The organism is Arcobacter arenosus, assembly GCF_005771535.1.
Taxonomy (GTDB): Bacteria; Campylobacterota; Campylobacteria; order Campylobacterales; family Arcobacteraceae; genus Halarcobacter; species Halarcobacter arenosus.
Window position 1 is genome coordinate 273480 of the sequence record NZ_VANU01000003.1, and the last position, 57671, is coordinate 331150.

Annotated in this window: 53 protein-coding genes (2 of these 53 cut by a window edge); 10 read left to right on the plus strand and 43 right to left on the minus strand. The window is 27.1% G+C overall.

Annotated elements, in window-relative coordinates; genetic code table 11:
- Positions 1-54, minus strand: the beginning of a protein-coding gene (grpE, locus tag FDK22_RS08510) for a nucleotide exchange factor GrpE (RefSeq protein ID WP_138152494.1). 528 nt of this gene lie to the left of the window's left edge; the window shows 54 of its 582 coding nt (coding positions 1-54); the start codon lies at positions 52-54; its stop codon lies off the left edge, out of view.
- Between the two features lie 9 nt (positions 55-63).
- Complete coding sequence (locus FDK22_RS08515) at positions 64-852, minus strand: heat-shock protein (RefSeq protein ID WP_138152495.1); 789 nt, start codon at positions 850-852, stop codon at positions 64-66.
- A gap of 228 nt (positions 853-1080) precedes the next feature.
- Here FDK22_RS08515 and FDK22_RS08520 point away from each other — a divergent pair, with 228 nt between their 5' ends.
- Together FDK22_RS08520 and FDK22_RS08525 are read left to right on the plus strand one after the other, a co-directional pair.
- A complete protein-coding gene (locus FDK22_RS08520; RefSeq protein ID WP_228711673.1) occupies positions 1081-2052 on the plus strand; it encodes a TAXI family TRAP transporter solute-binding subunit in 972 nt (323 codons plus the stop codon).
- 115 nt (positions 2053-2167) lie between these two features.
- The gene (locus FDK22_RS08525) at positions 2168-4267 is read left to right on the plus strand and encodes a TRAP transporter permease (RefSeq protein WP_138152496.1); all 2100 of its coding nucleotides are present in this window, start codon (positions 2168-2170) and stop codon (positions 4265-4267) included.
- 37 nt (positions 4268-4304) lie between these two features.
- On the opposite strand, the gene FDK22_RS08530 is transcribed toward FDK22_RS08525, so the two are convergent.
- From FDK22_RS08530 to FDK22_RS08575, 10 genes are read right to left on the minus strand one after another with little or no spacing between them, the layout of a single operon-like run.
- On the minus strand, positions 4305-5027 hold the full coding sequence (locus FDK22_RS08530; protein ID WP_138152497.1) for a response regulator transcription factor: 723 nt from the start codon (positions 5025-5027) through the stop codon (positions 4305-4307).
- Between the two features lie 50 nt (positions 5028-5077).
- Positions 5078-7660 carry a PAS domain-containing sensor histidine kinase gene (locus FDK22_RS08535; RefSeq protein WP_138152498.1) on the minus strand — a complete coding sequence of 861 codons (2583 nt, stop codon included), beginning with the start codon at positions 7658-7660 and terminating at the stop codon, positions 5078-5080.
- Positions 7657-8382, minus strand: coding sequence for a tRNA pseudouridine(38-40) synthase TruA (truA, locus tag FDK22_RS08540; RefSeq protein WP_138152499.1), 726 nt, complete (start codon positions 8380-8382; stop codon positions 7657-7659). The genes FDK22_RS08535 and truA overlap by 4 nt, the downstream gene beginning before the upstream one ends.
- Position 8383: 1 nt before the next feature.
- A complete protein-coding gene (locus tag FDK22_RS08545) occupies positions 8384-9400 on the minus strand; it encodes an LptF/LptG family permease (protein ID WP_138152500.1) in 1017 nt (338 codons plus the stop codon).
- On the minus strand, positions 9397-10158 hold the full coding sequence (locus tag FDK22_RS08550) for a prepilin peptidase (protein WP_138152501.1): 762 nt from the start codon (positions 10156-10158) through the stop codon (positions 9397-9399). The genes FDK22_RS08545 and FDK22_RS08550 overlap by 4 nt, the downstream gene beginning before the upstream one ends.
- On the minus strand, positions 10145-10831 hold the full coding sequence (locus FDK22_RS08555) for a di-trans,poly-cis-decaprenylcistransferase (RefSeq protein ID WP_138152502.1): 687 nt from the start codon (positions 10829-10831) through the stop codon (positions 10145-10147). The genes FDK22_RS08550 and FDK22_RS08555 overlap by 14 nt, the downstream gene beginning before the upstream one ends.
- Positions 10824-12041 (minus strand): bifunctional phosphopantothenoylcysteine decarboxylase/phosphopantothenate--cysteine ligase CoaBC, encoded by a 1218-nt coding sequence (coaBC, locus tag FDK22_RS08560; RefSeq protein WP_138152503.1) that lies wholly within the window; start codon positions 12039-12041, stop codon positions 10824-10826. The genes FDK22_RS08555 and coaBC overlap by 8 nt, the downstream gene beginning before the upstream one ends.
- A 10-nt stretch (positions 12042-12051) precedes the next feature.
- Positions 12052-13347, minus strand: a complete 1296-nt coding sequence (glmU, locus tag FDK22_RS08565) for a bifunctional UDP-N-acetylglucosamine diphosphorylase/glucosamine-1-phosphate N-acetyltransferase GlmU (protein ID WP_138152504.1) — start codon at positions 13345-13347, stop codon at positions 12052-12054.
- Between the two features lie 6 nt (positions 13348-13353).
- Complete coding sequence (locus tag FDK22_RS08570) at positions 13354-15294, minus strand: ankyrin repeat domain-containing protein (protein WP_171012949.1); 1941 nt, start codon at positions 15292-15294, stop codon at positions 13354-13356.
- A gap of 53 nt (positions 15295-15347) precedes the next feature.
- On the minus strand, positions 15348-16880 hold the full coding sequence (locus FDK22_RS08575; protein ID WP_138152505.1) for a helicase-related protein: 1533 nt from the start codon (positions 16878-16880) through the stop codon (positions 15348-15350).
- A 67-nt stretch (positions 16881-16947) separates the two neighbouring features.
- On the opposite strand from FDK22_RS08575, the gene trmA reads away from it, so the two are divergent.
- The 3 genes from trmA (at position 16948) to FDK22_RS08600 (ending at position 22332) form a co-directional block, all read left to right on the plus strand.
- Positions 16948-18069, plus strand: coding sequence for a tRNA (uridine(54)-C5)-methyltransferase TrmA (trmA, locus tag FDK22_RS08580; RefSeq protein ID WP_138152506.1), 1122 nt, complete (start codon positions 16948-16950; stop codon positions 18067-18069).
- Positions 18070-18147: 78 nt separating this feature from the next.
- Entirely contained in the window at positions 18148-20127 is a 1980-nt protein-coding gene (locus tag FDK22_RS08590) for a flagellin N-terminal helical domain-containing protein (protein WP_171012950.1), read from the plus strand.
- Between the two features lie 213 nt (positions 20128-20340).
- On the plus strand, positions 20341-22332 hold the full coding sequence (locus tag FDK22_RS08600; RefSeq protein WP_171012951.1) for a flagellin N-terminal helical domain-containing protein: 1992 nt from the start codon (positions 20341-20343) through the stop codon (positions 22330-22332).
- Between the two features lie 106 nt (positions 22333-22438).
- Here the strand turns inward: FDK22_RS08600 and FDK22_RS08605 are convergent, their stop codons facing one another.
- The 30 genes from FDK22_RS08605 to pseB form a co-directional block, all read right to left on the minus strand.
- Positions 22439-24397, minus strand: a complete 1959-nt coding sequence (locus tag FDK22_RS08605; protein ID WP_138152507.1) for a motility associated factor glycosyltransferase family protein — start codon at positions 24395-24397, stop codon at positions 22439-22441.
- 53 nt (positions 24398-24450) lie between these two features.
- The gene (pseI, locus tag FDK22_RS08610) at positions 24451-25500 is read right to left on the minus strand and encodes a pseudaminic acid synthase (protein ID WP_228711676.1); all 1050 of its coding nucleotides are present in this window, start codon (positions 25498-25500) and stop codon (positions 24451-24453) included.
- Between the two features lie 158 nt (positions 25501-25658).
- Positions 25659-26738 (minus strand): DUF354 domain-containing protein, encoded by a 1080-nt coding sequence (locus FDK22_RS08615; protein ID WP_228711678.1) that lies wholly within the window; start codon positions 26736-26738, stop codon positions 25659-25661.
- The gene (asnB, locus tag FDK22_RS08620) at positions 26738-28489 is read right to left on the minus strand and encodes an asparagine synthase (glutamine-hydrolyzing) (protein ID WP_138152509.1); all 1752 of its coding nucleotides are present in this window, start codon (positions 28487-28489) and stop codon (positions 26738-26740) included. The genes FDK22_RS08615 and asnB overlap by 1 nt, the downstream gene beginning before the upstream one ends.
- On the minus strand, positions 28489-29577 hold the full coding sequence (locus FDK22_RS08625) for a DegT/DnrJ/EryC1/StrS family aminotransferase (RefSeq protein ID WP_138152510.1): 1089 nt from the start codon (positions 29575-29577) through the stop codon (positions 28489-28491). Before FDK22_RS08625 ends, asnB begins: the two co-directional genes overlap by 1 nt.
- On the minus strand, positions 29574-30557 hold the full coding sequence (locus FDK22_RS08630) for a radical SAM/SPASM domain-containing protein (RefSeq protein ID WP_138152511.1): 984 nt from the start codon (positions 30555-30557) through the stop codon (positions 29574-29576). Before FDK22_RS08630 ends, FDK22_RS08625 begins: the two co-directional genes overlap by 4 nt.
- A gap of 1 nt (position 30558) precedes the next feature.
- Positions 30559-31698, minus strand: coding sequence for a glycosyltransferase (locus FDK22_RS08635; RefSeq protein WP_138152512.1), 1140 nt, complete (start codon positions 31696-31698; stop codon positions 30559-30561).
- Between the two features lie 3 nt (positions 31699-31701).
- Complete coding sequence (locus FDK22_RS08640; protein WP_171012952.1) at positions 31702-32409, minus strand: formyltransferase family protein; 708 nt, start codon at positions 32407-32409, stop codon at positions 31702-31704.
- Positions 32402-33376, minus strand: a complete 975-nt coding sequence (locus FDK22_RS08645; protein ID WP_212744996.1) for a Gfo/Idh/MocA family oxidoreductase — start codon at positions 33374-33376, stop codon at positions 32402-32404. Before FDK22_RS08645 ends, FDK22_RS08640 begins: the two co-directional genes overlap by 8 nt.
- Positions 33369-34097, minus strand: coding sequence for a methyltransferase domain-containing protein (locus tag FDK22_RS08650; RefSeq protein ID WP_138152514.1), 729 nt, complete (start codon positions 34095-34097; stop codon positions 33369-33371). The genes FDK22_RS08645 and FDK22_RS08650 overlap by 8 nt, the downstream gene beginning before the upstream one ends.
- Entirely contained in the window at positions 34094-35101 is a 1008-nt protein-coding gene (locus tag FDK22_RS08655; RefSeq protein WP_171012953.1) for an N-acetyl sugar amidotransferase, read from the minus strand. Before FDK22_RS08655 ends, FDK22_RS08650 begins: the two co-directional genes overlap by 4 nt.
- Positions 35094-35870 carry a HisA/HisF-related TIM barrel protein gene (locus tag FDK22_RS08660; RefSeq protein WP_138152516.1) on the minus strand — a complete coding sequence of 259 codons (777 nt, stop codon included), beginning with the start codon at positions 35868-35870 and terminating at the stop codon, positions 35094-35096. Before FDK22_RS08660 ends, FDK22_RS08655 begins: the two co-directional genes overlap by 8 nt.
- Positions 35867-36436, minus strand: a complete 570-nt coding sequence (gene hisH / locus FDK22_RS08665; protein ID WP_138152517.1) for an imidazole glycerol phosphate synthase subunit HisH — start codon at positions 36434-36436, stop codon at positions 35867-35869. The genes FDK22_RS08660 and hisH overlap by 4 nt, the downstream gene beginning before the upstream one ends.
- On the minus strand, positions 36433-37134 hold the full coding sequence (locus FDK22_RS08670; RefSeq protein WP_228711680.1) for an acylneuraminate cytidylyltransferase family protein: 702 nt from the start codon (positions 37132-37134) through the stop codon (positions 36433-36435). Before FDK22_RS08670 ends, hisH begins: the two co-directional genes overlap by 4 nt.
- Before the next feature lie 7 nt (positions 37135-37141).
- A complete protein-coding gene (locus tag FDK22_RS08675) occupies positions 37142-38554 on the minus strand; it encodes an aminotransferase class I/II-fold pyridoxal phosphate-dependent enzyme (protein ID WP_138152519.1) in 1413 nt (470 codons plus the stop codon).
- The gene (locus tag FDK22_RS08680) at positions 38547-39401 is read right to left on the minus strand and encodes a TIM barrel protein (RefSeq protein WP_138152520.1); all 855 of its coding nucleotides are present in this window, start codon (positions 39399-39401) and stop codon (positions 38547-38549) included. The genes FDK22_RS08675 and FDK22_RS08680 overlap by 8 nt, the downstream gene beginning before the upstream one ends.
- The gene (locus FDK22_RS08685) at positions 39398-40012 is read right to left on the minus strand and encodes an acetyltransferase (RefSeq protein WP_138152521.1); all 615 of its coding nucleotides are present in this window, start codon (positions 40010-40012) and stop codon (positions 39398-39400) included. Before FDK22_RS08685 ends, FDK22_RS08680 begins: the two co-directional genes overlap by 4 nt.
- On the minus strand, positions 40009-41055 hold the full coding sequence (neuB, locus tag FDK22_RS08690) for an N-acetylneuraminate synthase (protein WP_138152522.1): 1047 nt from the start codon (positions 41053-41055) through the stop codon (positions 40009-40011). Before neuB ends, FDK22_RS08685 begins: the two co-directional genes overlap by 4 nt.
- 5 nt (positions 41056-41060) lie before the next feature.
- Entirely contained in the window at positions 41061-41876 is an 816-nt protein-coding gene (locus FDK22_RS08695) for a phytanoyl-CoA dioxygenase family protein (RefSeq protein ID WP_138152523.1), read from the minus strand.
- Entirely contained in the window at positions 41873-43186 is a 1314-nt protein-coding gene (locus FDK22_RS08700; protein ID WP_138152524.1) for a hypothetical protein, read from the minus strand. Before FDK22_RS08700 ends, FDK22_RS08695 begins: the two co-directional genes overlap by 4 nt.
- 3 nt (positions 43187-43189) lie before the next feature.
- Positions 43190-45025: a carbamoyltransferase C-terminal domain-containing protein gene (locus tag FDK22_RS08705; protein ID WP_138152525.1), complete on the minus strand. Its 1836-nt coding sequence runs from the start codon at positions 45023-45025 to the stop codon at positions 43190-43192.
- 2 nt (positions 45026-45027) lie between these two features.
- Positions 45028-45996, minus strand: a complete 969-nt coding sequence (locus tag FDK22_RS08710; RefSeq protein ID WP_138152526.1) for a radical SAM/SPASM domain-containing protein — start codon at positions 45994-45996, stop codon at positions 45028-45030.
- On the minus strand, positions 45996-48062 hold the full coding sequence (locus FDK22_RS08715) for a glycosyltransferase family protein (RefSeq protein ID WP_138152527.1): 2067 nt from the start codon (positions 48060-48062) through the stop codon (positions 45996-45998). The genes FDK22_RS08710 and FDK22_RS08715 overlap by 1 nt, the downstream gene beginning before the upstream one ends.
- A gap of 24 nt (positions 48063-48086) precedes the next feature.
- Positions 48087-48731 (minus strand): formyltransferase family protein, encoded by a 645-nt coding sequence (locus FDK22_RS08720; RefSeq protein ID WP_138152528.1) that lies wholly within the window; start codon positions 48729-48731, stop codon positions 48087-48089.
- The gene (locus FDK22_RS08725; RefSeq protein WP_138152529.1) at positions 48731-49411 is read right to left on the minus strand and encodes a PIG-L deacetylase family protein; all 681 of its coding nucleotides are present in this window, start codon (positions 49409-49411) and stop codon (positions 48731-48733) included. The genes FDK22_RS08720 and FDK22_RS08725 overlap by 1 nt, the downstream gene beginning before the upstream one ends.
- Entirely contained in the window at positions 49404-50099 is a 696-nt protein-coding gene (locus tag FDK22_RS08730) for a formyl transferase (protein WP_138152530.1), read from the minus strand. The genes FDK22_RS08725 and FDK22_RS08730 overlap by 8 nt, the downstream gene beginning before the upstream one ends.
- A gap of 3 nt (positions 50100-50102) precedes the next feature.
- Positions 50103-51041, minus strand: a complete 939-nt coding sequence (gene pseG, locus FDK22_RS08735) for a UDP-2,4-diacetamido-2,4,6-trideoxy-beta-L-altropyranose hydrolase (protein WP_138152531.1) — start codon at positions 51039-51041, stop codon at positions 50103-50105.
- Between the two features lies 1 nt (position 51042).
- Positions 51043-51744, minus strand: coding sequence for a pseudaminic acid cytidylyltransferase (pseF, locus tag FDK22_RS08740; RefSeq protein ID WP_138152532.1), 702 nt, complete (start codon positions 51742-51744; stop codon positions 51043-51045).
- A complete protein-coding gene (gene pseC / locus FDK22_RS08745; protein WP_138152533.1) occupies positions 51737-52867 on the minus strand; it encodes a UDP-4-amino-4,6-dideoxy-N-acetyl-beta-L-altrosamine transaminase in 1131 nt (376 codons plus the stop codon). Before pseC ends, pseF begins: the two co-directional genes overlap by 8 nt.
- Positions 52868-53860 carry a UDP-N-acetylglucosamine 4,6-dehydratase (inverting) gene (gene pseB, locus FDK22_RS08750; protein ID WP_138152534.1) on the minus strand — a complete coding sequence of 331 codons (993 nt, stop codon included), beginning with the start codon at positions 53858-53860 and terminating at the stop codon, positions 52868-52870.
- Between the two features lie 110 nt (positions 53861-53970).
- Here pseB and FDK22_RS08755 point away from each other — a divergent pair, with 110 nt between their 5' ends.
- The 5 genes from FDK22_RS08755 to FDK22_RS08775 all read left to right on the plus strand — a co-directional run bounded on the left by FDK22_RS08755 (position 53971) and on the right by FDK22_RS08775 (position 57635).
- Positions 53971-54183, plus strand: coding sequence for a hypothetical protein (locus tag FDK22_RS08755; protein ID WP_138152535.1), 213 nt, complete (start codon positions 53971-53973; stop codon positions 54181-54183).
- Between the two features lie 90 nt (positions 54184-54273).
- Entirely contained in the window at positions 54274-55308 is a 1035-nt protein-coding gene (gene recA / locus FDK22_RS08760; protein WP_138152536.1) for a recombinase RecA, read from the plus strand.
- A 144-nt stretch (positions 55309-55452) separates the two neighbouring features.
- Complete coding sequence (eno, locus tag FDK22_RS08765) at positions 55453-56727, plus strand: phosphopyruvate hydratase (protein ID WP_138152537.1); 1275 nt, start codon at positions 55453-55455, stop codon at positions 56725-56727.
- A gap of 3 nt (positions 56728-56730) precedes the next feature.
- Positions 56731-56973 carry an FtsB family cell division protein gene (locus tag FDK22_RS08770; RefSeq protein ID WP_138152538.1) on the plus strand — a complete coding sequence of 81 codons (243 nt, stop codon included), beginning with the start codon at positions 56731-56733 and terminating at the stop codon, positions 56971-56973.
- Positions 56970-57635, plus strand: a complete 666-nt coding sequence (locus tag FDK22_RS08775) for an AMIN domain-containing protein (protein ID WP_138152539.1) — start codon at positions 56970-56972, stop codon at positions 57633-57635. The genes FDK22_RS08770 and FDK22_RS08775 overlap by 4 nt, the downstream gene beginning before the upstream one ends.
- A gap of 6 nt (positions 57636-57641) precedes the next feature.
- On the opposite strand, the gene FDK22_RS08780 is transcribed toward FDK22_RS08775, so the two are convergent.
- Positions 57642-57671, minus strand: the 3' portion of a protein-coding gene (locus tag FDK22_RS08780; protein WP_138152540.1) for a cation:proton antiporter. It continues 1149 nt past the right edge of the window; 30 of the gene's 1179 nt are visible here — the last part of the coding sequence; its start codon lies beyond the right edge, outside the window; the stop codon is at positions 57642-57644.

Genomic DNA, 57671 nt, shown 5'->3' on the forward strand with positions numbered 1-57671 from the left:
AACCTCTTCATTTTGTACTACTTCTTCATTTATTTCTTCTTGTTTTTCACTCAAAGTAATCTCCTAAACCATACTAATTTTATTATAAAAATATTCATAATCTTTTGATAGTTCCCCTACCACTAACATCTTAATATCTTGATTGTCTATTCTACATTTATGACAAATACCGATATACCCTTCAGGAACAATACCATCAAAATATAAACCTTCTTCAATTGAGTCTAAAACAACCCCTTTTAAAAAAGAGTTAATGCTCTTTTCATCAAAGTTGTATTTTAGTGCCAAAGAGAAAAACTCTTTTGTATTGTAAATATGAAAATTTTTATTTTGAAGATATTGACTAACTTGCTCATAAATTTCCATTGCTCCAACTTGTTTAGCAATATTTACAATATGTACTAACTCAAGAGAAACCATATCACTTAAAAATCTATATAAAGCATCACTATATTTAATTGTAATTGCAAAGGATGTAAACTCTAAAATCATATATCTATTTTCAACATTTAAAATGTTTTTTAAAATATCAGACTTTTGATCTTGAATAAATACTGACATCCCTAAATCATTTGATAAATATGCAATAGCTCTTTCATCAACATATTCAAGTCTAAAATTTAATTTATTTCTCCAATACATTTTTAAAGCTTCAGTTGTAGGTGTTCTTCCTGAACTTACATGTTCTTGTGCAAGAAAACCTTCATCTCCAAGCTTTTTAAAGTATCCTCTAATTGTTGCAGGTGAATATGAAATATCATACATTGATTTTAATTGACTAGAACCAATAGGCTCCAGATGTTCAATGTAAGCTTTAATAATTGAATGTAATAAAAACTCTTTTTTATCCATTTTATCATTCACCTTTTAAAAATTTAGCACTTAAAATCTTAAACTGCTAAAAATATTATACTATATGAGTGAGTAAATGTCAAGTTGTTTTTAGCAAAAGATTTCTAAAAGTGCCAATTTTTTTAAAATGCCCCTAATAATAGCTAAATGACTACTTTTATACTATTTAATTAGAATTTTAATACAATTAATATATAATTTTTTGAAATTTATTTAATAAGGAGTTTTATGATGAATTATAAAATGTCATCTTTGGGGAAGAAAATTGCTAGTGTAGCAGTTATTTCAGCACTAAGTGTTCCTGCATTTGCTGCAGAGTTTATTACAATTGGTACAGGAAGTGTTACTGGAACATATTATCCTACAGGTGGAGCGGTTTGTAGACTAGTTAATAAATATAAAAAAGAAACAAAAATTAGATGTTCTGTTGAATCAACTGGTGGTTCTGTATATAACATCAATACAATTAAAAACGGTGAGTTAGATTTTGGTATCGCACAATCAGATGTAGTATATCAAGCTGCTAATGGAACTAAAAAATTTGAAGGTAAGCCTGTTAAAAAGCTTAGATCAGTAATGGCTATTTATCCAGAACTGTTTACTCTTGTAACAAGAAAAGAAGCAGGAATTAAAAATATTACGGATATTAAAGGTAAAAGAATTAACCTTGGAAATCCAGGATCAGGAAATGAAGCAACTGCACTTTCTATGTTCAAAGCTTTAGGAATGAGTAAAGCTGATTTAGGTTTTGCTGGTGTTTTAAAAGCTGGTGAAGCTCCAGATGCATTAAGAGACAATAAAATTGATGGATATTTCTATATGGTAGGACATCCTACTGCAAATATTAAAGACGCATCAAACTCTGTAGATATTGCAATTACTCCAATTAATGGTGAAAAAATTGATGCTTTTGTTAAAGCAAATCCATACTTTGCACAAGCAGATGTTCCTGCTGGATTATATAAAGGTGTAGATGAAGCTGTTCCAACATTTGGTGTAAAAGCAGTTTTAGTTACATCAACTGATGTAAGTGACAAAGCAGTTTATACTTTAGTTAAAGCTATTTTAGAAAACTTTGATGACTTCAAAAAACTTCACCCAGCATACGCAAATATTACAAAAGAATCTTTATTAGATGGACTAAGTGCTCCATTACATGAAGGTGCAAAAAAATACTTCAAAGAAGCAGGATTACAATAATCCAATCTCTATCCTAAAGGAGTTTTCCTTTGGGATAATATTTTATTAGTTATGGTTTATATTTTTAATAAATGATAATTAATAAAATCTTACAAATTTTTAAGGACAGATAAATATGGGTATTTATGAAGAAAAACCACACACCCTCAAAGAACTTGAAATTGAGCAAGCAGATGAATCACAAAAGGTTTTAAATGAACTAGAAGGACAAAGGGTTTTTGGAAGAAAACATTATGAATTTTGGTTAATTTCAACAATCGCTTTATTTTGGTCATTATTTCAACTTTATATTGTTATTGAGCCAACAAACTCAACTATATCAAGGTCTATTCACTTAGCATTTGCATTATTACTAGCATTTATGATTTATCCAATGATGAAAAAACCTTATTTTCTTAAAAAAATAAGATGGTTCGGATACACCTTTGCATTAATTGGTATGTGTAGTGCAGGATATATTGCTTACTTTTTCGAAGAGATTGCATTAAGACCTGGGGATTATAAACAACTTGATATTGTTGTTGCATTAATAGGAATTGTAATCTTATTAGAAGCAGGAAGAAGAACACTAGGACTTGCTTTATCTGTTATTGCAATTGTCTTTATTGCTTACGATATGCTTGGGCCTTATATGCCTGAACTTATTATTCACAAAGGTGCTAGTTTAAATAAACTAGCAGGTCATATGTTTTTAACAACAGAGGGAATTTTTGGAGTTCCACTTGGTGTATCAACGGGATTTGTATTTTTATTTGTACTATTTGGTTCACTTTTAGATAAAGCAGGAGCTGGAGAGTATTTTATTAATCTTGCATTTGCACTACTTGGAAAATTTAGAGGTGGTCCAGCAAAAGCTTCAGTTGTAGCTTCTGGTTTTACTGGAATTATGAGTGGAAGTTCAATTGCAAATACTGTTACAACAGGAACTTTTACAATTCCTCTTATGAAAAGAACAGGATTTAGACCAGAACAAGCAGGTGCAGTAGAAGTTGCTGCTTCTACAAATGGTCAGCTTATGCCTCCTGTTATGGGTGCTGCTGCTTTTATTATCGCTGAGTTTTTAGGTTTAGCTTATACAGATGTAATCTTTGCAGCTTTTATCCCTGCTTTTGTTTCTTATTTTGCACTATTTTATATAGTACATTTAGAGGCATTAAAGCTTGGTCTTAAAGGGATGAATGATAAAGATTTACCACCAAAATGGAAAACCTTTGTTCAAGGTATTCACTATTTAGTTCCAATTTTCTTCTTATTATATACCTTAATGATATTAAGAGAGTCTGCTGCAAGTGCTGCATTTAATGCAATTATGCTTTTAATGCTTCTAATGGTAGTTCAACATCCATTCAGAGCTTTTTTAGCAAAAGAGAAAATCACAAAAGATATTTTACTTTCTGGTTTTGTTGATATTTTAGCTGGTATGATTAGTGGAGCTAAAAATATGATTCCAATTGCTGTTGCTACAGCTTTGGCTGGTATTGTTGTTGGAAGTATTACACTAACAGGACTTGGACAAGTTTTACTTGATGTAATTGAAACTTTATCAGATGGAAATATTTTTATAATTCTTATTTTAGCAGCTGTTATTTCTCTAATTCTAGGGATGGGATTACCAACAACTGCAAATTATATAGTTATGGCATCATTGACTGCACCTGTTATTTTAATACTTGCACAAGATAATGGGTTTATAGTCCCTGCAATAGCAGCTCATCTTTTTGTGTTTTATTTTGGTATTTTAGCTGATGATACACCTCCAGTTGGGCTTGCAGCTTATGCAGCTGCTGGTATTGCAAAAGCAGATCCAATAAAAACTGGTATTCAAGGTTTTAAATATGATATTAGAACAGCTATCTTGCCGTTTATGTTCTTCTTTAACCCTGAATTACTTTTAATCTCAGAAGTTGACCCATTAAATCCTGCGAATCCAAATGGTTGGGTATGGATTACAAATCCTTTAGAAATAGCTGTTATATTCTCAACGGCATTTATAGGGATGATGGCATTTTCTTGTTTTACACAAGGATATTTTATTGCTAGAACAAATATTGTTGAAAGATTTATATTCTTAGGTATTGTTCCATTTATGTTCTTGCCAAAAGTGGTTCAAGAATTTATGCAACTACCAAGTCATTATTTATCATATGCAATTGGGATTTTTATTTTTGTAGGTTTATATCTACTTCAAAAATCGAAAATAAAAAAAGCATCCTAAAAAAGGATGCTTTTTAAATAATTAGTAAAAAGTAGATTTAATCTTTTATTAATAGTTTTTCGATGATATATCCGTACCCTTTATGAGATACAATAAAGTCATCATCTTTTACTTTGTCTTTTAATCTTTTCATTACTGTTCTAAAAGCAGAATCGTTTGTATTTATATCACCCCAAACTAACTCTTTAAACTTTTCAACAGGTACAACTTCACCTAGATTATCAATTAAAACTTTTAAAATATCAAGCTCTTTTTTAGATAATTTAACGATTGACTCTTCATTATATAATTTATCACTTGTTGTATTGTAAGTATATCTTTTATTTAAAGTAATATAATCTTTTGTTTCCTCTTCAACTATGTTATCAGCAAGAACTTCCTCTTTTGCTTTTTTTAACATCTCCATCATATTGTCAATATTTAATGGTTTAACAAAATAACCTAAAACCCTAAGATTAATAAGTTTTAACAAATCATCTTCATTTTTATGAGCACTTACAATTATAAATCTTTGATTAGGGGTTAATTCTCTTATCTCATCAATCATAGACATACCATCTTTATTTGGCATTTTTAAGTCTGTTAAAACTAAATCAAATTGTTTTTCTTCATCATAGTTTTTTTTGAAAACTTTACTACCCTCTGCACCATCGCAAGCTACTACAACTTCATCAAAAATAGTATTTAAGTAAAAAGAGAGTGTTTTTCTTGCAACATCTTCGTCTTCAACTAGTAGAACTCTAGTTATATATGCTTTCATTTCTAACCCTAAAAATATATTTTTTGTAATTATACCTAAAAAGTTATATGTTAATAATAAGAAAGTGGTAAAATGATTACAAAAATAACTCCATCATTTTTATTTTTAGCAAAAATTTTACCTCCCATATTTTTTTCGATAATAGTTTTTGCCATATATAGACCTATTCCTGTCCCTTGATTTTCAAACTTTGTTGTAAAATAAGGTTCAAACATTCTATCCATAACTTCATCTTCTATTTTCCCACAGTTATTTTCTAGAACTATTTTAATTTTATTCCCATAATCTATAAAAATTTCAACATCTACTTTTGCATCAAAATCTGCTATTTGTTTTTTTATAATTGCAGCATCAGCGGCATTGTTTAAGATATTTAAAACAACTTGTTGAAGTTCATTCATATAGTTAACTGTTTCAACATCCTCCCCTGTGATATTAAGTTCAATATTGTTTTTTTCAAACTGTGTTTCAACTATTTTAGAACATTGTAAAATTGAGTCTTTTACATTGAATTTTACTTTATCTTTATTTGGTTGATAAAAGTTTCTAAAATCATCAATTGTTTGAGACATATACTCAATTTGTAATTTTGTATCTTTTATAACTGAATCCAATTCCTCTTTACTTAATGTTCCATAACTATCTCTAATAAAATGGGTAAGCAGATTAATATTATTTAGTGGTTGTCTCCATTGGTGGGCAATATTTCCTAACATCTCACCCATAGCGGCAAGTTTACTTTGATGAACCAAGATTCTATCTTTTTCAATATTTTTTTCAACCTCTTCATCAACTTTATGTTTTAACTCTTCTTCTGTTAGTTTCATCTCAGTAATATCACTTATATAACCATAAAAATAAGCTACATTTCCAAAATCATCTTTTAAGAAAATTGTTCTTGTGAATACCCACCTTACATCACCATTTTTATCTTTTACCCTATAAACTTTTGTAAATGATCTCTCATCATTATTAACTGCTTTTGCAAGGTCTTCTTTTAATTCTTTAATATCATCTTCATGCACAAAATCAAAATAGCTTACCTCTTTACTTTGAAATTCTTGAGCACTATATCCATATGAACTAATTGACTTTGAAATATAATCAACACTTAGGTTTTCATCATTTTTCCATTTAAAAATTACAATTCGCCCATACTCAACTAATAAATCAACATATTTTAATTCTTTAATTAGTTTTTTTCTTTGTTCAATATCCATAGACATCATTAACATTCGTTTATGATTATTATCATTAAAGGCTTTTCCTCTAACTAAAATCCATTTAAATTTATTGTTTTTATTTTTTATTCTATACTCACAAACAAAGTTTTCACTATCTCCATTTAAATGTTTATTGAATTTATCCATTACAAGTTGTCTATCTTCATAATGGATTAAGTCAAACCACTCATCAAGATTATTAATATCTCCATCTTCATAACCAAACATATCAAGCCATTTTTTAGAAAAGTAAATATGTTTTGTTTTTAAATCAATATCCCAAAGTCCATCATTTGAAGCAATAATTGCAAGTTCATATCTCTCTTTCCATTTTTTATACATAATATTTCTAGTCTCTAATCTTTTGTTATATCTATGAAATATCTTATTTATAAATTTAGAAAAAAGTGTTGAGGCAACAATTAAAAAAATAGCTATTAAAATTACAATTGAGATTGCGATTGACAACTTTGAGTTATATTCATATTTTAATTGGGCAATTTTATTTGGCAAAGAAAAACTTTTTATAGATATTAAAAAGTTATATTTTGAGAAATTATGGATATCGCTACTAGATGTTGTTTCATTATTTATATATTTTTTTAAAATTTCATTTGAACTATTTAATCTATCTTGGTCTAATATAAATTTTGCATCTATTTTTTGACCCTTGTTGTAATAGTTGTAGACATAACCTAAATTATAATCATAAAACCAGAAGTAGGCATCTTTATAGTATTTACTTTTTTGAACTATTGAATTTAAAATTGCATTTCTTGTAGATTCCTTTAAATCATCAATTTTTGAAAATGCTCCAATATAGTATTGAGTATTATCAAGTTTTTTAAAATAACTTAGTCTAATTTTTCTTTTTTCAGTATCTACCCAATATATTAAATTGTTAGTCCCAATATAAGAGATATTTTTTAACATATGGTGTCTAAAACTACTCATTTTTATATTTGAATTAGTTAAAACTTTTAAATAATCAATTATCTCTTTACCGTATAAAACACTATCATCTTCAGTTGAAAATAATACAAATTCAAAATTTGTTTTTTTTTCAACCTCCATCATCTTTTTTATGATGGTATATTTACTAATCCCTTGAACACTATAATGGATGTATCCATACAAGGATAAGACTGCTTCATTTAGTAAAATCTCTTCATTATCAAAAGAGGAACTAGCGTTATATTTTATATCAGAGATATATTCATTTAAAATTGTTTCTTTATTATAAGTGTCTTCTTGTATATATAAAAAAGTGTTGTTCTTTTTTTCAAATTCTAATACAAAAGTAATCACTAAAATAGCAATAAAAGAGATTAAAAAAACAAAAATTAGAGGTGTAAAAACTATATGTTTTCTTATATCTGATAGGGTATAAAACTTTCTTTTTTTAATCATTTATAAAGAACCTTCGTAAGATATAAACCATAAGGATTTGCAGGTTTTCTATAAATATATTTCTCTTTTTTTAATTGAAGAATTAAATCATTTTTTGTTAATTCACCTTTTCCAACTTCTAGTAAAAATCCAACCATTAGTCTAATTTGTGAACGTAAATATGAGTTTGCAGTAAATTTAAAAACATAAAGATTTCTATATTTATAAAACGAGGTTTTAAAAACCTCCCTTACTGTATTATCCTTATCACTTCCTTTTTTGTGGAAATATTCAAAATCATGAACTCCCTCAAAAAGTTTTATGGCCTCTTTAATTTTCTCTTCATCAAAATCTTTATAATGGGAGATGTATTTTGAGTTAAAAACACTTAACTGCTCTTTTGTAACTAAATATCGATAAACCCTTTTTTTTGCACTAAATCTTGAATGAAATCTTTCATCTACCTCTTTTATATTATGAACTTTAATTGATATGGGAAGATGCCTATTCATAATATCTTTTAACTTTTTTAAATCATACCAATAAGAAGGGATTATAGCATTAAAAACTTGACCTGTTGCATGAACATCTTTATCTGTTCTTCCACTAAGAATAATTTTTGTATCTATATTTAAGGACTTAAAAACCTCTTGAAGTTTATCCTCAACACTTAATCCATTTGGTTGAGTTTGACTACCTGCATATTCACTCCCATCATATGAGATTGTAAACTTTACATTCATATTAATACTGCTGTTTAACACTTCTTTGGTACATAAAATATGTAAAACCAATCCATGATAAAGGGACTATATATAAAGAGTGTAAAAATAGGTTATCAACACTTATTTGCATAAATATATAATAAACAGTGACAAAAACCACTGCTTTCATAACTGCCTTGTTTTTCTCATATCTTGGGTTAAAATATCCTGCATAAACAACTAAAAGAAGTGAAATTAAAGGGAAGATTGAGACTAAAATATTAAATGAAAATCTATCAGTATTTTGATTTTTTGAGAAATTTGCTTTCCAATAATTAAATGAAGTTGTAAAATCTCCAATATTGCTATCTACAATTGAATCATTTAAATACATATTTTTATAATCGATTTGATTTAGTTCTTCATTATCTATTACAAAAGATTTCCCATTTATAAATTTAAAGCTTAAATTGCCATTTTCATTTTCTAAAACTGCATTATCTGAAATAATAAATTGATCTTTTTTATCTTGAGTTTTAAAAAGTTTAACCTTTGAATATTTCTTATCATCTTTATCTTCAATATAAATTAACCAGTCACCAAACTTTTGACCAAATTCTGAAGCTTTTATATTAAAATTTGCCTCTTTTTTCTTTTGTTCAATAAAAGCTTTATTTAGATATTTTGCTTTAGGAATTAGCCCAACAGATATAATTACTAAAGCAATTGTCATAAGTAAAGTTATAGGGAAAAAAATCTTTATAATCTTTAATGGATTTAGACCAAACGAGGTTATAACAATAAGTTCATACTCACTAGATAATTTTGATAAGGTTATAACTAATGAGATAAAAAAAGATATGGGTAAAGTAAAAAATATAATTGTTGGCATAACATAACTATAAAGTTTTAATAACTCTACAAAGTTTATTGTAATAGCAGAACTCAATGATGCAATTTTTACTAAAAATATTATTGATGTAATAAAATACAATCCTAAGAATATAGGAAAAAATGTTTGAGATAATTGGCTAAGTAAATACTCTTTTAATTTCAATTAAAAACCTTTGATATATTAAAAAAATATTCAACAATTAAACCTAAACTTAAATATGGAATAAAAGGTGTCTGAATATCTTTTTTCTTTATTTGAAAATATATAGATGGTATTATAGCAAAAAGTGACGATAAAAATATTGCTACAAATGTTTCAGGAAATCCTAAGATTGCTCCAATAGATGCTAGGATAGGTATATCACCCTCTCCTAAAGCTTCTTGTTGTTTTAAAGATTCATCTTTTAAAATTCTTGACTTTATATTTTGAATATAAAAAGTTATTACAAAATTCAATAAAATAAAAGCACCAGAAATTATAAAAGCATCTTTAAGGGCATAAAATAAATCTTTTTGTGTAATTACAAATGAAAATATTAATGCAATTAATAAAAGATAGTCAGGTACTGCTTTATATTTAAAATCTATAAAAGATAAAACAATTAAAGTATAAAAAAATACCATCGAAAAAAGTAGTTCGTAAGATAAACCAAATTTTAAATATAACCCTAATGTTAATAAAGCTGTTAAAAACTCAACAATTGGATATTGTAAAGATATTTTTTCGCCACACTCTTTACAATTTCCTTTTAAATAAATATAAGAAAAGATTGGAATATTTAAATACCAAGGAATTAGTTTATTACAGTTTGTACATCTACTTCTAGGTGTTATGAAAGATTTTTTTATTGGAAGCCTATAAATTAGAACATTTAAAAATGACCCAATAAGAAGTCCAAATATAAAACTAAATACCTCCAAATCTTCTCTCTCGATTTGTAAAATCACTAATTAAATCATCTAATTCTGAAGGGGTAAATTCAGGCCAAAATGTAGGTGTAAAAAACATCTCTGCGTAAGCATTCTGCCAAAGAAGATAATTAGATAATCTAACTTCTCCACTTGTTCTAATCAACATATCAACATCAGGCATTCCTGCAGTATCCAAACAAGATTCAAAATTCTCTTTAGTAATCTCTAAACCTTTTTCCTGCATCTTTTTCATTGCCCTTAACATCTCATCTTGAGAACCATAATTTAAAGCTAAAACTTGTGTTAGTTTTGTTCCATGACTAGTTTTTTCTTCTGTTTCTCTTATTGTTTTTTGTAAAGATTTTGAGAACCTTGATATATCTCCAATTGCTTTTAATCTAGTTTGATTTTCTAAATAAACTGGTAACTCTTTTTTTAACCAATTTTCTAAAAGCTTCATTAAAAATTCAACCTCTAATTTTGGTCTTGTCCAATTTTCCGTTGAAAAAGCGTATAAGGTTAAATATTTAACTCCAATATTAGAGCAATGTGTAGTAATATCCCTAACTCTTTTTGCTCCCTCTTCATGGCCTGCAGTTCGTTTTAAATCTCTCTCTTTTGCCCATCGTCCATTACCATCCATAATAATAGCTATATGTTTAGGGATATTATTTTCAGTCATTATTTACAAACTCATCTTTTACTTTATTTATTAAATCCATTGAAATTTCAAATTTGTTTCCACTAAAAGTACTAGAACCATTTTTTGTTATAAACTCAATAATATTTGAATCACTTCCAAAATAGTTTTCTTCATCAATAATATTTAAACAAACACCATCAATATTTTTCTTTTCTATCATTGAAGTTGCGTTATTTTTAGCATTTTGTTTATCCATTTCAGCTTTAAAACCAATAGTGATAATATCTTTTTTCTCTAAACTATTTAAGATATCAATATTTAAAGATAGTTGTAAATTCCAAGTTTCACCAAGATTTTCTTTTTTTAATTTTCCATCATTTTTAGGTGGGATATAATCACTTACAGCTGCCGCCATAAATAAAAATGGCTTTTTACTTTTTTCACTATTTTCTATACTTTTTTTCAAGTTTTCAAACATCTGATTTGTTGAACTAACTTGTAATATTTTTATAGATTTTGGAAGATTTTCATATCCTCTAGAGCTAACAAGTGTTACTTTTGCACCCTTTAAATATAAAGCTTTTGCTAAAGATGATGCCATTTTCCCTGAAGAAAAATTTGAGATATATCTAACATCATCTATTTTTTCTAAAGTTCCACCACCACTTATAATAACCTCTCTATTATTCCAATACTCAACTTTTAAAAGTTGTTTTGATGTTTCATAAAAAATTTCATCAGGCTCAGCCATTGCACCATCCCCAACATCTTTACAAGCTAACTCTTTTATTTGTGATGAGATAATCTTAAAGTTGTAATTTTTAAGTTTTTCAAGACTAGAAACAGTAATTTGATTTTGTATCATATTTGTATTTGCCGCAGGTGCTATCAACTTTAATTTTGGATAGGCTAAAACTGTTTGAGTTAAAAGATTATCAGCTATACCATTTGCTAATTTATTTATAGTATTTGCTGTTGCCGGAGCTATTACAAAAATATCTGCCCACTTTCCAATATCTATATGATTATAAATAGATTTTTTGTCCCAAGATTCTGTTTCATCACATAAAACTTTATTTTGTGAGATTGCCTCAAAAGTAAGCGGAGTTATAAACTTTTCAGCGGCCTTTGTCATTATAACTTTTACATTTGCCCCTTGTTTTATATAAAGTCTAATTAGTTCTAAACTTTTATAAATAGCAATAGAGCTGCTTATCCCAACTAAAATATTTTTATCTTTTAACAACATCTATTTTTCTTTATTTTTTATTTCCAAAATGTTTATAAAAATAACCATCAATTTTTTTAGCTTTGCTTCTTGTTAGATAAAGTTCACCTTTTTTAACATCACCTGTTACAGTTGAGCCAGCACCAATTAGGACATCATCTTCAATATTAACAGGAGCTACAAATTGTGTATCACTTCCTACAAATACATTTTTTCCAATAATTGTTTTATGTTTATTTATTCCATCATAATTACAAGTGATTGTTCCACAACCAATATTTGTACCCTCATCAATTTCACAATCACCAAGATAAGTTAAATGTCCTGCTTTTACACCATTTAATTTTGCTTTTTTTGTTTCTACAAAATTTCCTAAGTGAGTTCCAATTATTTCACTTCCTGGTCTAACTCTTGCCATTGGTCCAGCATCAGAATCAATTAAAATTGCATCTTCAATCACTGTATTTGTTTTGATATGGGAATTTACAATTTTACTATTTCCTAAAAGAGATACTCCATTTTCAATTATAGATTCACCCTCAATAATAACACCCTCTTCTATATAAATAGTGTCAGGCAATCTCATAATAACACCCTGTTTTAAAAACTCTCTTTTGATTCTATTTTGGTGAATTACTTCTGCTTCACTTAAATCTAATTTCGAATTAACACCTTTGAAATTTTCTTCATTTACAATAAGTGGTTTTAAAACCTTACCTTGATTTATAGCCATCTCAACTAAATCAGTAATATAGTATTCTTTTTGAGCATTGTTGTTTGAAAGTTTTGGTAGGCTTTCTAATAAAAATTTTGTATCAAACTGATAGATACCTGCATTTGCCGTAGTAACTGCTAATTCACTTTGAGAAGCATCTTTTTGCTCTACAATTTTTTTAACATTTCCATTCTCAATTATAACTCGACCATAACCATCTGCATTTTGAAGTTCAAGTACTGACATTACAATCGTTGCATCTAGGTCAAATTTTTTAAGCTCATCAGCTTGAATTAAAGGCATATCTCCATTTAAAACCAAAACCTTTTCATATTTTGGTGTTATTCCCATAACTGCACCACCTGTTCCAGGATAGTTTTCATGGTCTTGAATTACATAATTTATTCCATCAAAAAACTTTTCCATTTGCTGTTGAACTTTTTGTGCTTGGTGAAATAATACAACTGTTACATCATCACTAAGTTCAAGTGCTTCTTTAATTGAGTAATAAAGCATTGGTTTACCAGAAATTTTATGTAAAACCTTTGGAAGTTTTGATTTCATTCTTGTACCAGCACCTGCTGCTAAAATTATAATTGATTTATTTACCATTAATTTTTATCCTTCTAAAGCTTCTTTTATCTCTTTTTTTAGGTTTTCAACAACCTCTTCAATAGCTGTTCTCATCTTTGTATCAGTTATATTTGCATCTAATAAATTATCTAGATTTTTTTCTCTTTCTCTAAAAAATTTCGCCACTGATTTACTTTTTTTATTATGGTTATACATTAAAACACCAGATAAAATAAGTACGACTACAAGTTTTGTATGACCTAAAATTGCGGCATAATTTAATATCGTAAATCCTGCATAATCAGGCTCATTTATATTTGCTCCTGCAGCTATTAAAAGTCTTGCAATTTTATAATTACCTTTCCATTGTGTATGGTGTAAGGCAGTTCTTCCTTGCTTGTCTTTTATATCTAAGTTTACTTTTTTTGTAAGAAGCTTTTCCATAACCTCTAAATTGTTTGCAAAAGCAGTTTTATGGAAAATTGTTCGTCCCTCTTTATCAATTGTATTAACATCAATTCTAAATTTTAAAAGGAATACTAATTTCTCTAAGAAAACTTCTTTTTCTTTATTATTTTTAATTTCTAGCCCTTTATCAACTAAGTAAGATAAAGGTGTATTCATATCATTATCAACAATATTTAAATCAAGTCCAGCATTAACAAAAATCTTTATTAATTCTAAATTATCATAATCAAGTAAATCAAAGATAATTGTTTTTCCATCACTTCTTGGTTCATTGATTCTAGGTTTAAAAAGAAGCATTTTCTTTAAAAGTTGAAAATAATCATCTTTTAAGTCCAAATCAAAAAATCTTTTTGAGCTTGGTTTTTTATTGTTTTTTGTAATTAATACTGCTTCTGCTAAATCATCAATTATTGTTTTTTCATTAAAATCTCTATGGTCAATATCTGCACCTCGAGCAATTAAATGGTCTATCATATTCATATTTGATTGACCTTTTAAAACAGCATCAAAAATAACTGTACGACCCTCTTTATCTTGTGCATTTACATCGGCCCCAGATGCTATTAAAAAATCGATAGTGTCGTAGTTTTGCCTTTCAACTTCTTTGTAAAGAATCGTTTTCCCGTCAATATCAGTTCTATCAACTGCAAGTCCCATATCTATAAGTATTCCAGTTAATTTTAAATAATTTCTATCTGAACTTACTAATCTATATTTCCCTTCAACTTTTTCATCAGGTTTATTAACTATTGCAAGAAGTTTTAAAATCTCATCAAGTATCGTTTTTTCTGCATAATCTTTTATATTTAATTTTGCACCTTTTTCAATCAAAAGTTCAATAATTGGAAGATTAGTTGAACCTAAGATAACTGCATTAAATAAAGCTGTTTGACGCTTTTTATTCAAAATATTTACATCTATTCCATTTGAGATTAAAAATTTTGCTACTTCAGGATTCTCTTTTAAAACAGCATTAAATAAAACTGATTGACCATCATTATCAACAATATTTATATCATCAATATTATTTACAACTTCTCTTATAATATCAATATTTCCACCATCAACAGCATCAAAAAGTACTGTTCTACCGTAATGGTCTCTAATATTTAAATTTGGATTTTGTGTCATTAAAATTCTAAATGCTTTTTCGTTTTCTTCTAAGGCGGCATCATGTAAAACTGTTCTTCCTGAGGAATTTATATGATTTACAGAAGCACCATGCTCAAGTAAAAACCTTATCATCATTCCATCAATTTTATCAACAGCTTCGCTTAAAACTGTTTTACCAAAATTATCCTCAGAATTAATATCTATACCGTTTCTGATTAAAAGTTTTATTGATTCTATTCTTCTTTTTGCAGACAATTCAAAGAGCATAGTTCGCCCTTTTGCATCTTTTCTGTTTATATTTACACCACTATCGATTAAAGCTTGTATTTTCTTTTCATCAATATAGTTTTTAAGTAATTCTTTTTGTAAGGCTTCTGCACCATCAGTTTTAAACATTCCAAGCATCTAATAATTCCTGTCAAAGTTGCGTAAAGTGATAGATTATATCAAAAAAAAATTTAATAACGACTTCTTCCATTTCTTCTTATTGGTCTAGTATATTTTTTCTTAAATTCAGGCTCTTTTATCTTAAGATTTGACTTCAATGTTTTTTCTATAAAACTATTAAAACTATTTCTTAAAATCACAGCTTTATCATAATCTGGAAAAATATCTGGGAATTTATATGATAACCATAAATAAAGTGAGATTTTTTTAACTTCATCTTCTACTAATAATAAATCCTTTGCTGTTACTGCTTTTTTAGGTAAGGTAATTGATGGTTTGTATCTACAAATTTTATTTCTTATAACAGAAGCAACATAGGCTTCATAAGCTTGTAAAATAATAGTTGATTTTGTTGTAATTGGTGCTTGAGCTAATAAATATTTATCTTCTAAACTTAATTTTTCTCTTTTATCAATAATTGTTGCTGCTTCAAGCATAGATGAAATATTTGAAGCTATAAAAGGTCCATCAAAATTCATATTATCTTTAAAATATTTTAAAATTTTTGTTAGCGATTTTGTTTTAATATGTGACGCTAATTCTTCAAGTTGTTCACTACTCATTTTAACTTTATAAGGGGGTTTAATAGTTCTAATTGGTGAATTAAACTCCTCTTTTATATATTCTAAAACATCTCTTCTAGTTGCCCCTAGAAATCCTACTTCATGGTGTCCATATCTTCCCGCACGACCGGCAATTTGAACAATTTCATTAACACTTAGCTTTCTTCTGCTCACACCATCAAACTTAGTATCTGTTGTAAAAAGAATATTTTTAATAGGAAGATTTAATCCCATAGAGATTGCATCCGTTGCTATTAAGATATCACTTTGTTTTTCCCTAAAACGTCTTGCTTCATCACGTCTTACTTCAGGGGATAAATTTCCATAAATCACTGAAACTCTATATTTTTTTTGTAACTTTTGTTTTAATTTTAAAACGTCACTTCTAGAAAAAGCAATTAAAGCAGTACCTGCTTCTAAGTGTTCTAAAGAGGTATGTCTTGCCATAACTTTTAAAGGAGTTTTTCTTTTATGTTTTACAACTTCAAGCTCTTCACCTAGGTATGCTGCTATTTTTGTAACTGCATCTAAAGCATTTACACTACCAGTCATAATAACAGTTTTTGCAGGACACCCAATAATTGCATTTACCCATGCCCAACCTCTATCTTCATCATCCAACATTTGAACTTCATCAATAATAGCTGTATCAACATCTAAATTAAAATCTAACATCTCAATAGTTGAACATACATGAGCTGCATCTTCATCTATAATTTGCTCTTCACCGGTGATTAAAGTTGCTTCAATATTGTTTTGTTTTAAATCTTCATAACCTTCTAAAGCAAGAAGTCTAAGTGGAGCTAAATACAAACCACTATTTGCTTTTTTTAATTCACTCATTGCATTATAGGTTTTACCAGAGTTTGTTGGTCCTACAAAAAACTTTAGTTTTCTATTCATACTACGTGCTAGGGGAAAAAGTGATTTTAAATCACACTTTAAAAATGATTGTAATTGTTCTTGGAATGTTTCTTTCATGGGCGTATTATAGTAAATAGAATATAATATCTGTTTAAATAAAAAAACTATTTTAAGGCACTTGATTATGACATGCGAATATTTTGGTAAATGTGGTTCTTGTAAACTTTATGAAATGAACTATGAGCAACAACTTGAATACAAAATAAAAAGAGAAAAACAAAGATTTTCTAATTTTACAGATATAGAGTTTGATATTATAAGAAGTGAAGAGGAAAATTTTAGATATAGAGCAGAGTTTAGAATATGGAAAAACTTTGATGATGGTGATAATCCAACTATTTCTTATGCTATGACATCTTTTGAAAAAAACACTTTAGAGATAGATTCTTGCCAAATAGTTTCAAAACAAATTCAAGAGCTTATGCCTGTATTACTTGAAAAGCTACAAAATGACGAAGAGTTTAGATTTAAATTATATGCAATTGAGTTTTTAAATTCAACAACACAAGATATGCTTGTAACTTTAATTTATCACAAAAAGCTTGGGGAAAACTGGATTCAAAAAGCAAAAAATCTAGAAGAAGAATTAAATATAAAAATCATAGGAAGAAGTAGAAAACAAAAAGAGGTTTTAAGTGAAGACTTTATCAATGAAGAACTAAATATTGATGGAGAAAATTTTAAATTTCATTATAAAGAGGGTGGATTTACTCAGCCAAATACAAAAGTAAATGTTAAGATGATTGAATGGGTTTTAAAACATCTAGAAAAATCTGACAAAGATTTATGTGAATTATATTGTGGAGGTGGGAACTTTACAATACCATTAAGTAAAAAATTTAATAAAGTTTTAGCAACAGAAATATCAAAAACATCTATCAATTCAGCTTTAGAAAATTGCAAGTTAAATAGTATAGAAAATATTGATTTTATTAGAATGAGTGCTGAAGAGTTTGTTGAAGCTTTAGAAGAAAAAAGAGAGTTTAGAAGATTAAAAGATGTTGATTTAAAATCATATAACTTTGATACTATTTTTGTGGATCCTCCAAGAGCAGGTTTAGATGATACCACTAGAAATTTAGTAAAAGATTACGAAAAGATAATTTATATATCTTGTAATCCAGAAACACTTCATAGAGATTTGCAGACTTTAACAAAAACTCATGAAATTAAAAATTTCGCACTTTTTGACCAATTTTCTTATACTGAACATATAGAATCTGGAATAGTTTTACAAAAAGTATAATTATTAAGAAAATATTAAGAAAAATATAAATAATTTTTGCTAAAATATGTACATATTAAACACATGAAAAGGTAACTCATGAAAATCAATACAAATGTGTCTTCTTTAAGCGCACAAGAAGCAAACAAAAACACGAATAACAACATTGCTAAATCTTTAGAGAAACTATCTACAGGTTTAAAAATCAACAAAGCTGCAGATGATGCATCTGGTTTAGCTATTGCTGATAAACTTAGAACTCAAGGTAACTCTATTGGTCAAGGTATCTCAAATGCTAACTCAGCAGTTGCATTAATCCAAATTGCTGATAAAGCTATGGCTGAGCAATCTAACATTTTAGATACAATCAAAACTAAACTTATTCAAGCATCTACTTCTACTACTTCTGAAGATGGTAGAGAAGCTATTAGAAAAGATATCCAAAAACTTTTAGAGCAATTTGATAATATTGCTGGTCAAACTAACTATAATGGTTTAAATCTTTTAAATGAAAAAGATAAAGAATTTGTTTTCCAAGTTGGAGAAGACTCATCTTTTGATATTGGTTTAAAAACTGAATTCGCTGTTAATACATCTGGTCTTGGTAGTGCTGGAAATGAAGGAACAACCACAGCAACAATTAAAACAAGTGCTGCTGCTGGTGTTACTTTAGAAGGAGAATCGCCGAATGCTTCAATTACAGTAAACTCAACATCAGGAAATGCTACACTTACTGTTGCAGCAGCAGCATCTGCTTCTTCTACATCAGAAATGACTGTAAATGTTTCTGCAAATGATGTTTCTAAAATAGGTCTTAGTAATTCTACAACTACAAGTTCAATAGTATTATCAACTGATGATGTTGAATTAGCTAAATTCTTAGATAAAGAAGCTGATAAATCAACTTCTGATGGATTAACAAAAATCTCAAGTGGTGTATATGAATTTAAATCTACTGCAGATGCTACAGAATCAACTATCACATTTGAAAATAATGCATTAGTTGATATTAGCAGTTTAAAAGTTAGTAATCTATCTGCATTAACTACTGGTGGAGATATCTTCAAAGTTTATACTGACGAAGCTGTTACAGTTGAAAAACTTGGAGGTGGTAATGATATCACAGTAAATACTGGTTCTGCTATGGATGTAAAAATCAATGGTGACACATCAGAAGGTATTGCTTATACAGCAGGAACTTATGCAATGCTTACAGAAGGTACAATTGCAGTTAGAGACAATTCTACTTCAGCAACACTTGATGTTGTAGCTATTAACTCTGTTGAGGCAACTACTACTTCAGAAGTAGCTATTAACTCATTTACTGCTACATCTGATGCAAGTGTAAAATCTATTTCATTAAGAAACACTGGTGCTGAAGCAAGTGTTATTATATCTACTACAGATGGTACTACAGCTCAAGCTTTAAGAGATGCTGGTCTTAATGAAAATGCAGATGGTACATTTACTTGGGCTACATCAGGGGTTGATGATACAGCAACTTTAGATTTTGGAACAGATGGAATTGATATTGGAAATATTAGTTTCTCAGATGTTGATAAAAACACTACTTCTAATGATGTTATCTTTATTGAAACATCAGGTACAGTTACAATCTCTAATGATAAAGCAGAAGGAACAGACTCTGATTATGGTCATATAAGTGTATCTTTAACTACTTCTGAAACAGCTGCTGCTTTTGAAACTGCTGGTGTTGGATTTGGAGAAGTTAGTTCAGGTATGGCATTTAAAAACCTTGAAGGACTATCAGTTTTAGGAGAAGGTGACTTAACTTCTGATACTGCTAATTTATATATGAGTGTTGTTGATGATGCATTAACTCAACTTAACTCTGTTAGATCTGACTTTGGTGCTACTCAAAACCAATTAGACTCTGCTATTAGAAATATGATGACAGTGCAAACTAATATTAAAGCAGCGGAATCTGTAATTAGAGATGTTGACTATGCAGAAGAATCAGCGAACTTCAATAAACAAAATATTATTTCACAAGCTGGGTCTTATGCTATGTCTCAAGCTAATCAAGTACAACAGAACGTTCTTAGATTACTTCAATAAAATTAATCTATCTAAAAGCCTAGTTAATTCTAGGCTTTTTTATTTGCCTGCTTATATTTAATCTAACTTTAAGAATTGGTATGTGATAATTTCATTATAAGTATATAGGGATCAATTGATTCCAAAGAGACTTTTTCTCTATGCTTGGTAACACAAGAATGTTTTAGGCTGTGAAACTATTCACTATGTGTCATAATATTGAAAGGATTTATTATGAGAATTAATACAAATGTGTCTTCTTTAAGCGCACAAGAAGCAAACAAAAACACGAATAACAACATTGCTAAATCTTTAGAGAAACTATCTACAGGTTTAAAAATCAACAAAGCTGCAGATGATGCATCTGGTTTAGCTATTGCTGATAAACTTAGAACTCAAGGTAACTCTATTGGTCAAGGTATCTCAAATGCTAACTCAGCAGTTGCATTAATCCAAATTGCTGATAAAGCTATGGCTGAGCAATCTAACATTTTAGATACAATCAAAACTAAACTTATTCAAGCATCTACTTCTACTACTTCTGAAGATGGTAGAGAAGCTATTAGAAAAGATATTCAAAAACTTTTAGAGCAATTTGACAATATCTCTGGTCAAACTAACTATAATGGTTTAAATCTTTTAAATGAAAAAGATAAAGAATTTGTTTTCCAAGTTGGAGAAGACTCATCTTTTGATATTGGTTTAAAAACTGAATTCGCTGTTAATACATCTGGTCTTGGTAGTGCAGGAAATGAAGGAACAACTACTTCTACTATCAAAACTACTGGTGGTGCTGCAGGAAATGTTACTTTAGAAGGTGAAGTATCTAATGCTTCAATTACTGTTAGTTCAACAGCTGGTGATGTATCTATAAGTGCTGCATCAGCAGCATCTGCTTCTTCAACATCAGAAATGTCAGTTAATGTTTCTGCAAATGATGTTTCTAAAATAGGTCTTAGTAATACTACAACTACAAGTTCAATAGTATTATCAACTGATGATGTTGAATTAGCTAAATTCTTAGATAAAGAAGCTGATAAATCAACTTCTGATGGATTAACAAAAATCTCAAGTGGTGTATATGAATTTAAATCTACTGCAGATGCTACAGAATCAACTATCACATTTGAAAATAATGCATTAGTTGATATTAGTAGTTTAAAAGTTAGTAATCTATCTTCATTAACTACTGGTGGAGATATATTCAACGTTTACACTAACGAAGCTGTTACTATTGAAAAACTTGGTGGAGGAGAAGATATCTCTATTAATAATAGTGGTAATGATGTTATGGATGTAAAAATCAATGGTGACACATCAGAAGGTATTGCTTATACAGCAGGAACTTATGCAATGCTTACAGAAGGTACAATTGCAGTTAGAGACAATTCTACTTCAGCAACACTTGATGTTGTAGCTATTAACTCTGTTGAAGCAACTACTACTTCAGAAGTAGCTATTAACTCATTTACTGCTGCATCTGATGCAAATGTAAAATCTATTTCATTAAGAAATACTGGTGCTGAAGCAAGTGTTATTATATCTACTACAGATGGTACTACAGCTCAAGCTTTAAGAGATGCTGGTCTTAATGAAAATGCAGATGGTACATTTACTTGGGCTACATCAGGGGTTGATGATACTAATACATTAGATTTTGGAACAGATGGAATTGATATTGGAAACATTAGTTTCTCAGATGTTGATAAAAACACTACTTCTAATGATGTTATCTTTATTGAAACATCAGGTACAGTTACAATCTCTAATGATAAAGCAGAAGGTACTGATGCTGATTACGGTCATATAAGTGTATCTTTAACTACTTCTGAAACAGCTGCTGCTTTTGAAACTGCTGGTGTTGGATTTGGAGAAGTTAGTTCAGGTATGGCATTTAAAAACCTTGAAGGTCTTATGGCTCTAGGGGAAGGTGATTTAACTTCTGAAACAGCAAATAACTTTATGTCTGTTGTTGATGATGCATTAACTCAACTTAACTCTGTTAGATCTGACTTTGGTGCTACTCAAAACCAATTAGACTCTGCTATTAGAAATATGCAAACAGTGCAAACTAATATTAAAGCAGCGGAATCTGTAATTAGAGATGTTGACTATGCTGCAGAATCAGCGAACTTCAATAAACAAAATATTATTGCTCAAGCTGGGTCTTATGCTATGTCTCAAGCTAATGCAGTACAACAAAACGTATTAAGACTACTTCAGTAGTTGAACAAGTAGTAGCTTAGCTACTACGAATACGTTTCTGTGAAAACGTTCTTAGATTACTTCAATAGAAAGTAATTTAATTCTAATAAAGTAGTGACTTAAGTCACTACTTTAAATTAATATCTTTAACTCTATTTTCTACTTCTTCAAAAAATTCTAATAATTTTAATAAAGAACTATTTACAAAATTCATTGCTTTATTTTTATCTGATGTAGCAAGTGCATGGGTATATAAAGCTGTATAAAAGTGATACATAGTCCCTTTTAATAAAGACCTTGTTAAATAACTTTTGTTTTCATAATTAGGATTATTTGCTATTTCATATGTAGTTGAGATTAAATCAAAAAGTTCTTTAAATGTTTCAATCTCTTTTTGTGTAACTATCTCTTTAATTTCTTTAATATTAGAAATCAACATTTCTTTTTCTGATTTATATATTGAATCTATTTCTTTATGAAGTTTTTCAAAATCAAAATCAAAATTGTTTTCTATTCCTTTTAAAATATCAACTTTGTTAATTTTGTTATCTAGCTTTATACTTTCCGCTTTAAATGGTGTTGTTCCATCAATATATAAACCATCACTACAATTAAAATAATTAATTTTAATTTTTCTTTTAACTTTATAATCAAGAATACAATTCTCAGCTCTTTGTTTACACCAATTAAATATATTAGTTGTCATAAACTTTTCTTCTTTATCAAAATTACCAGGAAATTTTTCTTTTAATAAATCTAATGTATTTACTTTATGCTCTTTAGTATTATAATAGATTGTATCTTTTGAATGATGACTTTCAGGATCTTTAAATCCCATATCTGTACCAAACATAAATATATTTTGAAATCCTATATCAGATAAAAAAGATAATGCCCCATTAACAATAGTTGGATTACAATGATTTAACTTAGGTATATCTTCTGGGACAATAGAAGACCCTGCATCATTATCTCTAAAATAAATTTTTGCACTTTTAAACATACTATATACTTTAGGATCAATAACATTTAAACCAATCATATCAATGTTTTTCAAGTACTCTTTAGTTCCATAATTTTCAATGATAGAAGCCATAAAAGTTGGTCTTTCAATTTCCATATGAAAATCAGGAGAAATACCATTTTTATATAAAACTCTTAATGCAGTACCACAAGATATTAATACAACATTATCTTTATGCTTTTTAATATATTCTATATCTTTATCAATTGATGGACCTGAGGCAACTATGAAAGCTGTAGAATTTTTAGGTAATTTATTACTATATCTATAAACAGGTAAATCATCATTTAGATTTTTAATAGTATGTTCTAAACTTATTATTTCATCATCATAAAAACCTTGACCAGTGAAAGCTATATCAATTTTTTCTATAAATTTTTCTTTAAATTCATCAAAAAACTTAGATTTATAATGGGTATAAAAAGGGATTAAATAAAACTGATAAGAAAAGTTTTTATAAATAGTATTAAGTACAATTCTTGATATTTCTTGACTATTACTACCAATACAAAAATGAAGACCATGATTTTTTTGTTTAAAATACATAAAAATAGGTCTCCAATCTAAAAGATGAAAACTAACTTTTAACATTTCATAACTTTCATCTACAATAATAATTTCTTTAATACCATTTGATTGTTGAATTAACTTTTGAATATGAGCCCCTGAACCAATCCCCATCATCAATAAAAAAGGAAAATATCCTTCTAAGTTTTGATGATAGTTCTCGAAGCCTTTATTTTCTTTTAAATACTCCGATTTTAGTTCAATGCCTTTAATTAATTTATCATGGTAATAATCTTTGTCACTATCTTTATTCCAAGTAGGTTTTTTAAAAAACATTGGAGGATTATCTAAAAAAGCATTTACTTGAGCTTGTATAGCTAAATCAACTTTCCCAGGATAAATATTTTTACCCTTTATAGCTATATTATATTCACCTAATTGAGTAATATTTAGTTCATAATCTTTTATATCTGCTTTAATAATACTATTATAAACCTCTGGCCAACCTTCTTTTAAAAAAGTCATATTATTTTGATAGTTTTTTTCTAAATCCATACTTTTCCTTCTTTTATTGTACTAGTTCACAGTAATCTCATATACAAAATAAATTAATCTTTCCCTTCAAGAATAGTCCAATTAACTTGTGTACCTTTTTTTAAATCTTTATTTACCTTTTTCCCTAAAAAATCATTCAAATATTTAGGATGCATCCCATAGCCAGGTCTTACACTTCTAATATTTTCAGAAGTAAGCATTTCACCTTTTTTTATATCTTTAGATATATAAAGACTTCGAGCAAATTGTCTTGATTTTTTCTTTTTAGAGGTCATACTGTAGTCTACTTTTCCAAGAAGTTTTTCAGTATCCCTAACTACTTTTATCATCTGTGCAAACTCTTCTTTATCTAAAGAAAATTCAGCATCAGGCCCTCCTATAGATTTATCCAAAATAAAATGTTTTTCTATAACTTTTGCTCCTAATGTTGTAGCAACAATAGGGGCAGTAGTTCCTAAGGTATGGTCGGAGAAACCTGATATAACATTAAATGTTTGGGCAAGATTTGGTATTATAACTAAGTTTGCATCTTCAAAGGGTGCTGGATATGCACTTGTACATTTTAAAAGTACAATATCATTATTCCCTGCACTTCTACAAATATCTACGGCATCTTGAATCTCATCAATAGTAGCTATACCTGTACTAATTATTATAGGTTTGCCTTTCGAAGCTACATACTTGATAAGTTCATGATCTGATATTTCAAATGATGCTATTTTGTATGCACTAGGATTAAATTGCTCTAAAAAATCCACTGCCGTTTTATCAAAAGGAGTTGAAAATATATCAATATCTAAACTTCTTGCATAATCAAATAATTGCTTATGCCATTCCCATGGTGTTGAAGCCCATTCATATAATTCATATAAACTTTTTCCATCCCAAAGAGTTCCACCTTTTACTATAAAGTCATCTTCTTTACACTTTAATGTCATAGTATCCGCTGTATATGTTTGAAGCTTAATAGCATTTGCCCCTATTTCTTTTGCTGCTTTTATAGTGTCCAATGCGTTTTGAATACATCCATTATGATTAGCACTTAATTCTGCAATTATATATATTCCATCTTTGTTTAGATCAAAATCACCTATTTTACACACAAAGGGTTCCTTAAAATTATTATTTCTAAAATTATTCAGTTTTTTATCTGAACTTAAGGGTTTCATTATACTTTTTTTCAAATTCAATTGGACTTATAAAGACTAAATAATAATACTTTGTATTAAGATTATATTAAATATATTATCATTTAATTTTTTTATTCTAATATCTCTTTAATGATATTTTTAATACTTATATCCATTTGATTTAAAATACTCACATTTATCTCTTGACCTATCAGTTCTTTTGACTTAGCAATTAATTCATCTTTATTTTTTACCCATACCATCATATTATTATCAATTTGATATTTGTCATAGTGACAAATAAAGCTTCTAGTTGAAATAGTTGGCGTACCTAAAAAACATGCTTCAGTATTAATTGTACCTCCGCCACCTATAAATAAATCTGCAAATTTTAATAAGTGTTGTATTTTTACTTTTTCTTCAAGTACAATAGCAAAGGGAAATTCATCTTTTAAATAACTACTTTCATATCGTGGTATGATTATGATATTAACATTTAATTTTTGTTGTATTTGCTCTAGTGATTCATATAAAAAAGGATACTTTTTATTTACATAGCTTGACTTATATTCTTCCTCTCTTATAACAATTGTTTTTTTTGAGTAATCCATAGGATAGTTTTTTAATATTCTATAAACATACTCTTTATTGTAATTAAACTTTTTTAACCAGATAAGAGGGTCTATAAAATCGTATTGAAAAATCTGCTCATCATCAAGACCAAATCTTTTTATAACTTGATCTGGCACAACAAAAGGCTTAAACATTTTAGCAGCTAAAGGTATTGTAAGTCTAGCTTGAGGAAGAGCCTTTTTAAAATTTTCATTGAAATCAGATAAAGGTATATCATAAAAGTTATATATAGGTATTCCCAAACCAAAAGCTGCTCGGCAAGCATCTACGGAAGATAGACAAACCAATTTCTCAATATTATGATGTGCTAGATAATCAATAATTTTAAACTGTCTATCAAGTGATGTTTTATACTTTGATATAAGACAATTTCCACCAAAATTTCCAATATTTTCAAATTCCAGATTATAAAGTTTTAATAACTCTACAGTCTCTTTGTATCCTTCACCACCTCTTGTGGTAATAAGTGTATTTTTATGTTTTTGTATCTCTTTTATTATTGGCTCAAAAAAAAGCACAGACTTTGGTGTGACGAGATCAAACCATATAATCCCTTCTGCCTTTTGTTTCGTTCTCATTAATACACCTTTTTAAACCATTTAGCAAATATAAAAAGATTCCAAATATGCTGTTTAAATCTCTTTTCTTTGGATTCATTAAATAAAAATCTTATAAAATCTTCATTAAAAATATTTAATTTTTTATTTACTTCTAAAATAGTGTGAAGAATATCTTCTTTATACTCTTCATATAACCACTCAATAAAAGGAGAAGAAAAACCTTTTTTTCTTCTGTGTACTATTTCATTAGGTAAATATTTTAATGCTACTTGCTTTAAAAGATATTTATTTGTATTTCCTTTCTTTAGGTTTTCACCTACACTTAACATATACTCAACTAGATGGTAATCTAAAAAAGGTGCTCTTAATTCTAAAGAATTTGCCATTGACATTCTATCTAATTTTGTCATTAATACTTCTGCAATCCATATCTTAAAATCTATATATGTAAGCCACTTATATGGAGGATAAGTACATTTCATATAATTTTCTACATGGTTTTTAATTTTATATTCTTTAAGAACTCTTTGTTTCTGATTCTCACTAAAAGTTTCTCCATAAGTTTGATAAATATGTCTTTTTTCAAAAGCTCTGTTATTATATTCCCACTCTTTAGTAAAAGTAAACAGCTCTTTTGAACCTTTACTTTGATAATAATTCAACATTGTAAAATAATTATCATAACCTAAAAAGCTCTCATCACTTCCCTCTCCAGAAAGAGCAACTTTAATACCTTGGTTATGAATAAACTCACTTAAAAGATATGTTGGAATAGCCGCTGAATCACCAAAAGGTTCATCAGTATAGTCAATCATCTTATCAATGGTTTCTATATAATCTTTTCTATTAATAATCAACTCATGATGATTTGAATTAATATGCTTTGATACGACTTTTGCATAATCTATTTCACTATAGTGTTTATGTTCATCATAACCTATACAAAAGGTATTTATCTTATTTTTTGAAAACTTTGAATATAGAGCAGAAGTTAAAGATGAATCAATTCCACCTGAAAGTAAAGTTGCAACTTCAACATCTGAAACTAGCCTTTGATTAACACTATTTATTAAAATATCTTCTATATCATTTAAAACTGTCTCTTCATTTCTTTTAACATTTTTAATATTATCAATATCATAATATTTTTTAATTTTAAAGCTAGTTTCATCAAAAATTAAAAAATGCCCTGCTGGTAATTTTTTTATATCTTCATAGAAAGTATTATCTTCAATAGGTGTTAAAAATGATAGGTATTGTGATAAAGCTTTTTGATTTAAATTTGGAGTTGAATCAAGTAATTTTAAAATAGACTTTATCTCACTTGCATAAATAAACTTATCATTTTTTAAATAATAATAAAAAGGTTTTTTCCCAAATCTATCCCGAGCACAAAAATATCTACCTTTTTTTATGTCATAAATAGAAAAAGAGAACATTCCATTAATTTTATTTAAAAAGTTTTCTCCATATTTTTGATAAAGTCTTATTAAAACTTCTGTATCACTTTTAGTTATACACAAAAGTTTTTCTTCTTTTATTATCTCTTTATAATTATAAATTTCTCCATTAAAAATGATAATAATATCATCAAAAACCATAGGTTGATTAGCTTCACTTTCTAAATCAATAATAGCTAATCTAGTATGTCCAAATTGACAATTCTCATATTCATATAAACCTAAATTATCTGGACCTCTATGATTTAAAAGTTTTAAAGAATCAAGAAAAAAAGATGATTTAAAATTTGTACCTAAGATACCACACATTATATTTTCTCACAAATATAATCTATTTCATCCTCAGTTAAATAAGGATTCATCGGTAAACTTATTATCTCTTTAGAAATTTTTTCACTAATTGGAAAATCTCCCTTTTTATAATTTAAAAAATTGAAACACACTTGTAAATGAAGTGGTATTGGATAATGGATAGATGTAGGAATTCCTACTTCTTTTAATCTTGCTTGTAAAATATCTCTATTTTCTGTTCTAATGGAAAATTGAGCCCATGTTGAAGTACAATTATGTTCAACAAAGGGAAGAATAATATTCTCTTTAAATGAAAGTTTTTTTAAGTATTTTTTAGCAACTTCTTCCCTGAGTAATAGCTCATCATTAAAATATTTTAACTTAACATTTAAGATTGCAGCTTGTATAGTATCTAATCTTCCACCAATACCAATATATTTATGATGATACCTTTTATTTTGTCCATGAACTCTCAGTTGCTTTAATTTTTGTGCTAATTCTTTATTGTTTGTAAAAAGTGCGCCCCCATCTCCATAACAACCTAAGGGTTTAGCTGGAAAAAAAGATGTGATTGAAAGGTCTCCTAAACAACTGTCTTTTATTCCATTATGTGTGGCACCAAAACTTTGTGCTCCATCAATTACAACTTTTAGATTGTATTTTTTTGCAATATTTACTATTTCATCAATTTTAGGTGGTTGTCCATATAAAGCTACAGGAATTATAGCTTTAGTTCTATTAGTAATTTTTTCTTCTATTAAATTAGGGTCTATATTATAAGTTTTATCATCAATATCTACAAAAACTGGTTTTGCACCAATTAAAGCTATAGTTTCAGCAGTTGAAATAAAAGTAAAAGGTGTAGTTATAACTTCATCACCCTCTTTAATATTTAAAGCTAATAAAGCTAAAAGAAGAGCATCCGTTCCGGAAGAGCATGCTATTGCATATTTTGCATTAGTAAATTCTTCAAGATTTTCTTCTAAAATATTTATCTCTTCACCCATTATGTAATTAGATTTATCTAAAACATTTTGAATAGCTTTATCTATCTCTTTCTTATAAAGTTGATATTGATATTGTAGGTTAGCAAAATCTATTTTCATGAACCTATCATTCCTACTTGTTTTCCCCAGGGAAACTCAATTTTGTGAGCACATAACATAGAACAAGGTTGACACTCTTTTTTTTCTACTTTTTTCAAAACATCTAAAGCTTTCTTAGATTCTAATAATAGATCTAAATCTCCATTAAAATCTTTTAGATTACCCATTTTTAAAAACTCTAAACACTCATTACAAGGGAAAACATTTCCATATGGGTCAATAACTAAAGAGCGACTTCCCATAAAACAATTAAAAAAAGGTACACTATTTTTATAAATTGATTTTGCCCATAACCAATTTGGTTTTCGTCTTTCATCTAACCAATTCACCTTAGTAAGTAAAGATTCTATCTCTTTTAACTCATTATTTGTATAACTATATATTTTATCTCTATTTCGAAGTAATCCTGCATTTCTAGAATATCCTATAAAATAACCAATTTCTAACTCTTTTGCAAATTCAACTAACCATGGAATATCTTTATAATTCTCCTTGTAAACAATCATTGTTAAACGGATTTGTATTCCCAAACTCTTCAAAAGATTAACAGTTTCTATTACTTTTTCATAACCATTTTTAACTAATCGTACTTTTTCATAATTCTCTTTTGAACCATCAAGAGAGATATCTATTCTAAAATTTTTAGAGCTGATATATTTTAAACATTCTTTTACAACCTCATAATGTTTTTGAGGATACCACCCACTAATATTTGTGTGAAGAAAGGCATCTTTTTTATATTTTGAAATAACTCTTACTACCTCAACATATTTTGGTGAAAGTTGCGATTCTCCGGCAGTTAAATCAAAATAATTTGTTTTTTCTAAATATTTTGATTGAATAGTTTTTTCAAAGATTTCAATCTCTATTTCATTATTTGTGATTTCATTTTTTTCATACTGCCAAATATTACAATTAACACACTTTCCTGGACAAAATAATGAAACCATATAATTTATATCTTCTATTTGATATTTCATTTTAACTTCTTATTTTTATGTATTCAACTAACTCTTCTAATTTTTTATCTAATGATATTTTTCTTGCTTCAAAATGAAGAGATTCAATATTTGTTCGATTTTGTTTTTTTAAAAATTTAATTATATTTTTTACATTTAGAGGTATATCATCAAATGATTCCATTAAATATGCCTGTTTAATATTCTCTTTTCCATCAATTCCATGATCTTCATGGGCTAAGACAAAAGGTAATCCCCAAGCCATAAAATCTAAAGTTTTTAAAGTATTAACTTTACCACCTTGCTTTCGATGAACTGCTAAATCATTTATGCCTAAATCAATTTTATTAATATATTTGTTAATTTCTATAATTGGAATAAATCCTAAATAGTTAATTTTGACATACTCTTTTACAAATTTTAAATCATAATATTCTAAAATCTCTTTAAATCCTTCAATATCAGTTCCACCAACATAAAGTTCAAAAAGGGTTTTCTTTGATTCTTTTAAATAGTTTTCTAGACCTAAAAGAAGTCTATCATAACCTGAGTATTCATATTTTCCATATTTTGAAGACATAAGTAAAAAAGAGATATGAGTCTCATCATACTTTTTAAAATCCCTTTTTTTATAATTGTTAATAAATATACTATTATTCATAACATAAATATTATCAATTTTTCCCTCATAATATCCATTATCATAAGATAAAATAGAGAAAGGAACACTTTTCATTGCTTCTAAATTATATCGATTAGATAATTTATAATAAAGTGGTTTTTCTATAGTTGTTTCTTCAATTGGTGGAGTTGGATATTCTAAAATAGGTTTAAATCTTTTTATAAAATTAAAAATCTTTTTTGAAACAAAATCCATTCTCAATATAATATAATCAGGATTTAATTGAGAAACTTTTTTTACTAACTCATCATAAATATTCTCCCAAACTCTCATTGCAGAAAATTTTTGATTTAAAAATGTTCCTCTTAAGAAATAAATATTTTTATTCTCTTCAAAATTATTAAATCCAAGAGGAGAAATAAAAATTAAATGATAATTAATATTCCCATTTTTCTCAAAAACTTTATAATAATTCATATATTTTTGATATATATTTGTACCACCATTTACCCCTATATAAACAATATGTATTAATTTCATACTCTATTTTCCAAATCTATTTTTCCAAGATTCAAATAAACTTATTGCTTTATTTTGCTCATCTTCATTCATAGGAGGGTTTGAAGTAACATTTTCAATCAAACCTATTTTAGGGATAATCATATTATCTTTTAAATACTTATCACAAATAAAAGTTAACTCTTCATTTTCAATTAAATTACATTTATATTTAATATCTTCAATTCTATCATTTAAATTTATTTCAACTAATTTCTCTTTTATAATTGCTCCTGCATCAATTCTTTTATCAATAAAATGTGTAGTTATATATAAAGGGATTCTTTTTTGTATACTCCAATATAAAGAATCTAAACCACTAGATTCTGGAATTTTTCCAGGATGAAGATTTATTATACCATGACTAAAACTATTAATGATATTCTCTTTTAAAATTCTTGCACCTGAAATAATTCCTAAATTTGCATTGAGTTTTTCTATTAAAGTTAATGATTCATTACTGTTATGAGTAACAACAAAATATGGAATATCATATAAATCACATAACTCTTTTGGGTGAAAGATTGGTGGATTAGAAATACTTCTTTTATAAATCTTGTTAGGTAAATGTAACTTTACACTTGGTGCAGCCAAATATCCTACAACTTCAATACCATACTTTTTTAATATATGTAAAAAATCTTCACTTTTTTTGTGGGGGAAGTCATAGCCAAAAACAACCACTTTATACATCATTAAACCTCATGCAAAGAGGATGGTAATCACCCTCTATTCTAGATAAAGAACAATTTCTAATATCTGAAGCTACACAAATTGAAGATAATGAGTCTTCTAAAGAAAAACCTTGATTATCTAATATCATTTCATAACTTTTTGTATGTAAGTCAGTAAAACCATCAGAAAACTCTAACTGCTTACTATCGATACAGATATTCCTATAAGTTCTTTGACCTTTTTGTTTAATATTAGTTGGTAGAAAAGATTCATTTATAGATAAAAACCATCTAACTCTTGCATATTTTAATTCTAAAAAACCTGAATGAACATCTTCTTTTTTAATATGAACTTTACTATTTTGTACCTCTCCAAAAATATCAATTAACATATCAAAGAAATGAATACCTATATTTGTAGAAACTCCACCTGATTTAATTAAATCATTTTTCCAAGAATAAAAATACCATTTACCCCTAGATGTAATATAAGTTAAATCAATATCAAATATTTTAGAAGGGTTTTCTTTTAATTTAGCTTGTACCTTTTTCTTCAAATCTTGAATAGTAGGATGTAGTCTAAGCTGTAAAATTGTATTAACATCTTTATTATACTCTTTTTCTATATCCATAAGTTTATATACATTATTGGGATTTAAAACTAAAGGTTTTTCACAAATTGCATGGGTATTACTTCTTAATGCAAATCTAATATGAGAATCATGTAAATAGTTAGGAGAACAAATTGAAATATAATCAATTTTATCTTTAGTATTTCGAAACTTATCAACATATCTATCAAATCTTTCAAACTCTGTAAAAAAAGCGCAATTTGGGAAAAAGCTATCTAAAATACCTACACTATCATGTTTATCTAAAGCGACATCTAAATAATTATTTGTATCTTTTATAGCCTTTAAATGTCTTGGTGCAATATATCCTGCAACTCCTATTAATGCAAACTTTTTCACAAAAACCTCATCCATTTTTTTTTACTTTTAATACATAATGTACACTTTTGTCTAAAGCATTTCTATAATCATGCTGTATAACGTCAAAACCATTTTCTTCAAAACTTTTATAAAGATATTCTTTATCATAAAAAAATCGATAAATATAATCATCATTTTCAAACTGATACATTTTTTTTATCAATGGAGGAATACAATCGTAAAATACTACAAGAGTTTTATCATGACATCTACTAATTAAATTTTTAAGTAATAAAGACAAATCTTCACAGAACATAATACAACTTCTTAATAAAATCACATCAAACTCTTCTTCGAAAAGCTTATTTCTTTTATCATTTAAATCAAATACAATTGCAGGTATCTTTAATCTATTTCTAGCGTATTTTACAACTGTTTCATTAATTTCTGTTAAATATGCTCGTGCACCAAATTTTTCAAATTTCTTTACAAAATGACCATTCCCACCACTTATATCTAAAATCTTCTTATCTTGAAAATTAAATCCATCTACTTCAAAAATATCTTCCATCTCTAACATAAAGTTTTGGAAAACATAAGATTGTTTTTTAATATGTCCAAAGTTAATAAAATAATCATAAAATTCTTGAGTATAACTTACATCTTTTTTAGGAAGACTAAAGGCATTTGTACAATATTTACAAACATACCATTTATGTTTAGCCGTATCATATTCTTCAAATTCAGTTTCTTCCTTACATATTTGACATCTCATGAATCATACTCCTTTTTAATATATTCATTAAACCATTTTTCATCTAATCTTAATTTTTTTAAAACATATTTCTTATCATTAATTAATTCAACTTCATCATATATTGGTTTTTCTAAAATTTGCAAAGCTTCATTTCTTGTAATTTGTTTTGCTTTTATCATAGAAGATAAATGTGCTCTTCTTTTATCAATATTATATTTTGTTGGCAAAATATAGTTTTGATAAAATTTTGTAAAAATTGATTCAGAGTGTTTTCCCCCATACTCTTTCCAATCACAAAACTTATTTAATATTTTTTTTGCATCTTCTTTATTATAATCTATATGATTCAAAGGAGAAATAAACTCAATATCAATAAGTTTTTTATTGATGTAAGGATATGTTTTAAAATCATTAATTCCATAATTAAATGCTGTCTTTTGAATTAAACTAAAATCCATTTTATCATGAACCCAATCTCTTGGAAGAATTGACTCACTTTGATAATTTTGTCCACTAACTGAGTATTTAATCTTGAATTTTTCACATACTATTTGTTGTATTGCATTCATTGCATGATCCGTAACCATTTCTAAATCAATATTATCTGAATAAAAAAATGCCCTTTGTAACTCCCTAAACTCTTCCCAATCAATTATGTAAGTGTATAAATCAAGATTCAGTTTTTTTACAAGAAGCTCAATATTATGAATAGCTGCCTCACTATTCCATCCATTATCACAATGAACTACCAAAGGTCTTAAGTTTAGCTTCACTACACAATAATAAAGTAAAAAAGAGCTATCAACACCTCCACTAAGTCCTAATATAACATCATAATTACTATTTTTCTGATTTAATTTTATATCTTCAACTTTAGAGATTAAATCTGCAAATGATTTTTGTTTAATTCCTCTTTGTTCATACCAGTGACAATGTGAACAAATACCATTTTCATCAAATTCAATAGATGGATCACTTGTATCCATAACACATTTAGAACAAACTTGATACTCTCTAAACATAGTTATGTCCATTGTTTATTTTTTTGATTATATATTCTCTATCTTCCAAACTCAAATATTGTAATAAAACACTCTTTAATTTAGTTAAGTATAAAAAATAAGAACCTATAGCAAATGCTTTAATATTTGTATTGTTAATTACTTCAACAATATCATCTAAGCTTCCCATTCCTCCTAGAGCAATTAATTCACAATTTAGCTCTTTAAATTTTGATAAAAGTTCAGTATCGTAACCCATCATCATTCCATCATGATTTACTGAATTTATAACTATCTCACCAATACCTAAATTTATCAAAACTTTAATATGTTTTTGTAAATTTTCATTTTTTACTAAGTTATTTTTATAATCAAATAAAAAATATTCATTATTAACATTAACTATATCCAAACATACAGAAACACTTTGCGACCCAAATAAATTAATCAACTTTGATATAAAATCATAATCAAATGAATTTCTACCTATAATTAATTTTTCTATACCCAAATTTATCAGTTTAAATGCATCCTCAATATTTGAGATATTCCCTCCATATGATATGGGTCTAGTAAATTCATCAACCATGTCTTTTAGTAGTTGGAAATTTATCATATTTTTATTAATTGCGCTTTTATCTAAAATAATAAGTTCATCTACATTTTTTTGATTAAATATTTTAATACTATTAATTGGGTCCCCAATGTATCTATCAAACTTAAATTGTTTTGTTTTAATTACTTTATTTTCACTCAATAAAATCACAGGAGAAATTCGTAAAGGAATCATTTAAACTCCTCTACAAAATATTTTAAAAAATCTAAACCAAGGTCTCCACTAATTTCTGGATGAAATTGACAAGCTAAAATATTCTCTTTTTTAATAATTGCTGGAATTTTCATATTATAAATAACATAATCTATCTCACAATTTTCTTCTTTAACCTCTAGGAAATATGAGTGAGAGAAGTAATATTTTTTTTCATTTACATAATTAAAACCAATATGTGGAACTTTATATATCTCATCTGAATTTATTTTTTTTACTTTAGCATTAATAAAACCTAAACCTTTAAGAGTACCTTCTTCACTACTAACACTAAAAAGTTGCATTCCTAAACAAATTCCTAAAATTGGTTTTTTATCTTCTAATACTATTTTTTTTAAATCTTGAACAATTGGTTTCAAAATCTTCATTGCAGAATCAAAACTACCAATTCCAGGTAAGATTAATTTATCACACTTTTCTAATTCATCATACTCTTTTACTATTTTAACTGATGCATTAATTGAATTTAAGGCATTAAATAAAGAATTTAAATTATTAGCTTTAGTATCTATAATTCCAATAGTCATCTATGCTCTTTCTCATTTATATATGAAAACAAAAACTCTGCATATTTAAAATCTATTTCGGTATCAATATCAATGGATACATCTTTATCCATTTCAAAAGCAAAAATATTATTATTTAAAAATACACTATCTACTTTACTAAAACTCTCTACTTTACAAATATAAATTGCGCCATTAAGTCTATAATATTTTTCTAAATCTTGACTTTTACTATTTGTAGGAATATTTTGAAGGAAAAGAGACATATCTTTTGAAGGAGGAAGAATACCAGTCCATTGTATTGGGTGTTCAACTTCACAAACAGATACAACTGCTTCTGCATTTTTATTAAACAAAAATTCTATTGCATTATCAATATGGATTTCATTTCTTAAGGGAGAAGTTGGTTGTAAATAAATTAAATATTCAAATTCCATAAGAAGATTGTTTTTATAAAATTCTAATGTATGCTTTATCACTTCATCTTTAGTTGTGTTATCTCTAGATATCTCTTTTGGTCGTAAGAATGGAGTTTTAGCACCAAATTTTTGAGATATCAATTTTATTTTTTCATCATCTGTACTAACCATAACTTCATCAACATATCTACTTTTACTAGCTGCTTCAATACTCCAAGAAATCAAAGGCTTTCCATTTAACTCTAATATATTCTTATTTTTAACTCTTTTACTCCCACTTCTTGCAGGAATTATTGCCAAAATTTTCTTATTTTGATACATTTTTTAAGACTTCTTCAATTTCATCTTTACTTTTTAAGCTTTCATAAGTAGGTAAATTTAAACCTCTTTTTGAAAGGGCATGGGAAATAGGTGTTGAAGAATTACAATATTCTTTATAAATTTCCATATCACTTAAAGGATAAAAAAATGGTCTCGCGTCAATTCCATTATCTTTTAATTTTGAAATAAATTCATCCCTATTTGTTTCTTCAGAAACTAAAGCACTAACCAACCAAGTAACCCTTTCTCTTTTTTCTAAATCTACTTGAAATTTGAAATTACTTTTTGTAAGTACTTTCTTATATGTTATTTCATATTTTCTTCTATTTTCATGAATCTCGTCTATTCTTTCTAATTGAGCAAATCCTATTGATGCTTGTAAATTTGTTAATCGATAATTAAACCCAACTACATCATTCCAGTATCGTCTTTTTTTATTCATTCCATGATCTCTTAATATTCTCATTTTTTCATCAAGAATTTTACTTTGGGTAACACACATTCCACCTTCACCAGTAGTTATAATTTTATTACCAAAAAAAGAGAAACATCCTATATCCCCAAAACTCCCTACTTTTTTATTATCATATTTCGAACCATGAGCTTGGGCACAATCTTCTATAACTTTCAGATTATACTCTTTAGCTATATTCATGATTTCATCCATATTACACACTTGTCCATACAAATGTACAGGAATAATTGCCTTAGTTCTTGGAGTAATTGCTTTTCTAATCTCTACTGGGTCAATACACCAACTTTCCTCTTCTACATCAACAATTACAGGAGTTGCTTTTGAATGAAGTACAGCATTTATAGTTGCTGAAAATGTTAAATCTGGGATTATCACTTCATCTCCTTCCTTAACATCTAAGGTCACTAAAGCCAAATGAAGTGCAACCGTTCCATTAGATACAGCAACACCAAAAGAGCTGTCAACATAAGAAGAAAATCCCTCTTCGAATTTTGTAATATATTCGCCACTACTTGAAATCCAGCTACTTAAAAAAGCATCAATAAGATACTTAAATTCATTTCCATTTAAATTTGGTATTGCAATTGGGAAATTTATATTTTGCCTATATTCAAAATAATCAACTACTTCCATTTTATCATTTACCAAAGGAATTATCTTAACCCTATCTGATATTTTACTAATTAAACTTTTATGTGACTCGTTAATTTTTCCATAGGTGAAATCATCTTTTAAAATTGAAAATATTTTTTCACTTAATAGAATATCCTTTAATAATGCTCTTCTTATATCTCCATCAGTAACCACACCACATAATCTATTTGTATCATCAACAATAAAAGATATCCCCATAGCATTATCATTAATAACTTTCATAACGTCAAGTAAACTTGCATCAACATTAGATAACATTTTTTTAATCATTATAAACCTTTTGTAGAACCTCAATACTATTTTTAATATCATTTAATCCACTGTAAATTTCAAGTGTTATATCTTTATTTGTCAAATCATTTTTTTTTAAAATATTTATTAATTCTGATTCTTTTTCTATAGAAAGATTTAAATCTTGTAAGCCATCATTATCACTTAAATGTAAATAATTTGTCTGTTTAATCATATTTGACAACTCACTTTCAAAAACTAAACCTAAAGTTTGGCAGCTCACTTTTAAATGAGCGATATCCAAAAGAAGTTTAAAATTTATAAATTCTTTTAATTCTTCAAACTCTTTATAATTAGTTAGCATAAATGGATTAATTTCTTCATATGTTTCAAGATTTAACGAAGAGAAAACATTGTTTTCTAAATATAATTCAATATGAGTAAACTCTTTTTGTAATATATTAAAACCTTCACAAAATCTTTTTATTGATTTCTTTTTATCAAAAATATCTTCTTTTGAAAGTTTCTTACCTATATGATTTATGCTAATATCTATAAAAAAACCAGCATGAAACCCAAACTTTGAAGAGGATAATTTATTACTCAAAGTTAATGAATTTATTAAATGCTCTAAACTTTTATTAAAAATTTCATCATTTAAAGATGCTAAGTTTACTACAAAGTGCTCTTTAGGAGGAGGAAAATAGTTATGACATAAATAATTTAAGTCATATTTATTTTTTAACTCTAATAAATCCTCATCAAAACCATCATAATATTCTGTACCACCGGAAAGTTCAATATTTTTAAATCCATTATCTACTAATTCTTGAATAGAATCTTTTATTTTTTTATGCTTTACGCAAGAAGAAGAGATATAAATCAATTTACTCTCCTTGCAGGATTTCCAACATAAGTTCCTGCCTTAGTAATATTTTTTATAACCACACTACCTGCACCAATAATAACATCACTACAAATATTTATTTTATCAATAATTGTAGCATTAGCTCCAATAAAACATCTATCTTCTATGCATACTCTACCGCATAGTTTGGCTCCTACTGAGATATGGTTATGATTTCCAATTTTAACTTCATGTTCTAATATTGCTGATGTATTAATAATATTATTATCTCCAATTTGAGAAGAAGAATTTATATAAGCATTTGCAAATATTTGATTTGAACTTCCTAATGTGACACTTTTTTCTATATAGCTTGTTTTATGAAAAAGATTCTCTCTAATAATCTTTTTATTAAATTGATTAAAGTACTTTTCCCTTAAAATATTATCCCCTATAGATAAAAGAATTTTCTCTTCGTCACTAATGGCAGAAAGTGAACCAGTTACTTTTACACCCTCAATTAGTTCATTTTCTTCATAACTAAAATTTTCATCATAAATTCTTAATTTAGAGGATTGAAATTTATTTTTTAAAAGATTTAATAAAGATCGAGTATGCCCTCCTGCACCTATAATCGCAATTTTACTCATAAACTAATAATCTCATCTTTTACAAAATCTTCTTTAGCCTTTTTCCCAACTATTTCATTAAAATAAATTGGAGAAATACCAACTCCTCCTGTTCTTTTTGCAATAATATTATTTTCAGTAAAGAGTTCTCCTTTCTTTATTTCCAATTTAGCTACAAGACATTTTTGTAAAGAAGCCCTTGTTTTAGTCTCACTCAAGGTTGGTTTTTTAATATCACTTCCCATAAATGAATCAACTTTTCTAACTAATCTAACAAACTCTTTTAACTCATCAGGAGACAATGAAGCTTTATGATCAGGCCCTTCTAATGCTTTATTCAAAGTAAAGTGTTTCTCAACTACCTTAGCTCCCATAGGAATTGCAAAAGCTGCCGCACCTAACCCTTGAGTATGGTCACTATACCCTAACAATATATCAAAGTTATTTTTAAAAGTATTCAAAACTTCTAAATTTGCTTCACTATCTTCAATTGGATAATTTGCTGTACATTGCATAAGAACAACATCTTTATTATATTTATATATAGTTTCTAAAGCCATTTTAACTTCACTTAAAAAACTCATACCTGTTGATAAAAATATAGGTTTATTTTTTAAAGCTACTTTTTTTAGAAAAGGTAGATTAGTTATATCCGTTGAAGCTATTTTATATGCAGGTAAATTAAGTTCATCAAGTTCATCCAAGCTTAATTCATCAAAAGGTGTAGTTAAAAAGATTATACCTTTTTTTTCACTATAATTTTTTAACTCTAAGTTTTGTTCCTTTGTCACTTCAAGCTTTTTTAACATCTCTATTTGAGACTCATTAGAATTAGTTGTTTTTTCTTGATAAGGAGCTTTTCTTACCGAATCTAAAATCAAGTGTTCACTTTTAAAAGTTTGAAATTTCACAGCATCTGCTTCTGCCTCACTTGCTAAATCTATTAATCGTTTTGCAATATTAATATCCCCACCATGGTTTACCCCTGCTTCAGCGATTATAAAACTAGCAGATTCCTTTAAAATCTCTTTATTCCCTATTTTTATATTTTTATTAAATTTCATATACTTTACTCAATATCTAATTTATCAAAATTAATAGACTCTAAATAACTATTTAAGCTATTAGACATTATATAATTATTCATATTTAACTGTCTATTCTGTCTTTGTATTGTTTTTCTAGCAAACTCTTTAGAAATATTATTTTCTAAAGCAAATCCAAAAAATATTGCTAATTTTGTAGATTTCTCTTTTTCTCTTTTTTCTTTGAAATATTCAAATTTATCTTTGCCAATATTTGAGCTTTTTTTCTCTATTTCTCTACAGACATTTTTGTCATCTTCATCTAAATAATAACCCTTATGTTTTAATCTTTGATCAAAAATTATAACATCACCTTTATTTGATTTTATATTTATAGGTTTTTTAAATAGTTTTTCATCAAACTCTTTATGAGAGCCAGGCACTACACTTAAACCATACTCATTTAAGTCATGATTTTGAAGGTAGATTCCAACCTTATAAATTTTTGCCAAATTAAATATTTTTTCATCTTCAAAACCATCAATATAATCCGAAGACAAATCTCTATGCCAATTATTAAACATATTATATGATAAATCATTATGATAGATATACTTTATATCTCCAATTATACCTTTTAAATACTCTACAAGCTTTTTATTCAATACTACTCTAAGTTCAGGAACATACTCAAAAAAATTTGTAATTACTTTTCCACAATTATGATAAAAGAACTTATTTCTTTCATCTGAAAAATATTCTATTGCTATATTATTAAAAGTATCAATCTCTTCACTACTAAAAAAATTTTCTAGAATTATATAACCATGTTCAGATAAATCTTTTTTATAATTTTTCATCTAAATTCCTTAAATATATAATTGATGTTTTTTTCTAAACTTTCTTTATAATTTACAAATGATAATTTTTTGGTACCTATATTTTTTTTATTTATTAGCAAAGTATAATTCTCTTTATTATTAACTATTTTTAAATAATCCAATTTTTTAAAATAATCATAATACATTGTTGAATAATTTTCAATATTAATAAGTATCGTTGGTTTTCCAAACACTAAAGATTCATAAGCACAAGTAGAATAAACAGTTGTATGAATATCACTATTTAACAAAATTTCATAGCAATTAAATTCAGGCATTGTATAAAAATTTCTTGTATACTCTATTTTCTCTTTATTCGTTCTAGGGATTAAAATAAATAAGATTCTTGTATTTATTTTAGCTACATCTTTAATAAACTCAATTAATTTTAATTCAACAGTATCTTGACTTGATATGGATACTATTTTTGAAAAAGTTTTTTTTAAAGTTCTAAAAGCTTCTATTTTTTCTATTTTTTTATTTAAAAAATCTAAATGATAATTCCCTTGAATAAAAATATTTTTATTTTCATACATACTTTTATTAGATAAATACTCTTTATCTAATTGGCTAAATACTAAAAAATAATTTGGCTGAAAAAGAGATTCAATTTCAAAGTTTGTATCATAAGCAAAATGACCAATAACCGATCCATGTTGCACTTCAATGATAGGGATATTTAACTCTCTTGCAGCTAAGATAATATTTAACTTTCCTATATAACCATCTATAAATATAGTTTTAGGTTGTAATTCGTTTAATATCTTTTTTATTGAGAAATAATACTTGAAAAAATTTTGCAATTTATTTTTATAATCAAATTTTATACCTAATATTTTAAAAATTTTCAGGAGCAGTTCTTCATTCTCTATTTTAAAATCAAACAATTCACTATCAATTTTACTTTTTAGTAGAGTATTATAATCAAAAACATTTTTTGAATATAAAGTAAATTCTTGTAAATCTTCTAAAAAAATAGATGAATTTTGTCCCAAATAATCTGCAATAGGATCAAGAATAGGATCAAGATATTTATTATTATATAGCCTTCTATTTATAGAAGATGTAAACATAAGATTTTTATTTTTATTATTTTCTAAATTTAATATTTCAAATTTTTTTTCAACTACAAGCTTTTCATCTTTGTACTCTATATTTTTTCTAATTTCAGAAGTCTTTACAATATTAAATAAGATATTTCTAACTATCATCCAAATAGAAATATTATTTACTCTAATTGAATTTATAGGATATTTTTTTTCTATTTCTATAATTTCTTGATAAGTCATTAACTAATTTTCACTCTTTAACTTACGAACTTCAATACCTTCAATCATTAAAAAATTTAAACCTGTATCTAAAAAATCATCTATTGCATCTTGAGGAGATTCAATAATTGTTCTTCCATGTTTATTAAATGAAGTATTTAACAAAACACCATAACCTGTTAAATTTTTAAATTCACTCAATATTTTATAGTAGTTTGGGTTACTTTCATGAGTTACAAATTGAACACGAGCAGTATTATCTATGTGAACTGCACAAGGAATTTTATCTATAAATTCCTCTTTCATTATAAATGCACATGTCATATCTTTATTTATATAAGAATTTTCAAATAATCTTTCCCTTTCATCTATCATTATACTAGGACAAAAAGGTTGATAAAAAGGCCTATTTTTAACTTCTACATTTAATTTATTAATACTATTTTTGTTTAAAGGATTACCTAAAATTGATCTATTTCCTAGTGCTCTAGGACCCCATTCCATTTTTCCATGAAAAATAGCACCTACTTCATCATTATGTATATATTCAGCAGTTTTTTTCATCCAATCTTTACCCAAGTCTTTATAAAAAATATTAGCAGTATTTTTTAAAACTGATATTATTTCCTCTTTTGAATAACTTGTTCCTAAATATTGAGTATTATATTTACGAATCCATGAAATATTTTCTTCTAATTTAGTCTCTTCTAACAATTTTAAACAAATAGAACCCAAACCTAATCCATCATCAGACATTGCTGGAATTATATATATATTATTTGTAACTTCTTCAAATATTCTCATGTTTACAATTACATTTGCAAATACTCCTCCCGATAAAACAATATTTTTGATTTTATATTTTTTTACAATAGAAGATATATAATTCACAATCGATATTTCCAAAAATTTTTGAACAGCTGCTGCAATATCTACTTTCGAAAATTTTATTAAATAATCATCAAAAGCTAGCTTATTAAAATATTTATATAACAATTTTTGATCAATATCTAGAGTTAAATTGCTCCTATCAAAAAGCAAACATTCCTTTAGTTTATAAAAAATTTCATTATCAAAATTCCCATATGCAGCTAATGCTTCAACTTTTCCCTCTTCACTAAATCTATGAAAACCTAATTTTAATGTAAAATACTCATAAATATTTCCAAGAGAATTTCCGCAATCAATATCATCAAGATAAAAGTTTTTTCTTTTAGAACCAACTTTATATTCAAATTTATCCTTAGAGCATAAAAATACTTTACTGAAATACCCATCCCCTGCACCATCAAATGTTATTGCAATTGCATGTTCATAGGGAGATAAAACAAAACTACCAAGAGCATGAGATTTATGATGATCAAAATACTCAATTTCATTTAATGATAAATCAAAAATCTTATTAATATATTTTGAAACTTCTTCAGAAATAGTTACTGCATTTTTTTGTTGTGATTTTTTTATCTCAAATAGTTTTTTACCCGCATAACTTTGATTATAAATCAACTCTTGCTCATCAAGAGATAATAATTTAAAAGAATTATGTTTTCGTACTAATTCACCTTTGTATTTTAAATTATAAAACTCTCTTAAAGCTGTTTCATACTCATACCAATTAGAAAAATTTAACTTTTTAGCATAATCTTTTTCTGCTAAACAAAAAACTATATTTTTAATTAAAGATTTTTCAAGTTTCGTATATTCAAATATATTTTCCAAAATTTTAATTGGATAAATAGTGTCATGTTTATATCTAGTTACTCTTTCAGTAGAAATAGCAAATATATAATTTTTCTCTGGACAAATTACCACAACATTTGTATCATGTCCAAAAAATTTCATCCCAATATATAACTTCACTTTTATACCTTAATATCTATTTTGATTTTTTTAGCGATATCATTATTACTAATAGCAGTTGTAATCTGAGATTTGATAAAGGATTTATCCTCTTCTTTTAATCGTAAAAATCTATGGCACTTATTACAAGTTTCGTATGTCATATCAATAAATTCTTTTCTGATTTTATTAATTTGAGGTGAATTAAAAACTTTATATAAACCATCAGTTACATTAGATAAGTTAAACTCTGAAGAAAAATCTTGACAACATAATGACATTTTTCCATCATAAGATATAACCGGAGTATAAAAAGGAAAATGACACCACTTTTTCTCATTAGATATATACTCAAAATTAAAGTAATGTTCTTTTAGCCTCTCATCATAAGAAGGAATAAATTCTATGCCATTAAAATAAGAAGAAGGATATAAAGGACTAACCTCTAAATAATCAATTAACTCAGCCCAGTTTTCTAAAAATAAATTAAAGTCTGACTTAACTGAAAAAATATTGTTTATTCCAATCTCCATTTTAGAATTGCTATTATTTTTTGCATCTCTAAGTAGTTTCAAATTTCTTTTTATTTTTTCATATTTCAAAGGATATCTAAACAATTCAAAGCTTTTTTTATCCCATCCATCTATTGAAAATCTTACATAGTCTACCATCAAGAGAGTTTCGATATATTTATCAACATCAGAACCATTAGTTGATAAAGTTATAATAAATCCATTATCTTTTCCATATTTTACTAGGCTATCAAGTTCAGGATGTAAAGTTGCTTCTCCTGTTTGATATAAACTGATATCTTTCACCCCTAGTTTTTTTGCATCATCTAAAATACTCTTAAAAAGAGAAAACTCCATAAAACTATTTTTTCTAGAACCATTCATCATCTCTCTAGCACAAAAATGGCATTTGGCACTACATGCAGTTGTAATATCAATAACTAAACTTTTTGGTATATACTCATCTTTTAAATATCTCATTATCTTATACTAACTTTTAATATATCTATAAAACTATCTTTAATAGTATTTATGTAGCATTTTTCTACAACATTCTTATGAAAATTACATGCTTTTTTATATACTTCATCATCTGTTATTAAAGCACTAAGATAACAACTAAATTTTTTGTAATTATCAATAGGGTAATTTTTTAAACCAATTGCATCTGAAATTATAGTTTTATATTCTTCAAATATACCAGTAAAATGTCTTTTGGACTCTGGATCATCGACAATGGTAACTATAGGTTTTCCTTTTGCTGCATATTCTACTTTTGATACTCCTTGCCGTAAAGGAAAAGTATCTGGCATTATATCAATAATCTGTGCATATATATGAGCATCTACATGACCCGGAAAATAAAATCTATTTACTAAAGTGCTATCTATATTCTTTATTTTATCTACTATTGGTTGTTTATTACCACTTCCACATGCTAGATAAATTATATTAGGATTATTCTTCATAACTTTACATATCACTTCTAAATAATCTTGACTATCAAGTTTTATAAGTCTTCCAATAGTTCCCAAAATAATCGAATTATCAGGGAATTTAGATCTTATTTCTTTAACAGCATTAATGCTAATATTAGGATTAAGTTGTTCTTTAGTGTGAGGGACCTGAAATCTTAAGAATTCAAAGCCTTCTATAATCTCTTTTTTAAAATCTATTGATCCATGATGAATCCTTAAATCAATCCCCTTTACATTATATACATAATTTCCATGACTCCAATATATCTGCTTATGTGCAGTTCTATTTACAAATAAAAAATTCACTAAAGGGAAATTATTTGTTCCAACAATCATAATATCTGTGTTGTGATTGATGATAGATTCTCTTAATTTTATAGCTTTTTTATAATGATTTCCATAGAAACCAAATGTTTCTAAAGTATCACTATTTGGATTATAAACTTTTATTCCAAGATTTTCAAAAAGCTTTATTGCTTCTGAATCATCTTGGCTTTTTTCAAAATAATCACATGAATATATACTAATTTCATAATTAGCCTTGAATTTTTCATTTTCTAATAGTGTTTTTAAAAGTGAAATTTCTACGTTTGTAACAGAAGTCATTGCAATACGATCTTTTACAAGGGCAATCTTTGTTTTTTTATTATGAGTTTCTTTATTTTTTAAAAGATCTTCTTTTTTATAATATAAAGAAGCTGGATATGTTATCTCTTCATTAAATTTTTTTATCTCATTTTGTGTTTGAAAAAGATTTCCCATCACATGCCAAATGAAAAACTCTAAATACATAGCTTCATCTGTCTGATTATTTTCAAGATGCCAAAAAAGTAAGTTTTTCAATTTAGGGTATAATACTATCCAACTACTATGATTATGATATTCAGAAATATTTGATATAAAATGAAGGTACCAATTAAATAAAGATCTTCTTTCTATATTTTTTAAAGAAAAGTACTTTTCTTTACTAAGTAACTCATCCAAACATTTTAATATAAAATCCAATTTAATTTCATTATTATTAAAAAATTGTCTTAAAAAAGTATTGTATTCAAGATTTGTCATTTTATGAATCTGAAGTATAAATAGCCTTTGAAGATAATTTTTTAAAGAATTACTATCAAGAGTTAATATTTCACCTAACATTATTATATCGCTTACAATTATCTGTATATCCGAACAATAATCTAATTTTCCATATTGATCTTTTAACTGTTGTAGTATTATATTTATAAATTTATTATCTGGTTCTATATTTGGTATTTGTGATATTATTTCATGTAAATAGATAGTATCCCCCATTGGTTTGAGATTACCTGAGATATTACTTGCAAGTTGTATATATTTTTTTTGGAGATCATAGACTAATCCCAAATATTCTTTATTATATCTAGCTTCTATATGTTTTTTGTATTCTCTTTCTATAATTATAAATAATATTATACATTGTTTAAATTCATAAAAGTTAGATATAGTTTTTATACAATTTGAAAATTTTTTTATATATTCATTTATAAAATCTCTTTTAATAAACTCTTCTAATTCAGTTTTTAACTCTGGATAGTTCATAACTATACTAATCCTTTTTTAACTTCAAAAAACTTTTTCATCACTTGCCTTTTCTATTTTTAAAATATATTTTTCTCCCCCTTTATAGAAAAATGCAGGATAATTTTCATTATCGACTATTCTAAAAAGATTAAATTGCTCATTTATAGACTTTTCTATATTTAATTCACTATCTTTTGCAGTTCTTTTTTTATAAAAACTCTCTTCACCAACTTGAGGTTTAGAAAATTTATATTTTTCATAATTTTTTATAAATTCTAAGCACATTTGGATTGTTAATTCTGCTTGTTTAGCTCTAAGTTGTTTATTTAGTTCTGTGCCATCTAAAATTAAACGCTTCTTCATATAAATGTTTCCATTATCAATTCCATTTGAAGCTTCAAACATTGAAAAAACTATCTCATCTTGTCCTTCTAGTATTTGCCAAAAAAGAGGTGCCCAACCTTTACCTTTTGGTAAATCACTTTCATGAATAACAATATTGTGTAAATTCAACTTTAAATATTTTTCTTCGATTATTTTATGATATCCCAAAATAAATAGTATATCAAATGATTCATGCAAATTTTTATGTTCAAAAAATAATACAGAATCTCTAATCTTTAATTGTAAATCTTTTGCATAATCTACAAACCATTGATTAGGTGATGTTAAAATCGCAACTTTCATTATTTTATTACTCTTACACTTTTAAATGCCTCAACGTATCTTTTACCAATTCTCATACCTTGATATTTTGCATTTAATTCTATCCCTTCAAGACTTCTTGGGTGAGGATATTCACACAATTCAGATGTATACTCTTTCATAGCCTCTATTTTTAAATCGATAGTATCAGATATATCATAATATGTATCAGGAGAAAAAGATAAAGGGTAATTCCATTCAGTAGATGATAGTATCTCAAAACTATATATCTCTTTTACACATTCATTTTCCATTGGTCTTGTTGCTGTAATTACTGCTTTATAGGTTATTTGATGATCAATATTTAAATCATGTTCATAGTGGGTAAAAATAATATCTGGTTTCACTACCTCTTTTACTTTTGATATAACTTTAATAATATCAAGCAAATCGACACTATCAAATCTATTATCAGGAAAAGTTTCGACAAAAACTTTTTTTATTCCTATAACATCATTCGCTTTTTGTATCTCATTATTTAATATTTTTATTTCATCTTTTTTATTTTCAACTAATCTTTTTTCATCCCTTGATGTTTTTCCTTCACCAAGAATCAAAGTATAAGCTTCATATCCCTCTTTAATAAGTTTAGAAACTGTGCCAAAACACCCCAATACTTCATCATCAGGATGAGCTGCAACTATTAAAATTTTTTTACTCATTTTCAATTACCTCAAATCGACCTACTAATTTATTATTTTTTAAATGTACTTCACTAAATTCAATCTTTATTTTATCAAGATTAATATATGCTTTAGGATACCCCTGTGCATCAAGCATTCGAATAAAATCATACATTTTATTTAAAGTTTTTTCGTTAAGGCCTAAAATATCACTTTCCTTTGCTTCTCTTCTTTTGAATTTTACCACCTGCCCAGTTTGTTTTTGAGGTAATAAATCATTTTCTAAAAAATCAGGAATCATCTTCTCAAATATAATATTTGAAATACGAATAAAGTTTTCTTCAGCACTTCCTACACTAATATTAAAGTCATATTTTAAAAACACATCTCCCGTATCTAAACCACCATCAACTTTAAGTGCAGATATTTTAGTTTCATAAACCTCATTCATAATTAAGTTTTGAAAAGGACTACCTCCTCGACCATATGGTAAATCTGTCATATGAAACACTATACATGTAAAATTATTATAAATGTCATCTCTTATAATCCATGACCAATGAGGGAAAAAAATATATTTAGGATTAATTTTAGATATAAGTTCGTATGTTAACTCTTCTTTATTGGTTATAAGATGAAATTTATATTTATTTTCATTAAATTCTTTAATCTTGAAAAAGTTTTTTATATTCCATTCTTTTATAGTTGCAATAATTATATTTTCCATAATTTACCTATCAGCTTTTGTTAATAGCTTAATTAATTTTTTTTGTAACTTTACAGTGTCAAAGGAATTCAAAACATCAAAATTTTTCTTTTTTAAATATGAATATATCTCTTTTTGATTACTTGCTGTTTTTATTGCTATAAATGGAACTTTCATAAAATAAATTTCATTTATAGTCACACTTGGGGTAATTATAGCAAGATTACTTTTTGCCATTAGTTCTGCAATTTTATTTGAGTTTACATGTAATTTAATCCATTTTTCATATTTACAGTATTTTACTAAACTTTTTAAATTTTTATTTGCAGTTGTTGTGACTAAATTTATTCTTATTTTTTCTTTATAAAGTTTATTAACTTTTTTTATAGTTTTTAGTATATCTACATTTATATTGCTATGATCCGCTCCACCCATTGCAATAAAAACTAAAAAAGTATTTCTACTTAAACTTCCTCTTTTTCTTTTTGATTTTTTCTTTTCAATTAAAAATTCTTCTCTTAAAAGAGTAAATTTACTTCCACATCTTAATTCACAGTTAGATGGTACTAAATTTTTATATTTTTTTTTACTTGCACCCATATTGTGATTTAACAATATATCACAATGGTGTTTTTCATAAGTATCATCAAGTACCATAATTTTTAATTCTGGATTTTTAACTTTTAATTGTTTTTCATAAGTGTAGTCAATACCATAATGATCTATTATAATCATATCAATAGATAGTTTTTTTATGAGTATTTCTACTTCTTCTATATCATTAGATTTTAGGATAACTTTGTTATATCCAGTTTCATCAATTTTATGATTCACTGACCCCTCTAGTTCTTGAGTGGCAAAAGTAATTTTTGATTTGGGATACTGTTTTGCAAGAACAAGATCTCGCATAATATGCCCAATACCTATTTTAGATGAAGAGTCTGTTCTAAAAAGGATATTCATATTAAAATTCTCTATTTTGTTTTAATGCAGAATACATATATTCAGCTCTAGTCCAATCTTCTAATGTATCTATGTCTTGCACTAAATGTCTTGGTAAAATAATAGGTATGCTATCTTTTCCAAACATTACTTCACCTGAATTTTTACCTACTTTAGTCCAATAAAATTGTCCTGCATCTTGGTAAGCTTCTTCTAAATCTTGGCTTCTTTTCATATAATTTTCAGGCCAAAACATTTTACATCTATTATTCTCATCTATTTTAAAAGTTCTTTGAATCGGAAAAGGCATGGAAGTGCATGAAAAAGTATTTATTGCATCATTGTTTTTTAACTTAGTATAACCTTCCACTAAATATTTTTCTTGAAGTAATGGTGCCGTTGCATAAATTGTGCAACAATAATCATATACTTCTCCCTTTAGTTCAAGAAAGTCTATTGCATGCTTTGTTACATCAGCTGTACCTGTAAAATCATCACTTAATTCTTTAGGTCTTAAAAAAGGTACTTCTGCACCATATTTTTTAGAAATTTCTGCAATCTCTTCATCATCTGTACTTACCACAACTTTTTCAAACAATTTAGACCTTAATGCTGTTTGAATACTATATGCAATTAAAGGTTTACCATGGAAGTCTTTAATATTTTTTTTAGGAATTCTTTTACTACCACCACGAGCAGGAATAATAGCAATAGACTTAGGCATTACATATCTCCAAGATTGAGTTTATTACATATATTTGTTCATCTTTTGATAAAAGAGGGTAAATAGGTAAACTTATAGCCTTTTCATAATATTCATCCATTATAAGAGTATTTTCATTCCCATATCCTAAATTTTGATAGTATGGTTGTTTATTTATGGGAATATAGTGATATTGAAGACCAATATTTTTCTCTCTCATTTTTAAAACAAACTCTTTTTTATCAAAGTTTAATTTATCAAAATCAATTTTTACTACATATAAATGGTAAGCTGAATCATTAGTAAAAGAGTATAATGGCTCAATAAAATCTATACTATCAATTAATTCATCATATCTTTTGGCAATTGTTCTTCGTGAAATTAAAAATGAATCTAATCTTTTTAATTGAGATATTCCTAATGCACATGAGATATCAGTTAATCTATAATTAAATCCTAACTCTGTCATATCATAATGCCAAGGTGCAACTTCACTATTTGATTTCATTCCATGATTTCTTAAAAGCATAAGTTTTTCATAAAGCTCTTTTGAATTGGTAGTTATTGCTCCACCCTCTCCTGTAGTTAAACTTTTAACAGGATGAAAAGAGAAAATAGAGATATCACTATTTGTGCATGAGCCAGCTTTTATACCATCTTGCATAGCTCCAATAGCATGGGCATTATCTTCTAAAATCTTGATTTTATATTTTTCTTTTATCTCTTTTAATTTTTTTTGATTTAGCATATTTCCTGAAAAAGATACACCAAATATAGCTTTTATTGAAGAATCTTTTTTTAAATACTCTTCACAAAGATCTAAATTGATATTTCCATCTTCGTAAATATCCACAAAAACTGGTTTTGCATTTACATAAAGCATTGAATTAGAAGTTGCTAAAAATGAGTTTGGTGTTGTTAAAACTTTGTCACCATCATTTAAAAGTACCATTGAAGCTAAATGCAAAGCAGCAGTGCCATTTGATACAGCCACACAATATTTTGCATCACAATATTTTGCAATTGAGTCTTCAAACTCTTTTACTTTTGGCCCTGTTGTTAGATAATCAGATTTTAAAACTTCAACAATACTATTTATATCTTTTTCATCAATAGTTTGCTTACCATAAGGGATGAAATTCATTTAAATATCTTTTATCAATTCTAAAAATTCTTCTTCTGCTAGCCATTCGTCATTTGTTCCTGAGTTATATTCAAATCCTTGGACTACCTTTTTACCTTTTTCCTCTTTTTTATTTATTAAAAAATCTCTATTTTTAGTAAATGTTATTGTTGGAGCAATTACATAATGGTCTTCAAATTCAATTGTTAAATGAGAATCATCAGCTGGGCACATTATTTCGTGAAGTTTTTCTCCAGGTCTTATGCCAATAATTTTTATAGGAAGATTAGGAGCCATTGCTTTTGCTAAATCTGTCATTTTCATTGATGGAATTTTTGGAACAAAAATCTCTCCACCTTGCATTCTTTGGAAATTTTCAAGGACAAACTCAACACCTTGTTCTAGTGTTATCATAAACCTTGTCATTTTTTCATCAGTTATAGGAAGTTCTTTTTCCCCATTTTCTATAAGTTTTTTAAAATAAGGGATTACACTTCCTCTACTTCCAATTACATTTCCATATCTAACAACAGAAAATTGAATATCACGCTCTCCTACTAAATTATTCGCAGCAACGAAAAGTTTATCGGAAGCTAATTTTGTTGCCCCATATAAATTAACAGGATTTGCTGCTTTATCAGTTGAAAGAGCAATTACTTTTTTAACCTTATTTTCCAAACAAGCATCAATAATGTTTTGAGCACCATTAATATTTGTTTTAATACATTCCATTGGATTGTATTCTGCTATAGGTACATGTTTTAAAGCTGCAGCATGAATAACATAGTCAACATCCCTCATTGCTTTTTTTAATCTTTCTTTATCCCTTACATCTCCAATAAAATATCTCATACAAGAATCATTATAATCTTGAGACATCTCATATTGCTTAAGCTCATCTCTTGAATAAATTATTATTTTATTTGGTTTATATTTACTTAGTATTATTTTTGTAAACTTTTTCCCAAAACTTCCCGTTCCACCAGTAATTAAAATATTTTTATTGTTAAACATGTATAACTCACTTTTTTATAATGATATATTTTAACTAATTTATTATTTAACTTTAATTTTAAGAGTTTATATGAGATAATTTAAATTATTAAATTTAATTAGGTTTTTATATGGCAAACAACATTATTCCAGAAGATATTTTGAAAATTCAAAAAAAACTAGCTACTTTTGAGAAAGGGAGTAGAAATTATAAAAAATATACAAAAATACTTGCTAAACATATTAAAACACATACAATGAAAAAAAGAGTTAACTCTCATATAAAAACAATTGAAACAGTGAAAAAGATAGAAGAAGAATCATCTGAAAAAAAAGATGATTAAAAATAAATATTGCATTTTGTAATATAAGTAACTACTTTAAAAATAATTCGCTAAAATTCCAACATAAAATAAAACACAGGACATAAAACAATGGATGATAATCAAAAAAAATCATTAGAACTAGCTATTAAACAAATTGATAAAACATTTGGTAAAGGAACTTTAATTAGACTTGGTGACAAAGAAGTAGTTCCAACTGAATCAATATCTACAGGATCATTAGGACTTGACTTAGCACTTGGTGTTGGTGGTCTTCCAAAAGGTAGAGTGGTAGAGATTTATGGACCTGAATCATCAGGTAAAACAACTCTGACTTTACATGCTATTGCTGAAGCGCAAAAAGCTGGTGGAGTTTGTGCTTTTATTGATGCAGAACATGCTCTTGATGTAAAATATGCAAAAGATATTGGTGTAGATACTGATAACTTACTTGTATCTCAACCAGATTTTGGTGAGCAAGCTTTAGAAATCCTAGAAACTGTTATTAGAAGTGGAGCAGTTGATTTAGTAGTAGTTGACTCAGTTGCGGCACTTACTCCAAAAGTTGAAATTGATGGAGATATGGATGACCAACAAGTTGGTGTTCAAGCTAGACTTATGAGTAAAGCTCTTAGAAAAATCACAGGTTTATTAAATAAAATGCATTGTACAGTTATCTTTATCAACCAAATCAGAATGAAAATTGGTATGACAGGATATGGATCTCCAGAAACAACTACTGGTGGAAATGCACTAAAATTTTACTCTTCAGTTAGACTAGATATTAGAAGAATTGCAACTTTAAAACAAGGTGAAAATTCTATTGGTAATAGAGTAAAAGTTAAAGTAGTAAAAAATAAAGTTGCACCACCATTTAAACAAGCTGAATTTGATATTATGTTTGGTGAAGGTGTATCAAAAATGGGTGAGCTTATTGATTATGGTGTAAAACTTGATATTGTTGATAAAGCTGGGGCATGGTTCTCTTATGAAGATACAAAAATCGGTCAAGGTAAAGAAAATTCAAAAGTATTTTTAAAAGACAACCCAGAAATTGCACGGGAGATAGAACAAAAAATCCTTGCTGCAATGGGAATTAATGATGAACTAATTCAAGGTGAAACAGAAACTACAGAAGAAGATTAATCAAAGAGAATATTCTCTTTGATTAAAACCATAAAAATCTACCCTTAAACTTACTTATAATCTTTCAAAACACTTTTATAAAAGCAATTACCAATAAAAATTTTAGTAGAATATACCAATTTTATTCAAAACAGGAGACCATAAATGGTATTTATTGATAATGTATATGCAGATGAAGTATTAGATTCAAGAGGAAACCCAACTGTTAGAGCTACTGTTATCTTAAGTGACGGTACAAAACAAAGTGCAATTGTTCCAAGTGGAGCAAGTACAGGAAAAAGAGAAGCATTAGAATTAAGAGATGGAGATGATAGATTTTTAGGTAAAGGTGTTTTAAAAGCTGTTGAAAATGTAAATACTGTTATTGCTGATGAATTAATGGGATTAAGTCCATACAATCAAGCAGAAATCGATGCAACTATGAAAGATATCGATGGAACTTCTAACTATTCAAAACTTGGAGCAAACGCAGTTCTAGGTGTATCTATGGCCGTAGCACGTGCAGCTGCTGCATCTTTAGATATTCCATTATACAGATATTTAGGTGGAGCAAATGCAATGACAATGCCAGTTCCTATGTTAAACATCATTAATGGTGGAGAACATGCAAATAACTCTGTTGATTTCCAAGAGTTTATGATTATGCCTGTTGGATTTGATAATTTCAATGATGGATTAAGAGCTTCAGCAGAAGTATACCAACACCTTAAAAAGATTATTGATGGTATGGGTGAATTAACAGCAGTTGGTGATGAGGGTGGATTTGCTCCAAACTTAAAATCAAACGAAGAGCCTTTACAAGTAATTATGGAAGCAATTGAAAAAGCAGGTTATAAACCAGGTGAACAAATTGCAATTGCTATGGACGTTGCAGCATCTGAACTTATCAATGATGAAGGTAAATATGTATTAAAATCTGAAAACAGAGAAATTACATCTGCCCAATTAGTTGAATACTATGTAGACCTTTGTGCTAAATACCCAATCGTTTCAATCGAAGATGGTTTATCAGAAGATGACTGGGATGGATTTAAATTGATGACTGAAAAATTAGGTGATAAAATCCAAATTGTTGGGGATGATTTATTTGTTACAAATGCAAATATTTTAGCAGAAGGAATCCAAAAAGGGATTGCAAATGCAATCTTAATTAAGCCAAACCAAATTGGTTCTGTTTCTGAAACTATGTTAACAGTTAGACTTGCTCAAAGAAATAACTATAACTGTGTAATGTCGCACAGATCTGGTGAATCAGAAGATGCATTTATTGCTGATTTTGCTGTTGCATTAAATTGTGGTCAAATCAAAACTGGTTCAACTGCAAGAAGTGATAGAATCGCTAAATACAATAGATTATTAGAAATTGGTGCAGAGATTGGGTATGCTGAATACTTAGGAAAACAACCTTTCTCAAAATAATTTATGAAAGAAAATCGTGGTATTATAAAAAAATTTTCGATAATGGCAACAGTTTCTGTTGCCATTACGATATTTCTTGGATATCATGTCTCTAATGTTCTTTTTGGAGATAACTCTTTAGAGGTTTATAACTCTTTAAAACATAAAAAAGAGTATCTTCAAAGTGAAATAAAAAGATTACAACAAGAAAATGCTTATTTACAAAAAGAGTATTTTGAATTAAAAAACTTGGAGCCTGAGGAATGAAAAGACTATTTACACTTCTACTTATACTATCTGTTAGTTTAATTGCTAGAGAAAACCCTTTTGAAGCAACAAACACATACCAAGAAGAAGCAGCAAGATTAATTGAAATCAATGAACCAGAAGATGATTATGCAGTTGAGTTTCAACAAGAGCAACATTATGTTAATGAGATGTATGAAAATATGAATAAGCCTGAGCCTAAGGTTAAACCAGTTACGGAAGAAAAGGTTAAACAAATGATTGAAGAGGTTAAAAAAGAAGTAAAACCTAAAACAATCATTAAAAAAGAGATTATTATAAAAGAGCCAAAACAAGAAGTTGTTTATGTAAAACCAAGACTTGATATTACAAATGAAAAAGAGTTACTTCCTTTTCTAAAAATCGAATATGATAATGATAAATTAGATATTCATACAAACTACAAAGTTACAAAGAAAATGACACTTCCAGGTAAAAAGAAAATCATTTTAGACTTTGGTGCTAAAGAAAATTTTTATACTATAAGAGAAGATTTAAACTCTACAAATTTCCCAAAAATTGCAGTTGGAAATCATAAAAATGAAAACTATTTTAGAATAGTTGTAGAACTAGCTAATATGCCAGAAGATTATGAAGTTACATATGATGATAAGATGGTAAGTATTATTAAGCTTTATGAGTAAAAAAACCTAAATAGGTTTTTTTACCTTTTTCTTCTC

Coding starts and splice junctions, on each gene's coding strand:
- FDK22_RS08515 (WP_138152495.1), bottom strand. CDS start 852: ATGGATAAAAAAGAGTTTTTATTACATTCAATTATTAAAGCTTACATT.
- FDK22_RS08520 (WP_228711673.1), top strand. CDS start 1,081: ATGATGAATTATAAAATGTCATCTTTGGGGAAGAAAATTGCTAGTGTA.
- FDK22_RS08525 (WP_138152496.1), top strand. CDS start 2,168: ATGGGTATTTATGAAGAAAAACCACACACCCTCAAAGAACTTGAAATT.
- FDK22_RS08530 (WP_138152497.1), bottom strand. CDS start 5,027: ATGAAAGCATATATAACTAGAGTTCTACTAGTTGAAGACGAAGATGTT.
- FDK22_RS08535 (WP_138152498.1), bottom strand. CDS start 7,660: ATGATTAAAAAAAGAAAGTTTTATACCCTATCAGATATAAGAAAACAT.
- truA (WP_138152499.1), bottom strand. CDS start 8,382: ATGAATGTAAAGTTTACAATCTCATATGATGGGAGTGAATATGCAGGT.
- FDK22_RS08555 (WP_138152502.1), bottom strand. CDS start 10,831: ATGACTGAAAATAATATCCCTAAACATATAGCTATTATTATGGATGGT.
- coaBC (WP_138152503.1), bottom strand. CDS start 12,041: ATGTTGTTAAAAGATAAAAATATTTTAGTTGGGATAAGCAGCTCTATT.
- glmU (WP_138152504.1), bottom strand. CDS start 13,347: ATGGTAAATAAATCAATTATAATTTTAGCAGCAGGTGCTGGTACAAGA.
- FDK22_RS08570 (WP_171012949.1), bottom strand. CDS start 15,294: ATGCTTGGAATGTTTAAAACTGATGGTGCAGAAGCCTTACAAAAAGAA.
- FDK22_RS08575 (WP_138152505.1), bottom strand. CDS start 16,880: ATGAAAGAAACATTCCAAGAACAATTACAATCATTTTTAAAGTGTGAT.
- trmA (WP_138152506.1), top strand. CDS start 16,948: ATGACATGCGAATATTTTGGTAAATGTGGTTCTTGTAAACTTTATGAA.
- FDK22_RS08590 (WP_171012950.1), top strand. CDS start 18,148: ATGAAAATCAATACAAATGTGTCTTCTTTAAGCGCACAAGAAGCAAAC.
- FDK22_RS08600 (WP_171012951.1), top strand. CDS start 20,341: ATGAGAATTAATACAAATGTGTCTTCTTTAAGCGCACAAGAAGCAAAC.
- FDK22_RS08605 (WP_138152507.1), bottom strand. CDS start 24,397: ATGGATTTAGAAAAAAACTATCAAAATAATATGACTTTTTTAAAAGAA.
- FDK22_RS08615 (WP_228711678.1), bottom strand. CDS start 26,738: ATGAGAACGAAACAAAAGGCAGAAGGGATTATATGGTTTGATCTCGTC.
- asnB (WP_138152509.1), bottom strand. CDS start 28,489: ATGTGTGGTATCTTAGGTACAAATTTTAAATCATCTTTTTTTCTTGAT.
- FDK22_RS08625 (WP_138152510.1), bottom strand. CDS start 29,577: ATGAAAATAGATTTTGCTAACCTACAATATCAATATCAACTTTATAAG.
- FDK22_RS08630 (WP_138152511.1), bottom strand. CDS start 30,557: ATGAAATATCAAATAGAAGATATAAATTATATGGTTTCATTATTTTGT.
- FDK22_RS08635 (WP_138152512.1), bottom strand. CDS start 31,698: ATGAAATTAATACATATTGTTTATATAGGGGTAAATGGTGGTACAAAT.
- FDK22_RS08640 (WP_171012952.1), bottom strand. CDS start 32,409: ATGTATAAAGTGGTTGTTTTTGGCTATGACTTCCCCCACAAAAAAAGT.
- FDK22_RS08645 (WP_212744996.1), bottom strand. CDS start 33,376: ATGGATGAGGTTTTTGTGAAAAAGTTTGCATTAATAGGAGTTGCAGGA.
- FDK22_RS08650 (WP_138152514.1), bottom strand. CDS start 34,097: ATGAGATGTCAAATATGTAAGGAAGAAACTGAATTTGAAGAATATGAT.
- FDK22_RS08655 (WP_171012953.1), bottom strand. CDS start 35,101: ATGTTTAGAGAGTATCAAGTTTGTTCTAAATGTGTTATGGATACAAGT.
- FDK22_RS08660 (WP_138152516.1), bottom strand. CDS start 35,870: ATGATTCCTTTACGAATTTCTCCTGTGATTTTATTGAGTGAAAATAAA.
- hisH (WP_138152517.1), bottom strand. CDS start 36,436: ATGACTATTGGAATTATAGATACTAAAGCTAATAATTTAAATTCTTTA.
- FDK22_RS08675 (WP_138152519.1), bottom strand. CDS start 38,554: ATGATTAAAAAAATGTTATCTAATGTTGATGCAAGTTTACTTGACGTT.
- FDK22_RS08685 (WP_138152521.1), bottom strand. CDS start 40,012: ATGAGTAAAATTGCGATTATAGGTGCAGGAGGGCATACTCGATCTTTA.
- neuB (WP_138152522.1), bottom strand. CDS start 41,055: ATGAAATTTAATAAAAATATAAAAATAGGGAATAAAGAGATTTTAAAG.
- FDK22_RS08695 (WP_138152523.1), bottom strand. CDS start 41,876: ATGAAAAATTATAAAAAAGATTTATCTGAACATGGTTATATAATTCTA.
- FDK22_RS08700 (WP_138152524.1), bottom strand. CDS start 43,186: ATGACTTATCAAGAAATTATAGAAATAGAAAAAAAATATCCTATAAAT.
- FDK22_RS08710 (WP_138152526.1), bottom strand. CDS start 45,996: ATGAGATATTTAAAAGATGAGTATATACCAAAAAGTTTAGTTATTGAT.
- FDK22_RS08715 (WP_138152527.1), bottom strand. CDS start 48,062: ATGAACTATCCAGAGTTAAAAACTGAATTAGAAGAGTTTATTAAAAGA.
- FDK22_RS08720 (WP_138152528.1), bottom strand. CDS start 48,731: ATGAAAGTTGCGATTTTAACATCACCTAATCAATGGTTTGTAGATTAT.
- FDK22_RS08725 (WP_138152529.1), bottom strand. CDS start 49,411: ATGAGTAAAAAAATTTTAATAGTTGCAGCTCATCCTGATGATGAAGTA.
- FDK22_RS08730 (WP_138152530.1), bottom strand. CDS start 50,099: ATGGAAAATATAATTATTGCAACTATAAAAGAATGGAATATAAAAAAC.
- pseG (WP_138152531.1), bottom strand. CDS start 51,041: ATGAATATCCTTTTTAGAACAGACTCTTCATCTAAAATAGGTATTGGG.
- pseF (WP_138152532.1), bottom strand. CDS start 51,744: ATGCCTAAGTCTATTGCTATTATTCCTGCTCGTGGTGGTAGTAAAAGA.
- pseC (WP_138152533.1), bottom strand. CDS start 52,867: ATGAATTTCATCCCTTATGGTAAGCAAACTATTGATGAAAAAGATATA.
- pseB (WP_138152534.1), bottom strand. CDS start 53,860: ATGTTTAACAATAAAAATATTTTAATTACTGGTGGAACGGGAAGTTTT.
- FDK22_RS08755 (WP_138152535.1), top strand. CDS start 53,971: ATGGCAAACAACATTATTCCAGAAGATATTTTGAAAATTCAAAAAAAA.
- recA (WP_138152536.1), top strand. CDS start 54,274: ATGGATGATAATCAAAAAAAATCATTAGAACTAGCTATTAAACAAATT.
- eno (WP_138152537.1), top strand. CDS start 55,453: ATGGTATTTATTGATAATGTATATGCAGATGAAGTATTAGATTCAAGA.
- FDK22_RS08770 (WP_138152538.1), top strand. CDS start 56,731: ATGAAAGAAAATCGTGGTATTATAAAAAAATTTTCGATAATGGCAACA.
- FDK22_RS08775 (WP_138152539.1), top strand. CDS start 56,970: ATGAAAAGACTATTTACACTTCTACTTATACTATCTGTTAGTTTAATT.